Below are 43,535 nucleotides of genomic sequence, written 5' to 3'. Positions count from 1 at the left end.
GCTTGTACTCGACCAGCTGGGTGCGGCCGTCGAAGGTGCGGTGGTCGGTCATCTCCAGGGCGACGTCCGGATAGCCGTCGTAGATGCGCTCCTCATCGTCCCGGGTGCGGCTTCGGACTCGTCGGGGTCCCGCGCGGGGGGCTCGGTCTCGGTCTCGGTCTCGGGCCCGGAGTCGGGGACGGGCCCGGAGTCGGGGGCGGGCCCGGAGTCGGCCGTCACCGGCACGGGCGGAGCCGCCGCGAAGCCCGCGGGAAGGGGCGGGACCGCGACGGGTACGGGTCGCTCCGCTCGTACGAGACCGGGTGCCGGCTCGGGGGCCGGGGCCTGCGCGGGCACCGGGACGGGGACCGCGGCCTGAGCCTGGACGGGGGCCGGGGCGGGGACCGGGACAGGAACCGGGACGGAAATCGGGACAGGGGCCGGAGCCGGAGCCGGGACCGGGGGCGGGGTCCCGTCCGGAGTCGCGGACCGCGCGCGCGGCGGCGCCGTCGGGACGGTCCCCGCCGTCAGGAACAGCGCCTGGGGCGACCGGGTGCGGTGCGCCGCTTCCTCGTGGAGGGCGGGGAAGGGGAGGCGGGCGCCCGCGCGCCACTGGTCCGCCCAGGCGCGGAGGTAGTCGGGGGCGGCGCGCTCGCCCCGGCGCGGGGGCGCGGTGACCCGGGCGTAGAGGGCCGGGGCGGGGTTCAGGCGCAGCAGGTCCGTGCCGGCGCCGAGGCGGGTCCACGCCTCCGGCTCCGCGACCAGGTCGGCGACGACCGTCGTGGTCCCGGCCGGACGGGCCGCCGCCGCCTCCGCGAGCCAGTGCCAGGGCAGGGCGGTGTACCGCAGGGCCGCCGAGGTGCTGCGGGCCAGGGCGAGGTGGGGCAGCTGCTGACGGCGGTCCAGGTGGAGCTGGCCCGCGAGGAAGAGGACGAGCGGGCCGGGGCTCTGCGCGGCGGCGCGCAGCCGGGTGAGGACGGTCTGGGGGTCGACGGGGTCGGCGAGTTCGACGAGCGTCGCGGTCGCCGTGCCGGTGAGGACGCCGGGCGGCACCGCCGCGAGCGCGGGCAGCACGGAGGCCGCGTCCATCGCGCGGCCGCGGCCCGCGGGCGCCGCCGCGAGCAGCACCGCCGTACCCGCCGGGGCCGAAGTCACCGCCGCCGCCTCCCCCGTGTCCGTACCCACCGTGCCCGCCGTACCGTTCGCCTCGTCGCTCACCACACCTGCACCGTAGCCTCTTGAGGCGTGGCCGATAACGGCCGGGCCTTTGGCATATGCCAGAAGCACCACCGGATCGAGTGTTGCCAAATCCCTTACGGGCGCTCCGACCCTGTGCCACAGTCGTCCCCAGGCCCCTTCCCACACGGGCCGCGCCGCGCCTGTATCGGAGTACGACATGCCGTCCCCTCTGTTCGCGGACCGCCCCGCCCAGCCTCCGGAGCCGGGTGCGGTGGACGCGCTGATCTCGCAGACGAGCCGTCTGCGCGGTGAGGTCGACGCCGTCCGCCGGGACGCCGCTGCCCACGACGACGACCCCCGCCGGCGCTGGCAGCGCGCGCTGTGCGATCTGGCCATGCATCAGCTCGACGACCTGAAGGCGCAATTCGGCCAGCTTCGGGACGGCGCCCCGGTGGTGCCGCTCCCGGAGCCGCGGGCCGAGGCGCCCGAGGAAGAGGATCCCGTCTTCGACGGCTCGTTCACGAGCGACGCCGGGGCCGCCTACGGCGAGCCGCCCGCCCGCACCGGCTCCCTCCTCACCCGCGTCGGCAGCGCCGAGTGGAACCTGCTGACCGACGAGGTGAGCTGGTCCGAGGAGCTGTTCCAGATCTTCGGCCGCTCGCGCGAGCGGGGCCCCATGTCGCTGGACGAGATGCCGACGGTCGTCCTCTCCGAGGACCAGCCGCTCCTCCAGGCGATGGTGACGGACTGTCTGATCGACGGGAAGCCGATCGACGGCGAGTTCCGGATCGTCCGCGCGGACGCCAAGGTCCGGACCCTCCACATGACCGGCGAGCCGGTGCTCGACGCCGACGGCTGCACGGCCTCCATGTGGGCCGTCCTGAGGGACGTCAGCGAGCTGCGCCGCAGCGAGCGGGCCGTCCGCGAGAGCCGGGACAGCCTGGAGCGGACCCGGCAGATCGAGCGCACCGAGCGCCGGGTCGCGGTCGAGCTCCAGGAGGCGGTCCTCCCGCCGTGGCGCGGCTCGCTCCGCTTCGCGCACGACGGCCCCGCCCCGCTCGACGTCGCCGGCCACTACCTCCCGGCCGCGTCCACCGGCCTGATCGGCGGCGACTGGTACGACGCGCTCGCGCTGCCCTGCGGCGACGCCCTGCTGACCGTCGGCGACCTCACCGGCCACGGCGTGGCGGCGACCTCCTCGATGGCGATGCTGCTCGGCGCGCTGCGCGGCATGGCCGTGGCCGGAATCCGCCCCGGCGCCCTCATGGGCCACCTCAACCAGCTCCTGGAGAGCTCCGGCCAGCCCGCCCTGGGCAGCGCGATGTGCTGCCGCTACGACCCGGTGGCGCAGACGCTCACCTGGGCACAGGCCGGCCACCCCGCCCCGCTGCTGTTCCGCGGCGGGACGGGGCGTCCGCTGCGCCGCCCGGAGGGCGTCCTCCTCGGGGCGACGGCGGGGGTCGCGTACGAGGAGACCGAGACCCGGCTCCGCCCGGGCGACGTCCTCGTGCTCCACACCGACGGCCTGACCCGCGGTGCGGACGTCTTCGACGAGACCGGTGTCGCACGGCTGCTCGACCTCGCCCCCCGGTTGTCGGAGGCGCGGGACGCGCAGGAGTGCCTGCGGGCGGTCCTGGAGGAGTTCGGCGAGGAGGCCCGGGAGGACGACGCCTGCCTGATGGTCGTCCGCGTCGGTTCCTGAGCACCGGTCCCCGGTCCTCCGGCCCCCGGTACGGGAAGCCGTACGGAGGGCAGGCCGGAGCCCGGTCCGGTGCGCCTTCTTCTCCGTCCGCGTCCGGGGGCTTCCCCCCGTCGTCCGGGACGTCTTCCCCGTCGGCGCGCGTACCGCCGGCCGGGGGCGCGCCCCGCTCTCAGGCCAGCCCGGATCGCGGGGTCTCCGGTGACTTCGGCAGCTCGACCTCCAGCTCGGCCCGCAGGTCCTCGATCTTCGAGTAGCCCGCGTACTGGCCGGTGAGCCGGTACATCTCGCGCAGCCGGTGCCAGGTCCGGTGCGAGGAGGTCTCGCCCATGGAGATGAGGGCGAGCCGGGCGTAGCGGTCCGCCTGCTCGGGATCGTCGGCGATGAAGCAGGCCGAGGCCATCGAGATGTGGTCGAAGAGCTTCGAGCGGTTGTGGCCGTCGCTCCGCAGGTCCAGGGCGAGCTTGGCGTGGCGCTGCGCGGGGACCGCGGCCGCCGGGTCGTGCTCGGCGAGGGTGCGGTAGGCGAGCGCCTGCATGCCGTGCATGTCGGCCTCGTCGAAGCTCTGCATCCAGTTCGGCGTCTCGTCCGACGCCTCGGAGACGAAGAGGTCCTCGGCCTCGCCGAGGGTGCGGCGCATCGCCTGGCCGCGGCCCATCGAGGCCTGCGCCCACGCCTCGATGGTGTGGAACATGGCCTGGGTGCGCGGCAGCAGCCGTTCGCCCGCGCCGGACTTGGCGAGCTTCATCAGGTCGAGGGCGTCGTCCGGCCGGCCCAGGTGGACCATCTGGCGGGCGGCGCGGGAGAGCGCCTCGCCGGCCCGGGGGCGGTCGCCGCTCTCGCGGGCCGCGTGGGCCGCGATGACGAAGTACCGCTGGGCGGTGGGTTCGAGGCCCACGTCGTGGGACATCCAGCCCGCCAGGACGGCGAGGTTGGCGGCGACGCCCCACAGGCGCCGCTGGAGGTGGTCGGCGTGGCGGTAGGCGAGCATGCCGCCGACCTCGTTGAGCTGGCCGACCACCGCCTTGCGCTGGAGGCCGCCGCCCCGGGAGGCGTCCCAGGCGCGGAAGACCTCCACGGAGCGCTCCAGCGCCTCGATCTCCTCCGACCCGATGGGGGCGGCCTCGTAGCGGTCGTACCCGGCGGGGTCGGCGTGGAGGGGATCGGTGGCGCGGGGGGCCGCGGTGGGGCGGGCGGGCTCGGTGCGGAGCCAGTCGTGCAGGGAACTGCTGAGTGCGGAGCCGGCGGTGAGCGCGATTCCCGCGCCCATCAGGCCGCGTCGGTTGAGCATGAGGTCCATTCCCGTGAATTCGGTGAGGACCGCAGCCGTACGGTCGGGAGCCCAGGGCATTCCGTCAGGGTTCTCGTCGTTGTTCCTGACGTCCTGCCGCGTTCCGGCACGCCCGCGTCGTACGAACCCGAGGTCCTCGATGGTCACGACACGGCCGAGTCGCTCGGTGAACAGGGCGGCCAGCACCCGGGGGACGGGATCGCGCGGGGTCTCCCCCTTGTCGATCCAGCGCCGCACCCGCGAGGTGTCGGTCGACAGCTGGGGGTGGCCCATGGCCGCCGCCTGCCGGTTGACCAGTCTCGCGAGTTCGCCCTTGGACCAGCCGGCGAGGCCGAAGAGGTCCGCCAGGCGGGTGTTGGTCTGTCCTGTCACGTCTAAGCCCCCAGGTTCTCGGCTGAGTTGACAGTAGCCCCCTGTCATAGGGCTGGCGACTATTCGCCAGGGTTCGCCAGGGTGCGCTGGATGTTCCGCCACCCGCGCGCGGGTGTCAGGTAGGTATGCGCCACCCCGCCCCGTCGACCGGCCCTCATTTTCCCCAGGGTGCGGACCGGGGGCGGGCGGGGCGACGCACGCGATTCGTCGGCACACGAAGGGATCTGTCACCTCCATGTACACAGCATCGTCCTCCGTGTCCGCCCCGCCCCGGCCGCAGACCCGCCTGGCGCCGGCCGGCGCCGGACCGTACCTCGCCCCCGCCCCGCGGGCCGTTCGGCCCCGGACCTGGGCGGCCGGGACCGGTGCCGCGTCCGGTGCCCGGGTCAGCGGCAGGATCGACCTGTCCGGTCCGCAGGGGGCGCAGCTGAAGGTCGCCATCGCCTCGGTGCAGCGGATCTGCCCGGAGTTCAACCCGGTGCAGGTGCTGCGGCGCAGCGGCCGGTCCGTCCTGATCGTGGGGACGACCGGACGCACGACGGCGGTGGCGAAGTGTTTACTGGACCACTCCCCCGCGTGGGCCGAGCGGTTCCGGCACGAAATAGCGTCCTACCGCTCCTTCGTCCGCCACCGTCCGCCGGTGCGCGCACCGCGGCTGATCGCCGCGGACCCGGAGAACTGCGTGCTGGTGATCGAGCGGATGCCCGGGAGGGCCGCGGCCCTCTCGCGCCACCCCCTGGAGGCCCCGCCGCGGGCCGACGTGCGGGCGGCGCTGGGGGCGATCACCCGGCTCAACGCCTGGCGGCCGCCGGCCGGGACCTTCGACGCGCCGCTGGACTACGGAGCGCGGATCGCCCGCTACCACGAGCTGGGGCTGTTCACCGACCGGGACCGTGACGACCTGCAGAAGCTGCTGCACGGTCTGGCCCACGCGGGCGGCCGGCAGGGCATGGGCCAGTTCTGCCACGGGGACGCGCTGCTCTCCAACATCCTCCTCTCCCCCGCGGGTCCGGTCCTGGTCGACTGGGAGCACGCCGGCTGGTACCTGCCCGGCTACGACCTGGCGACGCTGTGGGCCGTGCTCGGCGACGCGCCGCTGGCCCGGCGCCAGATCAGCCAGCTCGCCCAGCAGGCGGGCCCGGCCTCCCGGGACGCCTTCCTGGTGAACCTGATGCTCGTGCTGACGCGGGAGATCCGCACGTACGAGACGGCCGTGCAGCGGACCATCAAGGAGGCCCCGCCGGCGGGTTCGGTGCCGGTGTCCTCGGGGGCGCTCGCGCCCGGGGAGGAACAGCGGCTGCTGCTGAGGCGGCTGCACGACGACTGCGCCATGGCACGGCGGGCCGTGCGCGCGGCGGTCGGGACGCGCTGACGTCCCGGCCGTGGAACGGGGGTGCGCCGCGCACCCGGTGCCGACACACCGGGAGCGTGGCGCTTCGCCGTTCCCGGGGAGCCTCATTGGTCGAGACCACCGACGCGCCGCCGGTGGGCGGGCCGTCACCGCGAAAGTCGCCCCGTACGGCCGACGGACCCGCCCTGACGTGGGAACTCGCCCGCCGCGAGGGGTGATTGACGGATGGTCCGGGAGCCGCTACCCCTGTACGGGTTCGGTCCCGCACGCCCCCGCGTCACCCCCCGCCCCTGGAGGCTGCCTTGCTCCGTTCCGCGTCCCGAGGACGTGTGCTCTCCCTCGCCGCGTCCGCCGCCCTGCTCCTGCCGCTGCTGTCGGGCGCGCCGCCGGCCGGCGCCGACGCGCCGGTGGCGGACTCGCTCCAGCGCCAGTTCGCGGTGGCGGCCGAGCGCCACGGCGTGCCGCGGAGCGTGCTGCTCGCCGTCTCCTACCTCCAGTCGCGCTGGGACGGGCACGCCGGCGCGCCCAGTGTGTCCGGCGGCTACGGGCCGATGCACCTCACCGACGCGGCGACGGCCCTGGCCCGTTCCGTACCGCACCACTCGGAGGACGGCGAGGACGCGCGCGGCGACGCCGCCCGGCCCGCCCGGGCCGGGGCGGAGGCGGCGCTCCCCGCGCCGGAGGAGCTGCCCGCGCGGCTGCGGACCCTGGAGCGGGCGTCGGCGCTCTCCGGGATCCCCGCGGAGGAGCTGCGGACGTCGACGGCGGCGAACATCGAGGGCGGCGCGGCGCTGCTCGCCGCGGCCCAGCGGGAGGCCGGTCTCGCGCCGAGCGCGGACCCGGCCGACTGGTACGGGGCGGTGGCGCGGTACTCGGGCGCCGACGACGCGGCCACGGCGGCGGCGTACGCGAACGACGTCTTCGACGTGATCCGGACCGGCGAGGAGCGGGTCACGGACAGCGGGCAGCGGGTCGTGCTGCCGGCCGATCCGGCCGTGGCGCCGGAGACGGGCCAGGTGGCGGCGCTCGGGCTGCGGGCGCCGGAGCGCGGCCCGGTGGAGTGTCCGGTGACGGTGGCGTGCGAGTGGATCCCGGCGCCGTACGAGGAGTTCGGCGACGGCGACTACGGCAACCACGACAAGGCGGACCGGCCGGTCTCGCAGTCGATCGACTACATCGTGATCCACGACACCGAGGCGACCTGGGACGTCACCCTCAAGCTGGTGCAGGACCCGGCGTACGTCTCCTGGCAGTACTCGCTGCGCTCCTCGGACGGGCACGTCGCCCAGCACCTGCCGCTGAAGGACGTGGGCTGGCACGCCGGGAACTGGTACGTGAACGCCAAGTCGGTGGGCCTGGAGCACGAGGGCTTCCTGACGGCCCCGGACTCCTGGTACACGGAGGCGATGTACCGCGCCTCGGCGCGGCTGGTGCGGTACCTGGCGAAGCGGTACGACATCCCCCTGGACCGGCAGCACGTCATCGGGCACGACAACGTGCCGGGGACGGTGGCGTCGTCGATCCGCGGCATGCACACCGACCCGGGCCCGTACTGGGACTGGGCGCACTACTTCCGGCTGCTCGGCCGGCCGCTGACGCCGAGCGCGGGGCCGGCGGCGGGCGTGGTGACGATCCGTCCGGAGTACGCGGGGAACCGGCCGGTGTACACGGGGTGCGCGACCGCCGGGGAGGCGTGCGCGCCGCACGGCAGCGGCGCCGTGCGCCTGCACACCGCGCCGAGCGCCGACGCGCCCCTGGTGAAGGACGTCGGGCTGCGGCCCGGCGGGCAGTCCTCGACGACCGGCGTCAACGACACCGGGGCGCGGGCGTCGACCGGGCAGAGCTACGCGGTGGCGGAGCGCCGGGGCGACTGGACGGCGATCTGGTACCTGGGGCAGAAGGCGTGGTTCCACAACCCGCAGGCGGAGCCGACGGCGGTGAACGCGCGGGGGCTCGTGCTGACCCCGCGCGAGGGGCTGGCGGAGGTGCCGGTGTACGGGCGGGCCTATCCGGAGGCGTCGGCCTATCCGGCGGGGGTGCCGGTGCAGGCGGTCTCGCCGCTGCCGTACCGGCTGCTCGCGGGGCAGGAGTACGTGGTGGGTCACCGCACTCCCGGCGAGTACTACTACGCACCGGTGTTCGACAGCAGCGGCCACAAGGTCGTGCGGGGCCAGGAGGAGTACTACCAGATCCAGTTCGGCCATCGCATCGCCTTCGTGAAGGCCGCTGACGTGCGGGTTCACCAGGGCTGAGCGGGTCTGGCCGAAAGGCGCGGGGCGGTGCCGGGGTTCCCTCCCGGCACCGCCCCTCCCTCCGTTCGTACGACTATTCCCGAGGCCGGGTTCGCCCGCCGGGACAGGGGTAAGGCTGGGCCGGAACAGCACCCCTCCGCCGGAAAGGCCCGCCCGCAGATGCCTCAGCCCTTCGTCATGCCGGATTTCTACGTCCCGTATCCGGCGCGCCTCAACCCCCATGTGGAGGCCGCCCGGACGCACACCCGGGACTGGGCCCGCGCCATGGGGATGCTGGAGGGCTCCGGGGTCTGGGAGACGGCCGACCTCGACGCGCACGACTACGCGCTGCTCTGCGCCTACACCCACCCGGACTGCGGCGAGGAGGCGCTGAACCTCGTCACCGACTGGTACACGTGGGTCTTCTTCTTCGACGACCACTTCCTGGAGGCCTTCAAGCGCACCCAGGACCGGGCCGCCGGCAAGGACCACCTCGACCGCCTGCCCGCCTTCATGCCGGCCGATCCCGCCGGCGGCATGCCCGAGCCGGCCAACCCCGTCGAGGCCGGTCTCGCCGACCTGTGGCGGCGCACCGTCCCCGCCATGTCCGACGGCTGGCGGCGCCGCTTCGCCGAGGCCACCGAGGCGCTGCTCCACGAGTCCCTGTGGGAGCTCGACAACATCAACGACGGGCGGATCGCCAACCCCCTGGAGTACATCGAGATGCGCCGCAAGGTCGGCGGCGCCCCCTGGTCCGCCGGGCTCGTGGAGTACGCCGCCGGGGCCGAGGTCCCCGACCGGGTCGCCGGCTCCCGGCCGCTGCGGGTGCTCCGCGACGCCTTCTCGGACGCGGTCCACCTGCGCAACGACCTCTTCTCGTACCAGCGCGAGGTCGAGGACGAGGGCGAGAACAGCAACGGCGTGCTCGTCCTGGAGCACTTCCTCGGCTGCTCCACCCAGGAGGCCGCCGAGGCCGTCAACGACCTGCTGACCTCACGGCTCCAGCAGTTCGAGAACACCGCCCTCACCGAGGTGCCCGCGCTCGCCGTGCAGGAGGGCCTCACCCCCCTGGAGATCGCGGCGATCGGCGCGTACACCAAGGGGCTCCAGGACTGGCAGTCCGGCGGGCACGAGTGGCACATGCGCTCCAGCCGGTACATGAACGAGGGCATGGCCGACGCCGACGCCGTCCCCTCCGGTGCCCCGGCCCTCGGCACCGGCGTCCTCGACGTCCGCGGCCTGCTCGGCGGCCGGGCCGCCGAGGCGCGGACGCGGAGCCTCACCCACGTCCCGCACCAGCCGGTCGGTCCCCTGCCGCTGCCCGACTTCGCGCTCCCCTACCCCCGCGCCCTCAGCCCCCACCACCAGGAGGCCAAGCGGCGCTCCGAGGACTGGGCCGAGGCCATGGGCCTGTTCGAGGAGGGCGTCTGGGACCGGCCGATGATGGAGGGGTTCGACCTCGCCCTCTGCTCGGCCGGCATCGACCCCGACGCCACCCCGGAGGAGCTGGAGCTCAGTGCCCTCTGGCTGACCTGGGGCACCTACGCCGACGACTACTACCCGATGGTCTTCGGCCGCCCCCGCGACCTGGCGGGGGCACGGGCCCAGACCGCCCGGCTGAAGGCCTGCCTGCCGGTCGACGACCCGGCGTCCGCCGCCTCCTTCGCGGGAAACCCCATGGAGCGGTCGCTCGCCGACGTCTGGGCGCGGACCGCCGGACCGATGAGGCCGGAGGCCCGGGCCGAGCTGTGGACCGCGCTCGACGCGATGCTGGAGAGCTGGATGTGGGAGCTGCACGACCAGGCGCAGCACCGCGTGCCCGACCCGGTCGACTACGTCGAGATGCGCCGCAGCACCTTCGGCTCCGAACTGACCATGCTGATGGGCCGGTTGCGCCAGGAGAACGGTCTTCCGCCGGAGCTGTTCCGCTCGGGGACGGTCCGCGCCCTGGAGAACGCGGTGGCGGACTGCGGGGCGCTCGTCAACGACCTCTTCTCGTACCAGAAGGAGGTCGAGGTGGAGGGCGAGCTGCACAACGGCGTGCTCGTCCTGGAGAAGTTCTTCGACGTCGACCGGGACACCGCCGCCCGGATGGCGCACGGGCTGATGCGCGGCCGGCTGCGCCAGTACGAACACCTGAAGCGGCGTGAGGTACCCCTGATGTATGAGCACTTCGGGCTCGGCGCGGCCGGCCGGGCGGCCTTCGAGAAGCGCCTGCGGGAGCTGGAGGAATGGCTCGCGGGGGTGCTGCACTGGCACGAGAACGTCCGCCGGTACGGCCCCGGCGACGTGCGCTCGGGCGCCGGGACCCCGCTGCTCCGCGCCCAGTCCGGCGGTACGGCGCCGGTGCCGGACTGGACCGTGCCGCAGGGGCTCGGCACCACGGCGGCGCGGGTGGCGTCCGCCTTCGCCGGCGCCCCGGCCTGAGAGGACGCGGAAGGGCCGCCCCGGAGGCTCCGGGGCGGCCCTTCGGGCTGCCGGTCAGGGGCGGCGGCCGCGCAGCTCGTCGAGTTCGCGGCGCTCGCGCTTGGTGGGGCGGCCCGCGCCCCGGTCACGGACGGCGGCCAGGGCGACGTGCTCGCGCGGCGGCGGGGGCGGGGTCTTGTCCACGTACGCCTCGGCGGCCACCGGCGGGCCGACCCGCTTGGTCAGCAGCTCCTTGACCTCGACGATCCGCTCGCGGCCCGCCGCGTAGACCCGGACCTCGTCGCCGGGCTTCACGGCCTGGGCGGGCTTGGCCCGCTCGCCGTTGACCCTGACGTGACCGGCCCGGCAGGCCGCGGCGGCCTGGGAGCGGGTCTTCGTCAGCCGGACCGCCCAGACCCAGGCGTCGACGCGTGCGCTCATCGGCCCCCGCCTCCCGCTCAGCCCTGCTGGAACAGCTCGGCGGGGAGCGGCTTCAGCAGCGCGTAGAGGTCGTCGGTGATCGGCCGGTCCCAACTGGCGATCGTCACCAGGACGTTGTCGCTGCGGTCGAACTGGACGCAGGAGATGCGGCTCTCGGAGAGCTTGAGGCGGCGCACGATGAGGAGGTTGTCGCCCTGCATGACGGGGACGTCCTCGGTGTCGAGCACCTCGACCGGCTCGTCGTTCTCGAGGGCGGCGAGGAGCTGGGCGACCTCGAAGGGGATCTGGCCCTCGGCGAGCTCCCGGGCCGGGGAGCCCTTGGGGAGGTTGCCGATGATCATCGCGGGGCCGCGGCCGCCGAAGAGGTCGTAGCGCAGGAAGACGCCCTGGCAGGAACCGTCGGGAGCGGGCAGCAGACCGGCGCCGAGATTGCCGGGCCAGTCCCCCGGATCCATGGCCAGGACATCGAAGTCCGGGCCGGCGGGAGTGGCGCTGCGGCGGCGGAGGAAGGACATACGGCCATGGTACGTGCCCGGGGGCGCGGTGCGGCGCCGGGCTCCGCCCTTCCGGCGCCGTACGGGCCCGTCCGGGGGCTCAGTCCGCCCGGTCCGGCTCTCCGGGCGCCGTCCCCGTCCCGTCCGGGGCGCCGGGGTCGCCCAGGGCGTGGGCGAGGCCGGAGCGGTCGGTGCCGAGCTTGCGGTAGACGGAGGAGAGCAGGCGGGCGGCGGCGGTGGGCTCGATGCCGAGGACGACGGCCGGGTCGAGGCCCCGGACGGTGAGCCGGGCGGCCTCCCGCTCACGGGCGGTGAGCGAGTGGCTGTCGGCGGTGTACAGGGCGCGCGGGCGCAGCCCGGCGGCGGCCAGCTCGGCGCGGGCCTCCTCGACGAGGCCGTCGGCGCCGCAGTCCTGGGCGGTCTCCAGGCCCCGGTACAGGTGCTCGGCGGCCTCGGCGTGCCGCTCGGTGCGGCGGAGGGCGGCGCCCAGGGCGACCAGCGAGCGGGCCAGCTCGTACGCGGCCGGGGACTGGTCCAGCCACTCGACGGACTCCTCCAGGAGCTTGATCCGCTCGGCTCCCTCGGAGACCTCGGCGGTCACCCGGAGCGCCTGGCCGATCGCGGAGGGCGCGCCGTACTGGCGGGCGCGGGCGACGGCGTCCTGGGCGGTCGCGAGGGCCCGCGCCGGGGAGGTGGCGGCCTCGGCGAGGGCGAGGTAGAGCTGCCAGGGGCAGCAGGACGGGTTGCGCTTGCCGCGCGGGTCGAGGCGGCGGCCGATGTCGGCGAGCGCGGCGGCGGCCTCCTCGGTGCGGCCGGTGGCGAGGAGCAGTTCGGCGTGGACGGTCTCGCAGTCGGGGATGGTAACGGTGACCGAGAAGGGCGCGCCGAAGTCGTGCTCGCGGGCGACCCGCTCGGCCTCCTCGGTACGGCCCCGGGCAAGCAGGACCTCGATCATGACGCCGGTCGCGTACCACAGGGCGGGGGTGCCGGGGCCGACGCGCTCGGCGAGGCGGAGTCCGGCGCGGGCGAAGTCCTCGGCCTCCACGAGCCGGCCGCGCCGGAAGCGGATGTACCCGAGGAGGGTGTAGGCGAAGGAGAGGTGCGCGCCGCGCCAGCCCTGCTTCTCGAACTCGGCGGTGCCGGCGGCGAAGAGCTCCTCGGCGCGGCCGGGCCGGTCGGCGTAGAGGTGGATGAGGGCGACGAGGACCGGGACCTCGAAGCCGCGGCTCTCGTCGGCCCAGCTCAGGCCGCCCGCCAGGGCCCGCTCGGCGTGCCGGAGGGCGACGGCGGCGGGTTCGGCGCGCAGGGTGGCGTCCCAGGCGCGCAGGCCGATGATGTACCGCTCGGTGAGGTCGCGGCCGGCGAGCCGGTCGGCGAGGGCCGCGAGGCGGCGGGAGCGGGCGGGCGACTCGGGCTCGTCGGACCGGAGGGCGTCCCACATGAACCGCTCGGCCTGGATGCGCAGCTTGCTGCGGGCGTCGGTGCTCCGGCGGCTCTCGCTCTCCAGCAGCTCGGACGCCTCGACGAGGCGGTCGCTGTGGGCGAGGACCTGGGAGAGGCGGTAGACGATGTTCTGGCGCAGGACCGGGTCGGCGATGGGCTCCTCCAGGGCCGCGCGCAGGTGGTTGACGGTGGTGGCGGGTTCGGTGAGGAGGGAGGCGGAGCCGAGCTCGAAGAGGACGGCGGCGCGCTCGTCGGCGGCCGGGGGTTCCCGCAGGGCGCGGGCGAGGTGGCGGCGGGCCGCGTCCGGGGCGCCGGCCCGCAGGTTCTCGCGGGCGGCGGCGCGGAGCTGGGCGACGACCCAGGGGTCGCCCTCGGGGTGGGTCTCCAGGAGGTGGCGGGCCGCGGCGGCGGGGCCGAGCCCGGCGTCGACGACGCACCAGGCGGCCTGGCCGTGGAAGGCGACGCGGACGGCGTCGGGGATCGCGCGGTAGACGGTGCTGGCGATGAGGGGGTGGACGAATTCGAGCGGGGCGTCGGGGACGGTCGCCTCGGCGAGGACGCGGGCGTCGCGGAGGCGGGCGGCGCAGTCGGCGACGGCCTCGTCGCCCAGTCCGGCGAGGGCTCCGGCGAGCGACGGCGAGATCTCGGTGCCGAGGACGGCGCAGGCCCAGGCGAGCCGGACGGTGGCGGAGCCGAGGCGTTCGAGGCGGGTGATGAGGCCGCTGCCCTTGAGGGCGGCGGCGAGGTCGCGGAGTTCGTGGGCGCCGTCGGCGGTGGGGTCGAGGCCGCGGTCGCGGACCTTGGCGGCGAGTTCGACGGTCTCGAAGGGGTTGCCGGAGGTGACGGTCCAGAAGTCGCGGCAGAAGGCGTCGTCGGCGTGGGCGCCGATCCGGTCCCGGACCAGCCGGGCGACGGCGTCGGCGGTGAGCGGCGCGAGGCCGTGCGGGCGCTGGCCGGACCGGCGGCCGGTGAATTCGGCGCCCTCGTCGGGGAGTTCGTCCGGGCGGTAGGCGACGACGAGGAGCATGGGGAGGTCCTCGGCGCGCGGGGCGAAGGAGGCGAGCCAGCCGAGGGACTCGGGGTCGGCCCAGTGGGCGTCGTCGAGGACGACGACGAGCGGGGCGCGGCGGACGGCGAGGTGGGTGAGGACCCAGTCCAGGCCGTCGCGCAGGCCCTGGGGGTCGGGCGGTGAGCCGGCGGTGGCGGCGCGCAGGCCGAGGGCGGGGCCGACGATGTCGTACCAGGAGCCGAGCCGTTCGCGGAGTTCGGCGTCGGAGGCGTGGGCGAGCTGGGGCTGGAGGAGCTGGCGGGCGACGTGGAAGGCGACGCGCTGCTCCTGGTCGCCGCCGCGGGCGGAGAGGACGGTGCAGCCGCGGGCGCCGGCGCGGCGGCGGATCTCGGCGAGGAGGGTGGTCTTGCCGAGTCCGGCGGGCGCGGCGTAGACGAGGACGCCGCCGCGCGGGGCGGGCTGTTCCGGGACGAGCGGGGCCGTGCGCCCGGAGCGGAAGGGGATGACGTGGGCGCCCCGGGGGTCGCGCGGGGCGGGGACGCGGTCGGGCGGTGACGGGGGTTCGGCCGCGCCGCTGTCGCCCGCGAGGCCGGTGAGGAGGTCGAGCGCCTCCCCTCGGCGGCGTCGAGCGCGGCCTCGCGTTCGAAGAGGCCGAAGCCCTGCCGGGTCGGCCTGCCGTCCTGTCGTGCCACGCTCCACCCCCACCCAGGGGGTGCACACCCGGCGCACGGTCCCCGCACCGGGGTCGATCACCCCACGAAAGGCCCAGCGTACGCCGGAACGCGCCCTGTGTAACCGCATTCGTGCAAGCAGTTCACGTGGACGAGGGGTGCGGGGGCCGTCCGTCGACACGCAGGTCGGGGGGTGTTCGACGCACAGATGTGCGGAGTTGGGGAACGGGCCGGGGAGGCGTGTCTTCCTTGACCGGCGTCCCGGCGAATACTCCCATATGACGGACGGTCAGTTCATGATCGTCCCACGGTCCTTACGAGGGGATGAGCCGAAGCATGAGACCTCCTATTTCCCGTGCGCGGTCCTGGGCCGCGCGCTCGGCGTGCTCCCTCGCCCTGTGCGCCACGGTGCTGACGGCCCTGCCCTCCCCGGCGCCCGCCGCCGCCGAGCCGGGCGCTCCGGTCGCCGGGGCGGCCGGGGCGGCCGGGATGCCGGTCGCGGGGTACTCGGCCGGCGCGGCGCGGGCCGCGCTGGCGCGCCTGCTGCCCCGGCACGCGGACCAGTTCGAGCTGGTGCTGACCCGCCGGACCGCCTCCGGCGACCGGTTCGCGGTGACGGGCTCGGCGGGCCGCATCGTCGTCACGGGCACCACGCCCGCGGTGCTGCTGCGCGGGGTGCACTGGTACCTGAGCTACACGGCGGGCGTGGACCTGGGGTCGCCCGGGGACAGCCTGTCGGCGCTGCCGGCCCGGCTGCCCGCGCCTTCCGGCACGATCAGCAGGACGGCCTCGGTGCCGCACCGGTTCGCGCTCAACGACACGGACGACGGCTACTCGGGGGCGTACCGGGACTGGGCCTCCTACGAGCGGCAGATCGACCTCCTCGCCCTGCACGGGGTGAACGAGGTGTTCGTGCAGATGGGCGCGGAGGCCGCCTACCACGCGGCGTTCCAGGAGTTCGGCTACACGGGCGCGGAGCTGCGGAAGTGGATCCCGGGGCCCGCGCACCAGCCGTGGTGGCTGATGCAGAACATGTCGTCGTTCGGCGGTCCGGTCACCGAGCAGCTGATCGAGCGCCGGGCCGCGCTGGGCAAGCGGATCGTGGACCGGCTGCGGGAGCTGGGCATGACGCCGGTGCTGCCGGGCTACTTCGGCACGGTGCCGCCGGGCTTCACGGACCGCAACCCGCAGGGGCGGGTGGTGCCGCAGGGCCGGTGGATCGGCTTCACCCGGCCGGACTGGCTCGATCCGCGCGGGCCGCTCTTCCCGCGCGTCGCCGAGGCGTTCTACCGGCACCAGGCGCGGCTGCTCGGCACCACCACGATGTACAAGATGGACCTGCTGCACGAGGGCGGGAACCCGGGCGACGTGCCGGTCGGCGAGGCCGCGGCCCGGGTGCTGGCCTCGCTCGACGCCTCCCGGCCGGGCGCGACCTGGGTGCTGCTCGGCTGGCAGCGCAACCCGAAGGCCGAACTGCTCGCGGGCGTCGACACCTCGCGCCTGCTGGTGGTGGACGGGCTCTCCGACCGGTACGACGGGCTGGACCGGGAGACGGCCTGGGCCGGGACGCCGTACGCCTTCGGCACCATCCCCAACTTCGGCGGGCACACGACGATCGGCGCCAACACCTCCGTGTGGACCGAGCGGTTCGAGGCCTGGCGGACGAAGCCGGGCAGCGCGCTGCGCGGCATCGCCTTCCTCCCGGAGGCCACCTCGGCCAACCCGGTGACCTTCTCGCTCTTCACCGAACTGGCCTGGGGGGCCGCGCCGGCGGACCACGCCGGCTGGTTCGCCCGCTACGCGGCCCGCCGCTACGGCTCCCCCGACCCGCACGCCGCCAAGGCGTGGGAGTGGCTGCGGCAGGGCCCGTACGGCACCCCGTCGAACGGCTGGAGCGAGTCGCAGGACAGCCTCTTCACCGCCCGGCCCAGCCTCACCGTGCGGACCGCGGCCTCGTGGGGGCCGAAGTCGATGCGGTACGAGGCGGCGACGGTGGAGCGGGCGCTGGACGAGCTGCTGCGGGTGGCCCCGGCGCTGCGGTCCACCGACGCGTACCGCTTCGACCTGGTGGACACGGCCCGGCAGGCGCTCACCAACCGCAGCCGGGTGCTGCTGCCGAGGATCAAGGCGGCGTACGAGGCGAAGGACCTGGCGGCGTTCCGCGCGCGGGCGGCGGAGTGGCGCCGGTCCATGGAGCTGCTGGACGCCGTCCTCGCCACCGACCGGCGGTTCCTGCTGGGGCCCTGGCTGGAGGGCGCCCGCTCGTGGGGCCGCTCGGACCAGGAGCGGGCGACGCTGGAGTTCGACGCCCGCTCGCTCGTCACGACGTGGGGGCACCGGGCGGGCAGCGAGGCCGGGCTGCACGACTACGCCAACCGGGAGTGGTCGGGGCTGGTGTCGGGCTTCTACGCACCCCGCTGGTCGGCGTACCTGGACTCGCTGGAGACCTCGCTGGTCACCGGGCGGGCGCCGGCCGCGATCGACTGGTTCTCCTGGGAGAACGCCTGGAACCTGCGGCGGGACTCCTACCCGGTGACCCCGAAGGGCGACCCGGTGGCGCTGGCGACGCGGGTGCGCGACGCCCTGCGCGCCTGACGCGTCCGGGGCCGTCAGCCGGCCGGCGGTTCGGCGCCCACCAGCCACATGGAGAAGAACTGGGCGCCGCCGCCGTAGGCGTGGCCCAGGGCCCGGCGGGCGCCGTCCACCTGGTGCTCGCCGGCCTCCCCCCGCACCTGGAGGGCGGCCTCGGCGAAGCGGATCATGCCGGAGGCGCCGATCGGGTTGGTGGACAGGACGCCCCCGGAGGGGTTGACCGGCAGGTCGCCGTCGAGTTCGGTGACGCCGGACTCGGTGAGCTTCCACCCCTCGCCCTCGGCGGCGAAGCCCAGGTTCTCCAGCCACATCGGCTCGTACCAGGAGAACGGCACGTACATCTCGACGGCGTCGATCTGCCGGCGCGGGTCGGTGATCCCGGCCTGCCGGTAGACGTCGGCGGCGCAGTCGCGGCCCGCCCGGGGCGAGACGAAGTCCTTGCCGGCGAAGAGGGTGGGCTCGCTGCGCATGGCCCCGCCGTGCACCCACGCGGCGGGGCGCGGGGCGCGGGCCGCGCCGGCCCGGTCGGTGAGGACCATGGCGCAGGCGCCGTCGGAGGACGGGCAGGTCTCCGAGTAGCGGATCGGGTCCCACAGCATCGGGGACGCCTGCACCTTCTCCAGGGTGACGTCGTGCTCGTGGAGGTGCGCGTACGGATTCTTGAGCGCGTTGCGGCGGTCCTTGTACGCGACGAGGGAGCCGATCGTGTCCGGGGCGCCGGTGCGCCGCATGTAGGCGCGCACGTGCGGGGCGAAGAAGCCGCCGGCGCCGGCCAGCAGGGGCTGCTGGAAGGGGACCGGCAGGGAGAGCCCCCACATGGCGTTGGACTCGGACTGCTTCTCGAAGGCGAGGGTGAGGACGGTCCGGTGGACGCGGGCCGCGACCAGGTTGGCTGCGACGAGCGCGGTCGAGCCGCCGACCGAACCGGCGGTGTGCACCCGCAGCATGGGCTTGCCGACGGCGCCGAGGGCGTCGGCGAGGTACAGCTCCGGCATCATGACGCCCTCGAAGAAGTCGGGCGCCTTGCCGATGACGACGGCGTCGACGTCCGCCCAGGTCAGCTCGGCGTCGGCGAGCGCCCGCAGGGCGGCCTCGCGGACGAGTCCGGCGATCGAGACGTCGCGGCGGGCGGCGACGTGTTTGGTCTGGCCGATCCCGACGACGGCCACGGGCTCCTTGCTCACCTTGCCTCCTCGTTCGCTTCTCCGGCCGCGCGGCGCGGAGGTGCGTGCATCGTGGTCGTCCGCGGCCCGGCGGCCGCGCGTCCGCCGCTCACGGGCGGGGGTCCCCTTCGAGTACGGCGACCAGGTTCTGCTGGAGGCAGGGCCCGGAGGTGGCGTGGGCGAGGGCGCGGTCGGAGTCGCCGCGGTGGACGGCCGCGGCGGCCTCGCCGAGCCGGATCAGGCCGGCGGCCATGACGGGGTTGGCGGCGAGCGCGCCGCCGGACGGGTTGATCCGGACCTCGTCGCCGAGGCCGAGGGCCTTGGCGAGGACGACCTCCTGCGAGGTGAAGGGGGCGTGGAGCTCGGCGGTGTCGACGGGCCGGTCGAAGGCTCCGGCGCGCTCGGCGGCGAGCCGGGTGGACGGCGAGTCGGTGAGGTCGCGGACGCCGAGCGCGTGGGCCTCGATCCGGTGGTCCATGCCGCGGATCCAGGCGGGCCGGGCGCACAGTTCGCGGGCCCGGTCGCCGGCGGCGAGGATCACGGCGGCGGCGCCGTCGCCGATCGGCGGGCAGTCGCCGGTGCGCAGCGGCGCCACGACGTACTCGCCCTGCGGGCGGGCGCCGGTGACCTGGGCGTGCGGGTTCGCGGCGGCGTCGGCGCGGCGGCGGGCGGCGAGCGCGGCGAGCGCGGCCTCGTCGGTGACCCCGGCGTCGACGAGGGCCTGGGCCTGGAGGGCGGCGAGGGCGACGGAGTCCGGCCAGAGCGGGGCGAGGTAGTACGGGTCGAGCTGGCGGGTGAGGACGTCGCGGAGGGGGCCGGGCGAGGACTTGCCGTAGGAGTAGACGAGGGCGGTGTCGGCCTCGCCGGTCAGCAGCTTCACCCAGGCCTCGTAGAGGGCCCAGGCGCCGTCCGTCTCGACGTGGGACTCGGAGATCGGCGGCCAGGCGCCGACGCCGTCGAGGGCCATGGTGAAGGAGAAGGCCCGTCCGGCGAGGTAGTCGGAGGAGCCGGAGCAGGTGAAGTCGATGTCGGAGGTCCTCAGCCCGGTCTGCCGCAGCACGTCGTGGAGGACGGGCATCAGCATCTCGACCTCGGAGAGGTCGTCGGTGCGGCGCCGGTGGTCGCTCTGGGCGAAGGCGACGATCGCCACGTCCCGGTCGGGGGCGCTCACAACAGCTCCTTGTACGTGTCGTAGTCGGCGTCGGGTTCGCCGGTGGGGCGGTAGTGGTCGGGGTAGCGGCCGTCCTCGCTCCACACGGGTTCGACGCGCAGGCCCATCCGGACCTGGTCGTAGGGGATGCCGCCGATCCGGCCGTGCAGGGCGAGGCCGGCGCCGTCGAGGGCGATGTGGGCGTAGACGTAGGGGACTTCGATGTCGAGGTTCTTCGCTTTGATGTTGACGATGCAGAAGGTGGTGACGGTGCCGCGCGGGCCGACCTCGACCTGGTCGGCGGTGGCGATGCCGCAGGTCGGGCAGGCGCCCCTGGGCGGGACGTACACCTTGGCGCAGGAGGGGCAGCGCTCGCCGACCGTGCGGCGCTCGGCGAGGGCGTGGAGGTAGCGGGTCTGGGCGCGGCCGGGGCTGTAGGTGTAGTCGAGCCGGGCGGGGGCGGTGATGCCGGTGACGGGCGCGTCGAACGCGCCGGTGTGCGGGGCCGGTTCGCCGGTGGCCGGGTCGCCCTCGTACGGCTCGAAGCAGGCGATGTCGGTGATGGCGCCGGTCCGTTCGGCGGCCCAGCGGACGCGGACGCGCATGCCGGTGCGGACGGCGTCGGGGCCGGGGGCGTCGAGGGCGTGGAGGAGGGCGGTGTCGGCGCCGTCGAGGCGGACGAGGACCCAGGCGAAGGGGGTGGCCAGGGGCTGTCCGGTGCGGGGGGCGGGGTTCCAGGCCCAGGTGGTGACGGTGCCGGTGGGCGCCACCTCCACGAGGTCGCGGAGGTCGGCGGCGGTCTCGGGGTCGTACTCCACGGGCGGGACGAGGACCCGGCCGCCCTCGGTGCGGACGCCGAGGACGGTGCGCTCGCGCAGGCCGGTGAGGAAGGCGGACTGGACGGGGCCGAGGGAGCGGGTGAAGGGGAACTCGACGACGAGGGGGGCGCGGAGGATGTCGGGGGGCGGGGTGAGGGTCATGGGCCTTCCTCGGAGGAGAGGGGGAGACGGCGATCGGGGGCGGGCGGGGTGGGTGGGGCGGGGTCCCGCCGAGCACGGGCGGGCGCGGGTCGCGCGGGGCGGCGCGTCTCCGGGGACGTCACTCGCGCCGGTACACCGGGGGCCGCTTCTCCGCGAAGGCGCGGGCGCCCTCCTTCGCGTCCGCCGTGTCGAAGACCGGCCAGCCGCGCTTGAGTTCGGCGGCGAGCCCTTCGGTCTCGGTCAGTTCGGCCGTCTCGTACACGGACGCCTTCACCGCCTCGACGGCCAGCGGCCCGCAGGCGTTGATCCGTTCGGCGAGGTCGAGGGCGGTGTCCAGGGCCTTGCCGTCGGGGACGACCCGGCCGACGAGTCCGATCCGGGCGGCTTCCTCGGCGGTGTACGGGCGGCCGGTGAGGAGCATCTCCAGGGCGTGGGTGCGCGGGATCTGACGGGGCAGCCGGACAGTGGAGCCGCCGATCGGGAAGAGGCCGCGGCGGACCTCGAAGAGGCCGAAGGTGGCGGAGGTTCCGGCGACCCGGATGTCGGTGCCCTGGAGGATCTCGGTGCCGCCGGCCACGCAGGCGCCCTCGACGGCGGCGATGACGGGCTTGCGGGGGCGGTGGTGGCGGAGCATCGCCTTCCAGTGCAGGTCGGGGTCGGCCTTCAACCGCTCGCGGTACTCCTCCCCGGCCATGCCCTGCCCGGCGAGGGCCTTGAGGTCCATGCCGGCGCAGAAGGCGCCGCCCGCCCCGGTGAGGACGATCGAGCGGACGGAGTCGTCCGCGTCGGCCTCGGTCCAGCCGTCGTACAGGCCGACGAGCATCGGCAGCGACAGGGCGTTCTTGGCCTCGGGGCGGTTCAGGGTGAGGACGAGCGTGGCGCCTTCGCGCCGCACGGTGAGGTGTTCGGTGCCGGCCATGGGCTTCTCCCGTCTCCAGTTCTGGAACAGGTTGCAGGAGCGGCGGGGGCAGTTCAATAGTTTTCTGACAGGCAGTCAGATTCTTTGGCGCGCCCCCTTCCCCCCTCGACCCGTCGGCGCTCTAATGACCGCCCCAGTCCGAACGCGCCGGGGTCAGGAGGAACGGTGGAGTACAACCTTGCCGACCTGTTCGAATCGGTCGTGGACGTGGTGCCGGAGCGCGAGGCGCTGGTCTACGTCGACCACCCGGGCACGGGCGCCGAGCGCCGGCTCACCTACGCCGGGCTCGACGAGGCGGCCAACCGGCTGGCCCACCACCTCCTGGACGCGGGCGTCCGCCCCGGCGAGCACCTGGGGCTCCACCTGTACAACGGCGTCGAGTACCTCCAGACCGTCCTCGCCTGCCTCAAGGCCAGGATCGTGCCGGTGAACGTCAACTACCGCTACGTCGAGGAGGAGTTGGTCTACCTCTACCGGGACGCCGATCTCACCGCGCTGGTGTACGACGCCGAGTTCACGGACCGGGTGGCGGCGGCCCTGCCGCGCTGCGGGAAGCTGCGGCACCTGGTGCGGGTGGGGGCCCCGCCCGAGGGGGCCGCCGCCCTCGGCGCCGTGCCGTTCGAAGCGGCGGAGGCGACCGGCTCGCCCGGCCGCGGCTTCGCGCCCCGCTCCGGCGACGACCTGTTCATCATCTACACCGGCGGCACCACCGGCATGCCCAAGGGCGTCCTGTGGCGCCAGGAGGACCTGTTCTTCGCGGGCCTGTTCGGCGGCGACCCGTCCGGCGAGCCGGTCAAGCGCCCCGAGGAGCTGGCCGAGCGGGTGGCGGCCGGCGGCGCCGGCCTCACCTTCTTCCCCGCGCCGCCGCTCATGCACGGCACCTCCACCCTCACCACCTTCATCGCCTTCCACTACGGCCAGCGGGTCGTCCTGCACCGCAAGTACGTGCCCGAGGAGGTGCTGCGGACCATCGAGAAGGAGAAGGTGTCCAGCATCTCCCTGGTCGGGGACGCGATGCTGCGCCCGCTGATCGACGCGCTCGCCGGGCCGCTACGCGGCACCGACCTGTCGGCGCTGTTCAGCCTCTCCTCCTCCGGCGCGATCATGTCGGAGACCGTGCGGGCGCAGCTGCGCGCGCTGATGCCGAACGTGCTGCTGCTCAACAACTTCGGCTCCACGGAATCCGGTTCGAACGGGCGGGCCACCGACGACTCCGGCCCCGAGAAGGGCTTCCGGCTGCACGTCAACGAGCGCACCCAGGTCGTCGACCCGGTCACCCGCGAGCCGGTCGCCCCCGGCGGGACCGGCCGGCTCGCCCAGCGCGGCCACGTGCCGCTCGGCTACTACAACGACCCGGCGAAGACGGCCGAGACCTTCTTCGAGCGGGACGGGGTGCGGTGGGTGCTCCTCGGCGACATGGCCACGGTCGGCGAGGACGGGGTGGTGACCGTCCTCGGCCGGGGCTCCCAGTGCATCAACACCGGGGGCGAGAAGGTCTATCCGGAGGAGGTCGAGCAGGCCCTCAAGTCGCACCCGGACATCTACGACGCGCTGGTGGCGGGCGTGCCGGACGCGACGTGGGGCAACCACGTCGCCGCCGTCGTCCAGCAGCGCGACGGCTCGGCCCCGCTGGACCTCGCGGCCGTCCAGGAACACTGCCGCCGCCACCTCGCCGGTTACAAGGTCCCCCGCCAGCTCGTCCTCGCCGACCGCATCCAGCGCTCCCCGAGCGGCAAGGCGGATTACCGCTGGGCGAAGACGGTGGCGGCGGAGGCGGACGCGGCGGAGCGCGCGTAGCGCTCCCGTGGCCGTCCCCGCCCTCGGCTCCGGCCCGTCCGCGCGGGCGGATCCGGCCGGGCCACGGGCCTCCGCCGGGGGCGCGGTACGGTGGGAGGATCGTCCCCGAACCGCGAAGGAACCGTTCCACCGTGCCCGACACCCGGGAATCCGCGCTGCGCGGCGACTGCGCGCAGTGCTTCGGCCTGTGCTGCGTGGCGCTGCCGTTCGCCAAGTCGGCCGACTTCGCCGTGAACAAGTCCTCCGGCGACCCCTGCCGCAACCTCCGGGACGACTTCCGGTGCGGGATCCACGCCCGGCTGCGGCCGAGCGGTTTCCAGGGCTGCACGGTGTACGACTGCTTCGGCGCCGGCCAGCACGTCTCCCAGGTCACCTTCGGCGGGGTGTCCTGGCGGGAGGCGCCGGAGACCGCCCGGCAGATGTACGAGGTCTTCCCGGTGGTGCGGCAGCTCCACGAACTGCTGCGCTACCTCACGGAGGCCCTGGAGCGGCCCGCCGCCCGCCGGATCCACGGCGAGCTGCGCGCGGCGCTCGCCCGGGTCGAGGAGCTGACCGCGCTGCCGGCCGCCGAGCTGGAGAAGCTGGACGTCGCCCCCGTGCGCGCCGAGGTCAACCCGCTGCTGCTGCGGACCAGCGAGCTGGTCCGGGCCACGGCCGGCGGCACCCCGCGCGGCCGGCGGGGCGCCGACCTCATCGGCAAGCGGCTGCGCGGGGCGAAGCTGCGGGGCACGGACCTGCGCGGCGCGCTCCTGATCGCCGCCGACCTGACGGGCGCGGACCTCACCCTCGCGGATCTGATCGGCGCCGATCTGCGCGACGCGGACCTGTCCGGCGCGACCCTCACCGACGCGCTGTTCCTCACCCAGCCGCAGCTGAACTCGGCGCGCGGCGACGCGCGGACCGTCCTCCCCGAGGGGTTCGAGCGACCGGCGCACTGGACGTCCTGAGCCCCCGGGCACCCCCTGGCCTCCGCCCCCGTCACCACTCCCGGGTGGCGATCAGCTCCTCCGGGTCCGCGTCGGGGAAGCCGTACGCGGTCGCGACGAACCGGAAGTCCCCGCCTATCTCCTCGCGCGCCATGGTCTCGATCTCGCTCCCGGCCGCCTCGAACTCCGCCTCCAGGAGGTTGAACTCCTCCGTCGCGGCGTGCGTGAGAACGTACAGCTCCGGCAGGCCGGCGGGGCTCTCGGCCTCGATCCGCTCGCACAGCCGGAGCAGGATCTCGCGGCCCTTGTCGACGACGTGGTCGGGGAAGAACCCGTCCTCGTACAGGCCGCGCAGGAACGCGTGCTCCCCCACCTTCCGGTTCGTGATCGCCATGGCGCTTCCCCTCCCGTGCGTGGTCCTCTCCCTGCTTCCGATCATGCACCCCGGCACCGACAGCGGTCCTCAGGCGTGGACGTACGGGGTGGTCGTGGTGAGCGGGACGAAGCCGAGGCGCTGGAGGACCGGGCGGCTGGTGGGGGCGGCGTCGACCTGGAGCCAGCGGTGGCCCCGGGCGGCCGCGACGCGGGCGCGGTGGGCGACGAGGGCGCGGTAGAGGCCCCGGCCGCGCCAGCCCTCGACGGTGCCGCCGCCCCACAGCCCGGCGAAGTCGGTGCCCGGGTGGAGCTCCAGGCGGGCGGCGCTGACGGGGACCCCGTCGGCGAGGGCGAGGACGGCGGTGACGGTGCCGGGGCCGGCGGCGAGCCCGTCGAGGAGGCGGCGGCCGAGGTCCGTGCCGTCGGTGCCGAAGGCCCGTTCGTGGACCTCGACGACCTGGCGCACGCCCTCCGCGTCGGTGACCTCGCGGAGTTCGACGCCGGCCGGCAGCGGCACCGCGCCGCCCTGGGCGCTCGCCCCGGCGGCCAGGAGGGTCTCCGGCTCCTCGGGGGTGAAGCCGGCCGCGACGAGCCGTGCGCCGAGGTCGGCGGGGCCGTCGTGGCCGTACAGCTTCCACTCGAAGGGGACGCCTTCGGCGCGGTAGTGGGCGAGTTGCGCGGCGATGGCCGCGTCGGCGGTGCGCTCGTCGAGTCCGGACCAGAGGACGCCGTTCCAGGCGTGGGCGGGGCCGGTCTGGCGGACGACGGCGCCGACGCGTTCCACGCGGCAGCCGGGCCCGTCGGGGCGAGCCTCCCGCCGCAGCTGCCGGTCGTGCAGGTCGAGGAGGTGCTGTGCGAGGTTCACCGGGGTCATTGAAGGGCGGACCGGAGGGCCGGGCAAGGGCTTTTCGGCCGTGCCCGGCCCCGGCGGGCCGCGGGGCCCGCCCCGTCACCCTCCGGCGTCGTGCCGGAGCGGGGTGATCTGCTCGATGTCGTAGCGGATCCGGAGCTCCTCGACGGCGGCGTGGTCGACCTCGCCGCCCTCCCCCGCGTCGGCGAGGATCTCCATCAGCTCCTCGAAGTACCGCTCGTGGTCGGGCGGCGGGGATGCCTGGAAGAGCATCCGGGCCGGGGCTCCGGTGGGGTTGGCGAAGGCGTGCGGGCAGCCGGGCGGCACCAGGATGAGGGTGCCCGGGGTGGCCCGTACGGCCCGCTGCCCGGAGGCGGACTCCCACTCCCGCCAGCTGTCCCGGGTGCGGACGAGCGGTTCGAAGGCGAGGACGTCGAGTTCGCCGTCGAGGAGGTAGAACAGCTCCTCGCTGCGCCCGTGGGCGTGGGCGCCGACGTCGAAGCCGGGCGGGACGACGACCTCGAAGGTGGAGGCCGTACGGGAGTGCTCGCCGGTCACCTTGAAGGTGACGTGCTGGGCGGCGGTGCGCAGGGTCTTGCCGTGGCCGGGCGGGACGACGAGGCCGCCGGCGGCTCCGATGGCGGTGGCTGTCACGGGGTGCCTGCTCCTGTCACCAGGTCACGGGGAGGGTCTCGGGGCCCCGGATGAGGGCGCCGCGCTGCCAGCGGAGCTCGTCCTCGGGGACGGCGAGCCGCAGGTCGGGGAAGCGGGTCCACAGGGAGTCGAGGAGGATCTCGGACTCGATGCGGGCGAGCGCGGAGCCGGGGCAGTAGTGCGGGCCGTGGCCGAAGGCGACGTGCGGGTTGTGGGCGCGGTCGAAGTCGAGCCGGTCGGGGTCGGGGAAGACGTCCGGGTCCCGGTTGGCGGTCAGGTACGAGACGTAGACGGGGTCCCCGGCGGGGATGCGGACGCCGCCGACCTCGACGTCCTCGGTCGCGATCCGGGAGAGGCCGACGGCGTTGCGGTGCGGGATGTACCGCAGCAGTTCGTCGACGGCCTGCGGGAGGAGCTCCGGCTCGGCGCGCAGCCGGGCCAGGTGGCCGGGGTGGGTGAGCAGCGCGTAGACCATGTTGGCGCTGTTGTTGCGGACGGCGTGGGCGCCGCCGATCTGGATGAGGACGGCGAGGCCGACGGCCTCGTGCTCGGTGAGCGTCCCGTCGTCGACGGCGTCGGCGAGGACGGCGGCGAGCTGGTCGCCGTCGCTCCCGTGCCGGGCGCGGACGAGCTCGGTGAAGTAGGCCCCCATCTCGGCCTTGGCCCGCTCGCTGGCCTCCCGGCCGGCACCGGCCGAGATGATGGTGTCGGACCAGTGGGCCATGAGGGGCCGGTCGGCCTCGGGGACGCCCATGAGTTCGCTGACCATGGCGAGCGGGAAGGGCCGGTTGACCGTCTCCATGAGGTCGGCGGGCGGCCCCTGCTCCTCCAGCCGGTCGAGGAGGCCGTCCATGACGGCCTGGGCGTGGTCGCGCAGCGAGCGCAGCGCCCGGGCGCTGAAGGCGCGGGCGACGACGCGGCGCATCCGGGTGTGGTCCGGCGGGTCGGCGAAGCCGACGGCGCCCTCCATGGGGATGAAGTGGGGGGCGAGCCGGGTGATGGAGCGGCCCCAGACGGCCTGGCGGCTGAAGCGGGGGTCGACGGAGACGAACTTGACGTCCTCGTAGCGGGTGACGAGCCAGGCGTGGCCCTCGCCGTGCGGGAGCCGGACGCGGGTGACCGGGTCCTCGTGGAGGAGCTTGGCGAGCGTCGGGTCGAAGTCGAGGCCGGTGAGGTCGGGCACGGCCCAGAAGTGGACCCGGGGGGTGTCGGCGGTTCCGGGGGCGGTGGTGGTCACAGCGTCGCCCCCGCGGGGGCGGGAGGGTGCGGCACAGGCATGACGTTCGCTTTCGTCCGGGCACGCGGGCGGAGCCGCCCGCCCGGTGCGGGGGGGCGGGGGCTGCGGGGCCGGGGCCCCGGCTGGTCGGACGGGTCCCCGGGTCCCGCCGCCGGTATGCGTGCGGCCCCGGGAACCCACTCCATGGAGTGACGGCGGCGCACCCGGTCGCCGGGCCGGGCGGGCGGGGAAAGCTCGCTCCCGCCTCTTGCCAAACCCCTCCCCGGGAAGGTTTTACTGGCCCCCACACGTATCTACCGAATGATCGGTCGTCCGTTTTACGCGGGTGGGCCGGGCGAGCGCGGAGGAGTGGCGGCGCATGAGGGAACTGCTGGACGGCGGCGAGCGGCTCGGGCGCGAGGAGCTGGCGGCGCTCCAGCTGGAGCGGCTGCGGAGCACGCTGCGGCACGCGTACGCGCACGTGGACTTCCACCGGCGCGCCTTCGACGCGGCCGGGGTCCACCCGGACGACTGCCGCTCCCTCGCCGACCTGGCCCGGTTCCCCTTCACCACCAAGGCGGACCTGCGCGACCACTACCCCTTCGGGATGTTCGCCGTGGACCGGTCGCGGATCCGGCGCGTCCACGCCTCCAGCGGGACCACCGGCCTGCCGACCGTCGTCGGCTACACGGAGGGCGACCTGGAGGTGTGGGCGGACGTGGTGGCGCGCTCGCTGCGCGCGGCCGGCGCCCGCCCGGGCCACCGGGTGCACGTGGCGTACGGATACGGCCTGTTCACCGGCGGCCTGGGGGCGCACTACGGGGCCGAGCGGCTCGGCTGCACGGTGATCCCGGCCTCCGGCGGCATGACCGCCCGCCAGGTGCGGCTGATCCAGGACTTCGAGCCCGAGGTCATCATGGTGACGCCCAGTTACATGCTGACGCTGCTCGACGAGTTCGAGCGGCAGGGCGTGGACCCGCGCTCGACCTCGCTCCGGGTGGGCGTCTTCGGGGCGGAGCCGTGGACGGAGGCGATGCGCGCGGAGATCGAGGAGCGGTTCGCGATCGACGCCGTCGACATCTACGGCCTGTCGGAGGTGATGGGGCCGGGCGTGGCGCAGGAGTGCGTGGAGACCAAGGACGGGCTGCACATCTGGGAGGACCACTTCTACCCCGAGATCGTCGATCCGGTCACGGGCGAGGTGCTGCCGGACGGCGAGGAGGGCGAGCTGGTCTTCACCTCGCTCACCAAGGAGGCCATGCCGGTGGTCCGCTACCGCACCCGGGACCTGACCCGGCTGCTGCCGGGCACCGCGCGGCCCGCGTTCCGGCGGATGGAGAAGGTGACGGGCCGCAGCGACGACATGGTCATCCTGCGCGGGGTGAACCTCTTCCCCACCCAGGTCGAGGAGATCGTGCTGCGGACCCCCGCCGTCGCCCCGCACTTCCAGCTGCGCCTGACCCGCGAGGGCCGGCTCGACGCGCTGACGGTCCGGGCGGAGGCCCGCGCCGGCGCGACGGCCGAGGACCGCGCGGCGGCGGCCCGGGCTATCGAGCGGGCGGTCAAGGACGGCATCGGCGTCTCGGTCGCGGTCGAGGTGGTCGACCCGGAGACGCTGGAGCGGTCGGTGGGCAAGATCAAGCGGATCGTGGACCTGCGGGAGGGGTGAGCCGCCGGGGGCGCGGGAGTACCCACTTTTTAGTGGGTACTTGTCGCCGTCCGCGCCCCGGGAGAGAGTGAGGACGTCCACGGGGACGGCGCCTCACGGAGCCGAAGGGAGTGAGTCAGGAGGCGGTCCTCGCCTCGGCCAGCCGGTCGAGGTGGTCGTGGCCCCAGTCGGAGAGCGGGCCCAGGACGAGCTGGAGCGCACGCCCCTGCTCGGTCAGCGAGTAGACGGTCTTGAGGGGGACGACGTCGTGCGTCTCGCGGTGCACGAGCCCGTCCGCCTCCATCTCGCGCAGGGTCTGGGTCAGCACCTTCTCACTGATCCCGCGCGCCTTCCGGCGCAGTTCGCCGGGCCGGTGCGGCCCTGATTCGAGCAGCCACAGCAGCAGGGTCTTCCACTTGCCGTCGATCACCGAGATCGCGGCGGCCACCCCGCAGATCCCCTCGCCCTCGTCGAGGCGGATGCGCGCCATCGTCGTCCCTTCCCCGTGCGTGCGCGGCCGGTCCGCCGCGTCTCTCCCCCACCTTAATCCGCATTCTCTGCACAGGAGTTCCCGCATGTCCGTCACCCCGGAGTCCACCGCCCAGCAGCCCGCCGTCACCGTGCTCGGCCTCGGCCCGATGGGCCGCGCCCTGGCCGGCGCGTTCCTCGCGTCCGGCGTGCGCACCACGGTGTGGAACCGTACGCCCGGCCGGGAGGGCGACCTCGCCGAGCGGGGCGCCGTCATCGCGGCGAGCGCCGCCGAGGCGGTCGCGGCCAGCCCGCTGACCGTCATCTGCATGGTCAACTACGACGCCACCGACGCGGTGCTGCGGCAGGACGCGGTCGAGACCGCGCTCAAGGGCCGCACCCTCGTCAACCTCTCCGCCGACACCCCCGGCCGCGCCCGGGACACCGGGGCGTGGGCCGGGGAGCACGGCGTCCGCTACCTCGACGGCGCCATCATGACGCCGGCCGTCACGATCGGCTCGCCGGCCGGCGTCTTCCTGTTCAGCGGCCCGGCCGACCTGTACGAGGAGCACCGGCCGGTGCTCGACGCGCTCGGCGGCACCCACACCCACCTCGGCGAGGAGGTCTCCCGCGCCGCGGCCTTCGACATCGCGCTCCTCGACATCTTCTGGACCTCGATGGCCGGGTACGTGCACGCGCTGGCGCTGGCCGACGCGGAGGGCATCACCCCGCGCGAGCTGGCCCCGTTCGCGGTGGGCATCGCGCAGATCCTGCCGCCGCTCTTCGAGGAGCTCGCCGGGGACGTGCAGGACGGCACCTACTCCGGCGCGATCAACCCGGTGACCTCGGCGGTGTCGACGATGGCGCACGTCGTGCACGCCGCCGAGGACCACGCCATCGACTCGGGCGTGATGCGCGCGGTCGAGGGGCTGGCCCGCCGCACCGTGGCGCTCGGCCACGGCACGGACGGCTTCTCCCGGGCCGCGGAGGTGCTGCGCCGGCGGTGAGACCCGGCGCCGGCGCGGCAGTGCGGTGCCGCGCCGGCGCCGGTCAGGCCCCCGCGTACCGGTCCCGCAGCTCCCGCTTGAGGATCTTGCCGCTGGCGTTGCGGGGCAGGGCGTCGGCGAAGACGATCCGCTTGGGGGCCTTGAAGGAGGAGAGCGACCGGCGCGCGTGGGCGAGGAGTTCGTCCTCGGTGACCTCGCCGCGCGGGACGACCACGGCGGTGACCGCCTCGATCCAGCGGTCGTCGGGCAGTCCGATGACGGCGGTCTCGGCGACCGCCGGATGGGTGTAGAGGGCGTCCTCGACCTGGCGGGAGGCGACGAGCACGCCGCCGGAGTTGATGACGTCCTTCACCCGGTCGACGATGGTGAGGTAGCCGTCGGCGTCGCGGACGGCGAGGTCGCCGGAGCGGAACCAGCCGTCGCGGAAGGCGGCCGCGGTCTCCTCCGGCTTGGCCCAGTACCCCTCGCAGAGCTGCGGAGAGCGGTAGACGATCTCGCCGGGGGTGCCGTCGGGGACGTCCTCGCCGTCCTCGTCGACGACCCGGGCCTCGACGTGCCGGACGGGCCGGCCGCAGGACGCCATGCGGCCCTCGTGCTCGTCGGGGCCGAGGACGGTGGCGAGCGGGCCGATCTCGGACTGGCCGAAGCAGTTGTGGAAGGCGAGGCCGGGCAGGCGCGCGCGGAGTCGTTCCAGGACGGGCACGGGCATGATCGAGGCGCCGTAGTACGCCTTGCGCAGCGCGGAGAGGTCCCGCCCGTCGAAGCCCGGATGGTTCGCGAGGGCGATCCACACGGTCGGCGGGGCGAAGAGGCTGTCCGCGCGGCCCGCCTCGACGAGCCCGAACAGGGCTTCCGGGTCGGGCCCTTCGAGGATCGTGTTCTCCGCGCCGACCGCCAGGTAGGGCAGCAGGAAGACGTGCAGCTGGGCGGAGTGGTAGAGCGGCAGCGCGTGCACCGGCAGGTCGTCCCCGTCGAGGCCGAGCGCCTCGATCGCGCTGGCGTACTCGTGCACCAGGGCCCGGTGGGTCATCATCGCGCCCTTGGGCAGGGCGGTGGTGCCGGAGGTGTACAGCAGCTGCACGAGGTCGCGGGGATCGCTGTCGGAGGCGTACGGCTCCGGCTCCGCGAGCGCGTCGAGGAGCGAGCCCGGCGCGTCCCGCAGGGCCCGGACCGGCACGCCGGCGGGGATCCGGCCGGCGAGGGCGGGATCGGCCAGGACGAGGGAACTCCCGGACTGGTCCAGGAGGTAGGCGAGGTCGTCGCCGGTGAGGTGGTGGTTGACGGGGACGTGGACGAGGCCCGCGCGGGCGCAGGCCAGGAAGGCGATCAGGTACGCGTCGGAGTTGTGGCCGTACGCGGCGACCCGGGCGCCCGGCACGAGTCCCGGTTCGCGGCGCAGCACGGCCGCGGCGGTGGAGACGGCGGCGTCCAGTGCGGCGTAGGTCCAGGCGCGGTCCGCGTACCGGACGGCGACGCGGCCGGGGACGCGTGCGGCGGTCGCGCGCAGCACGCCGTCGACGGTACGGGTGAGGAGTCCTCGTTCCATGGCTGGATCCTGGGCTCGGCGGTGCGGCGGGTCAAGTACCGCGACCCTTCCGGCCTCGGATACCGAACGGCATGTTGACAAGGCGGGCGCGCGGTGCCTGGATGGCCGAACCGGCTTTCACCGCTTGCCCGTTGGGAGGCACCTTGCACCTCCGCCCCTTCTTCCCCCGCCGTTCCCGGGGACGGCTCGCCCTCGTGGGCGCCGCGCTCGCCGCCGTCACCGCGGGGCTCCTGCCCGGCGCCGCGGCGGCCGGTCCCGGCGGTCCGGGCCGGGAGGACCGGCCGTCCGACCGGGGCCTGAGCGCCGTCATCCGGTACACCGAGTACGGGGTGCCGCACATCCTCGCCGGGGGCTACGCGGACCTCGGCTTCGGCACCGGCTGGGCGCAGGCCGCCGACCAGGTGTGCGTGCTCGCGGACGGCTTCGTGACCGTGAACGGGGAGCGGTCCCGCCACTTCGGCGCCTCCGGCGCGCCGGACGGCTCGCTCTCCTCCGCCACCACCAACCTCGCGAGCGACCTGTACTTCCGGGGCGTGAAGGAGGCGGGCACCGTCGAGGCGCTGCTGCGCACCCCGGCCCCGGCGGGCCCGAGCGGCGAGCTGAAGGAGCTGATGCGGGGGTGGGCGGCCGGGTACAACGCCTGGCTGCGGAAGAACCGGATCACCGACCCGGCCTGCGCGGGCGCCGGCTGGGTCCGGCCGGTGACGGCCCTGGACGTGGCCCGGCGCGGCTTCGCGGTCTCCGTGCTCGGCGGGCAGGGGCGGGCGGTGGACGGCATCGCGGCGGCCCGCCCGCCGGCCGTCGCCGCGGCCCGGACGCCGAAGGGCCCGGCGGAGGACACCGGCCCCGGGCGTGCGGCGGAGGACGTCGATCCGGAGCGCACGGCGGAGGCGGCGCGGGCGCTGTTCGCGGCCTCGAACGCCACCATGGGCTCCAACGCGGTCGCGTTCTCGGGCGCGACGACGGCGAACGGGCGCGGGCTGCTGCTGGGCAATCCGCACTACCCGTGGCAGGGCGGCCGGCGGTTCTGGCAGTCGCAGCAGACGATCCCCGGCGAGCTGAACGTCTCCGGCGCCTCGCTGCTCGGCACCACCGTGGTCGGCATCGGCTTCAACGACAGGGTCGCCTGGAGCCACACGGTGGCCACCGGCGTGCCGATGAACCTGCACCAGCTGACGCTGGTGCCGGGCGATCCGACGGCCTACCTGGTGGACGGGAAGGCCGAGCGGATGACCGCGCGCACGGTGACGGTGACGGACCGGGACGGCGCCCCGGTGACCCGTACCCAGTGGTGGACGCGGTACGGACCGGTGACGAGCGGGCTCGGCGCGAGCCTGCCGCTGCCGTGGACGGAGACCACCGCGTACGCGCTGAACGACCCCAACGCGGCGAACCTGCGCGGTTCCGACACGGCGCTGGGCCTCGCCAAGGCCCGCTCCACCCGGGACGTCGCCGAGGCGCTGCGCCGCACCCAGGGCCTGCCGTGGGTGAACACGATCGCCGCCGACTCCTCCGGCCACAGCTATTTCAGCCAGTCGCAGGTGCTGCCGCGGATCACCGACGAGCTCGCGGAGCGCTGCTCCACCCCGCTCGGCCGGGTCGTGTACCCGGCGTCGGGCGTCGCCGTCCTCGACGGCTCGCGGGCGGAGTGCGCGCCCGGCTCGGATCCGGACGCGGTGCAGCCGGGGATCTTCGGGCCGTCCCGGATGCCGGTGGTCGAGGACGCGCCGTACGCGCTGAACTCCAACGACAGCGCCTGGCTGACCAACGCGGAGCGGCCGGTGACCGGGTACGAGCGGGTCTTCGGGACGATCGGGACGCCGCGCTCGCTGCGGACCCGGGGCGGGATCGAGGACGTGGCGGGGATGGCCGCGCGGGGCCGGCTGACGGTGGCGGACCTCCAGCGGCAGCAGTTCGCCAACCGGGTGCCGGCCGCCGGCCTGGCGGCGGCGGACGTGGTCGCGGCCTGCCCGGCGGCGCTGCCGGCGGAGCCGGAGGCGTGCCGGGTCCTCGCGGCCTGGGACCGCACGATGGACTCGGACAGCCGGGGCGCGCTGCTCTTCGACCGGTTCTGGCGGAGGTTCACGTCGTCGGTGCCGGCCGCGCAGCAGTGGAAGGTGCCGTTCTCGGCGGCGGACCCGGTGCGGACGCCGCGCGGTCTCGACACGGGGACGGCCGGCTTCGCGAAGGCGCTGGCGGACGCGGTGGCGGAGCTGCGGGCGGCGGGGATCGCGCTGGACGCGCCGCTGCGGGACCACCAGTTCGTGGTGCGCGGCGGGGAGCGGATCCCGGTGAGCGGCGGGACGGAGTCGCTGGGCGTCTGGAACAAGACGGAGCCGGTGTGGAACGCGGCGGGCGGCGGCTACGTGGAGGTCGCGCACGGCACCAGCCACGTACAGGCGGTCGGCTGGGACGGCGGGCGCTGCCCGGTGGCCCGCACCCTGCTCACGTACTCCCAGTCCTCGAACCCGGCCTCGCCGCACTTCGCCGACCAGACGAGGCTGTACGCGGGCGAGCGCTGGGTGACCTCCCGGTTCTGCGAGAGGGACATCCTGCGCTCGCCCGCGCTGAGGGTGGTGCGGGTCAGGGACTGAACGACAGGAAGACGAAGGCGGCGAAGATCGCGAGGTGGACGCCGCCCTGGAGGAGCGTGGCCCGTCCGGGCACCACGGTCAGGGCGCTCACCACACCGGTGAGGGCGAGCAGGACCATGTGGAGGGGGCCCAGGCCGAGCACCAGGGGCCCGGACAGCCAGATGGAGGCGAGCGCGATCGACGGAATGGTCAGGCCGATGCTGGCGATCGCGGAGCCGTAGGCGAGGTTGAGGCTGGTCTGCACCCGGTTGCGGCGGGCGGCGCGCACGGCGGCGAGCGTCTCGGGCAGCAGGACCATCAGGGCGATGACGACCCCGACGACGGCCTTGGGGAGGCCGGCCGACTGGACGCCGTCCTCGATGGTCGGGGAGATCACCTTGGCGTTGCCGACGACGGCGACGAGCGCGACGAGGAGCAGGCCGAGGCTGGTGAGGGCGGCGGCCTTGGTCGGCGGGTCGGCGTGCTCCTCCTCCGATCCCTCCTTGCCGTCGACGGGGACGGGGAGGAAGTAGTCGCGGTGGCGGACGGTCTGGACGGCGACGAAGACGCCGTACAGGGCGAGGGAGGCGATGGCCGCGAAGGCGAGCTGGGCGCCGGAGAACTCGGGGCCCTGGTGGCTGGTGGTGAAGGTGGGGAGCACCAGGGTCATGGTGGCGAGGGTGCAGACGGTGGCGAGCGCGCCGCCGGACCCCTCGGCGTTGAAGACCGCCACCCGGTTGCGGAGCGCGGCGACCAGGAGGGCGAGGCCGACGATGCCGTTGCAGGTGATCATGACGGCGGCGAAGACGGTGTCGCGGGCGTAGGTCGCGGTCTTCTCGCCGCCTCCCGCCATGAGGCTGACGATGAGTCCGACCTCGATGACGGTGACGGCGACGGCCAGGACGAGGGAGCCGAAGGGCTCGCCGACGCGGTGGGCGATCACCTCGGCGTGGTGGACGGCGGCGAGGACCGCGGCAGCGAGGCAGAGCGCGACGAGTCCCACCGCGAAGCCCGGTAGGTCGCGCCCCCAGGCGAGCACCAGCGCAAGCAGGGCCACCACCGGCCCCCACGTGGTCCACTCCCGGATCGACGCCTTGGTGCTCGAACTCATCCGTCCTCTTCCTGCTCGTGGGCCGGGCTCCCGCCACCGGGGTGGTGGCTCCCGCCGCGGGCGCCGGGGGAGGCGCGGCCCGTGTCGGTCATTCTTCTGCGTCGGCCAGACCGTGCTCGTACGCGGCGAGGGTGTCGATGAACATCCGCCGTTCGGCCGGTCCCAGCGGGGCGAGGGCCGCGCGCCAGGCTCCGGCGCTGCGGCCGAGCCAGCCGTCGATGGCGGCCCGCCGCTCCTCCGCGATCGAGACGATCTTGCGCCGGCGGTCGGCGGGGTCCTCGCGCCGCTCCAGGACCCCCTTCTTCGCGAGGTCCCCCACCATCAGGCTGACGGTGGTGGGCGCGACCTCCAGCCGCGCGGCCAGTTCGTTGACGCTCAGCGGGCCGTCGAAGAGGAGGTAGGCGAGCAGGGAGAGGTGACGGGGCGCCAGCGTCAGCGACGCCAGCTCCTCCGGCACCTTGATGCGCTTGACCCGCCCCACCATCCGGGGCATGAGCAGCAGCAGCGTACGGACGGCGTCGTCGACGTCCGGCCCGGCGGCCCCGCTCCCCTCGCGCTCGGTTGACACCCTGGATCCTCCGATTTAGCTTTGCTTTCAAAGCAAATAGATCTGTCGTGATCGATGCTACCGGAGGGCTCCGCCATGTCCGCGTTCAACCAGCAGGTCATCGAGGAGTTCCGGGCCCACGGAGGCCGCGTGGGCGGCACGTTCGAGGGCGCGGACCTGCTCCTGCTCACCACCCGGGGAGCCCGCAGCGGGCGGGAGCACACGACGCCCGTGGTGTACGTACGGGACGGGGCACGGCTGCTGGTGTTCGCGTCGAACGGCGGCGCGGACCGCCACCCCGCCTGGTACCACAACGTGCGCGCCGCCCCGCGCGTGCTGGTCGAGGTCGGCACGCCGGAGGGGACGCTCGACCGCTTCGAGGCGGAGGCCGTACCGGCCGAGGGCGCCGAACGCGCCCGGCTCTATGCCGAACAGGCCCGCCGCGACCCGGCCTTCGCCGCCTACCAGGCGGGCACCGCGCGGACGATCCCGGTCGTCGTCCTGCGCCGGGTCGCCGGGATCGCGGACCCGTCCCGGCACGCGGCGATCGCCGCCCACCTGGTGGAGGTTCACGCCGGGCTCCGCGCGGAACTGGCCGCGCTCCGCGAGGGCCTGGCCGCCCCCGCCCCCCGGCCCGGAGCGGCCCTCGGGCCGGCCCTCGCCCGCCACTGCCTGGCCTTCTGCGGCGCCCTGCACACCCACCACACCGGCGAGGACGGCGTCTTCGACCTCTTCCAGGAGCAGTTCCCGCAGCTGGCGGAGGACCTGGACCGGATGCGGGAGGAACACCGGGCGGTCGCCCGCGCCCTCACCGCACTGGAGGCCCTGCTGGCCTCGGACGCGCCCCCGGAGGTGCTGCGCACCGAGGTGGACCGACTGGCGGACGACCTGGAGGCGCACTTCGCCCACGAGGAGGCCCGGCTGCTTCCCGCCCTGCGCGGCACGGACGCGGGGGCGGGGGCGGAAGCGGGGACGGGGACGAGGGCGGAGACGGGGACGGGGACGGGTGAGGTGCCGCGGGGGCGGTGAGCGGAATTCCCCGGCCCTCCGGGATCCTCTCCGGTAATTCCATGTTTGGAATCCGCTGGACAGTGCAGACGGAATGACAGAAGGTCACCGTCTGAGAAAGAGGAATCCATGGGAATCATAGGCTGGATCCTCCTGGGCCTGCTCGCCGGAATCATCGCGAAATTCCTGATGCCCGGCCGCGACCCCGGGGGGATCATCGTCACCACTCTGATCGGCATCGCGGGCGGACTTCTGGGCGGCTGGCTCGGCAAGGTCATTTTCGGGGTCGATTCCATCGACGGCTTCTTCGAGCTCTCCACGTGGATCGCCGCCATCGTCGGTGCCGTCATCCTCCTGCTCCTCTACCGCCTGGTGGCCGGCCGGAGAAGCTGATGGACCTCCCCGTGGCGGGGCGGCGCGCGCGGCGCCGACGGCGGCGTCGGCGGGCGCTGCGCCGCCTGCGGCCCCGCGTCCTGGCCCGCCGGAGCTGCCTGCGGCTCGCCCGATGGGGCGCGGGCCCAGCGGCTTGGGGCGCGAGGGCCGCGGTCCGGCACCTGTTCCGTCCCTGCCTCCGTGCCGTGACGCCCCGCTGGTTCCCCCTGGGCGCGTGACCGGCCGGATCCGGGGTACGCGCCGTAATCGGGAAGGACCGCCGCGGCAGAAGACCGCCGCGACGAGAACAAGGATTCCGAGGTGAGCGACATGGCCGGCGGCAAGAAGGCCAAGAACGCGGCGAAGACCATGAAGGGGAAGGCCAAGGAGGCCACGGGCAAGGTCACCGGGAACGAGAGCCTGGAGATGAAGGGAAAGGCCGAGCAGATGGCCGGAGACGCCGGGCAGGCCGGTCAGAAGGCGAAGGACACCCTGAAGCACTGACCGGTTCCTCGGCGGTACGGGCCGGCGGGTCACCCCGCCGGCCCGTACCGCTGCCGTGTTCCGCCGGGCCGTTTCGTCGGACGGTTTCGTCGGACGGTTCCGTCGGGCGGTTCCGTCGGGCGGTTCCGCCAGGCCGTCACACCGGCTCGTTCCGTCGGCCCGTCCCGCCGCCGACTCGGCCCGTCCCGCCGACTCGGCCCGTTCCACCGACTCGGCTCGGTTCCGCGGGAAGGCGCCCGGACCCGGTCCGGGCGCCTTCCGGCAGCTGTTCCGCCGTTCTGCCGTTCCTCCGTGGTCAGCCCCTGCCGCGAGCGGCCTCGTCTTCTTCCTCTTCCTCCTCCGCTTCCTCCCCCGCGTCCGCGTCCTCGTCCTCGTACTCGTCTTCGTACCCTTCGTCCTCGTCCTCGCCCTCGTACGGCGCCTCTTCCTCCTCCTCGTACTCGTCCCCGCCCTCCTCGTCCTCCGCGCCTTCTCCTTCCTCCTCGGCGTTCTCCTCGGCTTCGGCGTCGAGGGCTTCCTCGTGGCTCCGTACGACTTCGCCGTCCCGGATCTCGCCGCGCCACCCCTCCGGCTCCTCGCTGTTGAGGCTGACGTACCGGAGGAAGTTCTTGAGGTCCAGCCGCAGGCGGCGGCCCTGGGCACGCCACAGGTTGCCGGTCTTCTCGAAGAGTCCGGACGGGTGGTACTCGACGACCACGACGATCCGGGTGAGGGAGGGGGCGAGCTCGTGGAAGGTGACGCAGCCGCGCGTGGTGCCCTTGGCGCCCTCGGACGTCCACACGATCCGCTCGTCGGGAACCTGCTCCTGGACGGTCGCCTTCCAGCTGCGGGAGGACGGGCCGACCTTCAGCTTCCAGTCGCTCGTCGTCTCGTCCGCCTGGGAGACGTCACGGACCCCCTTGGCGAAACCGCTGAACTCCTCGTACCGCGTCCAGTGGTCGTAGGTGGTGCGCAGCGGCAGGCCGACGTCGAGGAACTCCACGATGTTGACGACCTTGCCGCCGCCGCTCTTGCGGCCGTGGCCCTTGCCGAAGGCCTGCGAGGCGGCGTCGGTGACCTTGTCCTTCAGCTTCCCCAGCTTCTGGCCCGCGACGGCCTTCAGCGGGGAGTCGCCGCCGAGGAGGCGGCCTCCGATCCCGCCGAGGTCCGAGAGCTTTCCGTCGTTGTCGGCGACGTCGTAGAGCTGGTCCGTGAGGTCGCCGAGCTTGTCGCTCGCCTTCCCGAGCAGCTGGTCGGCCTGGGCGGAGGCGTACTGGGAGAACTCGCTCAACAGCCGGTCCAGGCCCGAGGATTCCCGGGAGCTCGTACGGTCTGAGGTGTCCATGGCCTACCTCCGCGAGGACGGCTTGCGCGCCGCGGTCTTCTTCGCAGCGGTCTTCTTCGGCGCGGTCTTCTTCGGCGTGGTCTTCTTCGGCGTGGTCTTCTTCGCCGCGGCCTTCTTCGCGGTGGTCTTCCTCGCCGCGGTCTTGCCGGCCGGAGCGCGACTCGTCGTCTTCTTGGCCGGGGCGGTCTTCTCCTCGGTCTTCCCGGTGGCCTTCCCGGTGGCCTTCTTGCGGGCCGGGGCGCGGCCGGCCGACGAGCCGGCGGACGTCTTGCCGCCGCCCTTCCGCGTGGACGCGGAGCCGCTCGCCCTCGGGGCGGCGGGCTTGGCCGACGTGCTCCTGGAGGCGGTGCTCCGGCGGGCCGGGGACTCCTGCGCGGCGGACTTGCGCCCGGCCGTCTTCTTCGCGGGGGCCTTCTTCTCGGCGGCCGCCGTCGCGGTCCTCTTCCCGGCGGTCCTCTTCCCCGGGGCCTTCTTCTCGGCGGTCTTCTTCGCCGGAGTCCGTCCCGCGGCGGGCTTCTCCCGCGCGGACGCCTTGCCGGGAGCGGCCTTGCCGGTACGGGAGCGGCGCGGGGGCGGCTTCTCCTCCGGCTCTTCCTCCTCCGGCTCTTCTTCCTCCGGTTCCTCCTCCTCGGGTTCTTCCTCCTCGGGCTCCTCCTCTTCCTCGGCGTACTCGCCCTCGTCCTCGTCCTCGTTCTCCTCCTCGCCCTCGTCGGGGTACTCGTCCTCGTACTCCCCCTCGGGTTCCTCCTCGGATTCTTCCTCGGGCTCCTCCTCGTCCTCGTACAGGTCCTGCTCCTCCTCGTCCTCCGCGTCCTCCTCGCCCCGGCGCTTGCGGGGCCGGCTCAGGTCGAGGGTGCGCTCGTGGAGGGCGTCGGCGAGACCGGCGAGCTTGCGGTCGGTCGCGGCGCTCAGGGCCTGGCGCCCGGCGTCGAGGGCCTCGCCGCGCAGCTGGTCGCCGAGGTCGGCGAACTGGGGCATCTCCTTGAGCCGGGACACGCCCTCCCGCATCAGCTGGCTCGGTTGGAGTCCGACGCGACGGCCCGCGAGGTAGGTCGCCGCGGTGAAGGCCAGGCGCCCCTTCTTGGCCCGGCCGAGTACGTAACCCGCCGCCACGGCGGCGGCGAGGCCGATCTTGGTCGCGTCCTGCATGGTCATCCCTTTCACCGGCGGCTCTTCCCGGCGTGTGCCCCCGCCGCCGGACTTACGCACACGGAAAGCGCGGAGAAGCGCATGGAAGTCGCGCCCCCGGGACACTCGCGGTTCAGTGGGGCCGTCTCGTCAGGGAGGTGCAGATGGCCGCAGCCGAACCCGCCCGCCGTCGTCGACGACGCCCGGGCGCCGCGGAGGCGATGCGCTCCGCAGCCGAGCAGCTGGCAGAGCTCCTCGGCAGGCCCCCCGACTCCGTCTCCGCCCTCAGACCGACCGAGGACGGATGGGAGGCGAGCGTGGAGGTCGTGGAGCTCCAGCGCATCCCGGACACCACCAGCGTGATGGCCAGCTACAAGGTCGTGCTGGACGGCCAGGGCGAGCTGCTCTCCTACGAGCGCACCCGCCGCTACAGCCGGGGCACGACCGACCGGCCGACATGAGGACCGACATGAGGAACGGACGCCGAGAATAGGGAGGCGTCATGACGATGATGCCGCAGAACGGCAGCAACATCACCCAGAGCGGAGGCGGCCCCAACACCGGCAATCTCTACGACGTCCTGGAGCTCATCCTCGACCGGGGACTGGTGATCGACGTCTTCGCCCGTGTCTCCCTGGTCGGCATCGAGATCCTCAAGGTCGACGCCCGCATCGTGGTCGCGAGCGTCGACACCTATCTGCGATTCGCCGAGGCCGTCAACCGGCTCGACCTGGAGTCCGGCCGCAAGGCCCCCGCCCAGCTGCCCGAGGTCGTCGAGGGCATCACGGAAGGAGGGTCCAAGGGGAAGTCCAAGGGGGCGCTGAGCGGAGCGGTCGAAGCGGTGACCGACACGCTGACCGGCAGGTCCCGGTCCGACGAGGACGAGGAGCAGGAGGACGAGGAGCAGGAACCGGAAGAGGAAGAGGCCGAGCCCGCGCCCCGGCGGCGACGCCCCGCCGCCCGGCGGTCGGCGCGCCGGGAGAGGGAGTGACCCGCCATGGCCCTCTACGTGTACGCGATCACCGCCTCCTCCTCCCCCCACCGGCTCGACGACCTGGAGGGCGTCGGCTCGCAGCCGTCGTCGCCCCGCGCGATCACGGCCGGGCCCCTGGCCGCGATCGTCAGCGACGTCTCGGAGGAGATCCGGCCCAGGCGCCGGGACCTCCTCGTGCACCAGACGGTGCAGGAGCGTCTCATGGCCGCCGGTGGCGTCCTGCCGATGCGGTTCGGCTACGTCGCCCCCGACGAGGAGACCGTGCGCCGGGCCCTGGAGGCCGACGCCGAGGGTCACCTCGCCGCGCTGGAGCGGCTGCGGGACTGCGCCGAGTACCACGTGCGGGCCGTCCAGGAGGACGAGGAGCCCCTGCTGCGCCGGATCCTGGACGAGGTGCCCGAGGCCCGGGACCTCGACGCCCGGATCCGCGGGGGCGACGAGGACCCGCGGCTGCCGCTGGCCCTCGGCGAGCTCGTGGCCGGTCAGGTGCAGGCCCGGCAGCAGGCCGTCGCCGACGAGCTGGCGCGGGCGCTGGAACCGTTCGCCCGCGAGCGCGTCGCCCAGGAGGCGTCGGGCGACGCCTTCCTGAACCTGTCGCTGCTGGTGCCGGACGACCGGGCGGACGCCCTCCTGGAGGCCGGGGCCGGGCTCGACCGGCAGGTCGGGGACGGCGCCGCCCTGCGGATCGTCGGCCCGCTGCCGCCCTACAGCTTCGTCGGCTGACGGGGCCGCCGGCCCGGAACGCGAGAGGAGGGACCATGGGGCTGCTGAGCCGGTTGCTGACGCTGCCGCTGGAGCCGGTGCGCGGCGTCGTCTGGGTCGCGCAGCAGGTCCTCGACGAGGCCGAGCGGAAGTACTACGACCCCGCCCCCGTACGGCGCGCGCTCGCCGCCCTGGAGGAGGAGCTGCGCGCCGGGCGGATCGACCAGGAGACGTTCGACCGACACGAGTCCGCGCTCCTCGACCGGCTGGAGGAGATCGCCCGCCACCGGCCGGGGGCGTCCTGAACGACGAAACGAGGCTCCGCCGTGACCGAACCCCTGCCCGGCCGCATCGGCTCCTTCCCCTCGCGCGCCGCTCCGGCGCCCTACGCCTCGGGCGAACCGTCCAGCCTGGCCGACATCCTCGAAAGGGTCCTGGACAAGGGCATCGTGATCGCCGGCGACATCCGCATCAACCTGCTCGACCTCGAACTGCTGACCATCAGGATCCGCCTCCTCGTCGCCTCCGTGGACAAGGCCAAGGAGATGGGCATCGACTGGTGGGAGCACGACCCGACCCTCTCCTCCCGCCACGCGGACAGCGCCCTGGAGGAGGAGAACCGCCGTCTGCGGGCCGAGCTGGACGAGCTGCGCCGTGACCGGCTCACCGGCCGGGACTCCGCCCCGTCCGTCTTCGACCGCGACGACGGGCGCCGGACGGGCAGGACGGGGCGCGGCCGGGGCGCGGAGGAGCGCGGCCGGCGCGAGGAGGAGCCGTGACGGGCCCCGACGACCGCGTCGTGTACGTGTACGCCGTCGTGGCGGGGACGGCGCCGCTGCGGGACCGCCTCGCCGGCCTGCGGGGCGTCGCCGACGCGCCGGTGGAGCTGTTGCCCGAGGCCGGGACGGAAGACCGAGGCGGGGCGGAAGACCGGGACGGGACGGGCGGGGCGGAAGACCGGGACGGGACGGGCGGGGCGGCGGACGGGGGCGGGGACGGGACGGGCGGGGCGGAAGGCCGGGGCGGGACGGGCGGCGCGGCGGGCGGGGGCGGGGAGGCGCCCGGCCGGCTCGCCTTCGTCACCAGTGCCGTTCCGCGCGACGACTTCGGCGAGGCGGCCCTCGCCCGGCGCTTCGAGGACCTCGCGTGGCTGGAACAGGTGGCGCGGGCCCATCACGACGTCGTCCGGGCCGTCGCCGCCCACGCCACCGTGCTGCCCCTGCGCATGGCGACCCTCTACGAGGACGGCGCCCGGGCCGGCCGGGTGCTGGCCGAGCGGCACGACACGTTCGCCCGCCGGCTGGCCCTCCTGCACGCCCACGCCGAGTACGGCGTGAAGGTCTCCCTGCCACCCGCCTCGGGGGGGGGGGCGCGGGTGGGGGCGCGGCGCCACCCCCGCCCCGGGGGCGCCCGCG

The 43,535-nt window shown here is 74.6% G+C and carries 38 protein-coding genes; 19 read left to right on the top strand and 19 right to left on the bottom strand.

All coding sequences use genetic code 11. The features are described 5' to 3' along the window. Positions 1-48 precede the first annotated feature (48 nt). Entirely contained in the window at positions 49-1,200 is a 1,152-nt protein-coding gene (locus AB0E83_RS25005) for a hypothetical protein (protein WP_362115980.1), read from the bottom strand. A 175-nt stretch (positions 1,201-1,375) separates the two neighbouring features. Here AB0E83_RS25005 and AB0E83_RS25000 point away from each other — a divergent pair, with 175 nt between their 5' ends. Beyond that, a complete protein-coding gene (locus tag AB0E83_RS25000; RefSeq protein ID WP_362115977.1) occupies positions 1,376-2,860 on the top strand; it encodes a SpoIIE family protein phosphatase in 1,485 nt (494 codons plus the stop codon). 169 nt (positions 2,861-3,029) lie between these two features. Here the strand turns inward: AB0E83_RS25000 and AB0E83_RS24995 are convergent, their stop codons facing one another. After that, the gene (locus tag AB0E83_RS24995; protein ID WP_362115974.1) at positions 3,030-4,520 is read right to left on the bottom strand and encodes a hypothetical protein; all 1,491 of its coding nucleotides are present in this window, start codon (positions 4,518-4,520) and stop codon (positions 3,030-3,032) included. Positions 4,521-4,755: 235 nt separating this feature from the next. Here AB0E83_RS24995 and AB0E83_RS24990 point away from each other — a divergent pair, with 235 nt between their 5' ends. The 3 genes from AB0E83_RS24990 to AB0E83_RS24980 all read left to right on the top strand — a co-directional run bounded on the left by AB0E83_RS24990 (position 4,756) and on the right by AB0E83_RS24980 (position 10,529). After that, complete coding sequence (locus AB0E83_RS24990) at positions 4,756-5,892, top strand: aminoglycoside phosphotransferase family protein (RefSeq protein WP_362115971.1); 1,137 nt, start codon at positions 4,756-4,758, stop codon at positions 5,890-5,892. A gap of 308 nt (positions 5,893-6,200) precedes the next feature. Beyond that, positions 6,201-8,123 carry a peptidoglycan recognition family protein gene (locus AB0E83_RS24985; RefSeq protein ID WP_362115968.1) on the top strand — a complete coding sequence of 641 codons (1,923 nt, stop codon included), beginning with the start codon at positions 6,201-6,203 and terminating at the stop codon, positions 8,121-8,123. Between the two features lie 159 nt (positions 8,124-8,282). Then, positions 8,283-10,529 carry a germacradienol/geosmin synthase gene (locus tag AB0E83_RS24980; protein ID WP_362115965.1) on the top strand — a complete coding sequence of 749 codons (2,247 nt, stop codon included), beginning with the start codon at positions 8,283-8,285 and terminating at the stop codon, positions 10,527-10,529. Positions 10,530-10,583: 54 nt separating this feature from the next. On the opposite strand, the gene AB0E83_RS24975 is transcribed toward AB0E83_RS24980, so the two are convergent. From AB0E83_RS24975 to AB0E83_RS24965, 3 genes are all read right to left on the bottom strand, one after another. Continuing rightward, complete coding sequence (locus AB0E83_RS24975; RefSeq protein ID WP_362115962.1) at positions 10,584-10,949, bottom strand: RNA-binding S4 domain-containing protein; 366 nt, start codon at positions 10,947-10,949, stop codon at positions 10,584-10,586. A 17-nt stretch (positions 10,950-10,966) separates the two neighbouring features. Beyond that, the gene (locus AB0E83_RS24970) at positions 10,967-11,464 is read right to left on the bottom strand and encodes a hypothetical protein (protein WP_362115959.1); all 498 of its coding nucleotides are present in this window, start codon (positions 11,462-11,464) and stop codon (positions 10,967-10,969) included. A 79-nt stretch (positions 11,465-11,543) separates the two neighbouring features. After that, on the bottom strand, positions 11,544-14,399 hold the full coding sequence (locus AB0E83_RS24965) for an AAA family ATPase (protein WP_362115992.1): 2,856 nt from the start codon (positions 14,397-14,399) through the stop codon (positions 11,544-11,546). 503 nt (positions 14,400-14,902) lie between these two features. Here AB0E83_RS24965 and AB0E83_RS24960 point away from each other — a divergent pair. Continuing rightward, complete coding sequence (locus tag AB0E83_RS24960; RefSeq protein ID WP_362115956.1) at positions 14,903-17,161, top strand: alpha-N-acetylglucosaminidase; 2,259 nt, start codon at positions 14,903-14,905, stop codon at positions 17,159-17,161. A 14-nt stretch (positions 17,162-17,175) separates the two neighbouring features. Here the strand turns inward: AB0E83_RS24960 and AB0E83_RS24955 are convergent, their stop codons facing one another. From AB0E83_RS24955 to AB0E83_RS24940, 4 genes are all read right to left on the bottom strand, one after another. Continuing rightward, positions 17,176-18,342, bottom strand: a complete 1,167-nt coding sequence (locus tag AB0E83_RS24955; RefSeq protein WP_362115953.1) for a thiolase domain-containing protein — start codon at positions 18,340-18,342, stop codon at positions 17,176-17,178. An 88-nt stretch (positions 18,343-18,430) separates the two neighbouring features. Next, positions 18,431-19,492 carry a thiolase domain-containing protein gene (locus AB0E83_RS24950; RefSeq protein WP_362115950.1) on the bottom strand — a complete coding sequence of 354 codons (1,062 nt, stop codon included), beginning with the start codon at positions 19,490-19,492 and terminating at the stop codon, positions 18,431-18,433. Beyond that, entirely contained in the window at positions 19,489-20,451 is a 963-nt protein-coding gene (locus tag AB0E83_RS24945; RefSeq protein ID WP_362115947.1) for an OB-fold domain-containing protein, read from the bottom strand. Before AB0E83_RS24945 ends, AB0E83_RS24950 begins: the two co-directional genes overlap by 4 nt. Before the next feature lie 118 nt (positions 20,452-20,569). Then, positions 20,570-21,370 (bottom strand): crotonase/enoyl-CoA hydratase family protein, encoded by an 801-nt coding sequence (locus tag AB0E83_RS24940; RefSeq protein ID WP_362115944.1) that lies wholly within the window; start codon positions 21,368-21,370, stop codon positions 20,570-20,572. A 165-nt stretch (positions 21,371-21,535) separates the two neighbouring features. Between AB0E83_RS24940 and AB0E83_RS24935 the strand changes: the two genes are divergently transcribed. Further along, on the top strand, positions 21,536-23,167 hold the full coding sequence (locus AB0E83_RS24935; protein WP_362115941.1) for an acyl-CoA synthetase: 1,632 nt from the start codon (positions 21,536-21,538) through the stop codon (positions 23,165-23,167). A 131-nt stretch (positions 23,168-23,298) separates the two neighbouring features. Beyond that, positions 23,299-24,114 carry a pentapeptide repeat-containing protein gene (locus AB0E83_RS24930; RefSeq protein ID WP_362115938.1) on the top strand — a complete coding sequence of 272 codons (816 nt, stop codon included), beginning with the start codon at positions 23,299-23,301 and terminating at the stop codon, positions 24,112-24,114. A gap of 31 nt (positions 24,115-24,145) precedes the next feature. Here AB0E83_RS24930 and AB0E83_RS24925 read toward each other — a convergent pair whose 3' ends face one another. From AB0E83_RS24925 to AB0E83_RS24910, 4 genes are all read right to left on the bottom strand, one after another. After that, positions 24,146-24,487, bottom strand: coding sequence for a DUF5713 family protein (locus tag AB0E83_RS24925; RefSeq protein ID WP_362115935.1), 342 nt, complete (start codon positions 24,485-24,487; stop codon positions 24,146-24,148). Between the two features lie 69 nt (positions 24,488-24,556). Continuing rightward, a complete protein-coding gene (locus AB0E83_RS24920) occupies positions 24,557-25,342 on the bottom strand; it encodes a GNAT family N-acetyltransferase (RefSeq protein WP_362115933.1) in 786 nt (261 codons plus the stop codon). A gap of 75 nt (positions 25,343-25,417) precedes the next feature. Next, on the bottom strand, positions 25,418-25,957 hold the full coding sequence (locus AB0E83_RS24915) for a cupin domain-containing protein (RefSeq protein ID WP_362115989.1): 540 nt from the start codon (positions 25,955-25,957) through the stop codon (positions 25,418-25,420). A gap of 31 nt (positions 25,958-25,988) precedes the next feature. After that, positions 25,989-27,209, bottom strand: a complete 1,221-nt coding sequence (locus AB0E83_RS24910; protein WP_362115930.1) for a cytochrome P450 — start codon at positions 27,207-27,209, stop codon at positions 25,989-25,991. A 358-nt stretch (positions 27,210-27,567) separates the two neighbouring features. On the opposite strand from AB0E83_RS24910, the gene paaK reads away from it, so the two are divergent. Further along, positions 27,568-28,857, top strand: coding sequence for a phenylacetate--CoA ligase PaaK (gene paaK, locus AB0E83_RS24905; protein ID WP_362115927.1), 1,290 nt, complete (start codon positions 27,568-27,570; stop codon positions 28,855-28,857). 115 nt (positions 28,858-28,972) lie between these two features. On the opposite strand, the gene AB0E83_RS24900 is transcribed toward paaK, so the two are convergent. After that, the gene (locus AB0E83_RS24900; RefSeq protein ID WP_362115924.1) at positions 28,973-29,326 is read right to left on the bottom strand and encodes a helix-turn-helix domain-containing protein; all 354 of its coding nucleotides are present in this window, start codon (positions 29,324-29,326) and stop codon (positions 28,973-28,975) included. An 85-nt stretch (positions 29,327-29,411) separates the two neighbouring features. On the opposite strand from AB0E83_RS24900, the gene AB0E83_RS24895 reads away from it, so the two are divergent. Then, on the top strand, positions 29,412-30,311 hold the full coding sequence (locus AB0E83_RS24895; RefSeq protein WP_362115921.1) for an NAD(P)-binding domain-containing protein: 900 nt from the start codon (positions 29,412-29,414) through the stop codon (positions 30,309-30,311). Between the two features lie 43 nt (positions 30,312-30,354). On the opposite strand, the gene AB0E83_RS24890 is transcribed toward AB0E83_RS24895, so the two are convergent. Beyond that, positions 30,355-31,857: a fatty acyl-CoA synthetase gene (locus AB0E83_RS24890; protein WP_362115918.1), complete on the bottom strand. Its 1,503-nt coding sequence runs from the start codon at positions 31,855-31,857 to the stop codon at positions 30,355-30,357. A gap of 143 nt (positions 31,858-32,000) precedes the next feature. Between AB0E83_RS24890 and AB0E83_RS24885 the strand changes: the two genes are divergently transcribed. Then, positions 32,001-34,451, top strand: coding sequence for a penicillin acylase family protein (locus tag AB0E83_RS24885; protein ID WP_362115915.1), 2,451 nt, complete (start codon positions 32,001-32,003; stop codon positions 34,449-34,451). Here AB0E83_RS24885 and AB0E83_RS24880 read toward each other — a convergent pair. Then, positions 34,441-35,541 carry an ionic transporter y4hA gene (locus AB0E83_RS24880; protein ID WP_362115912.1) on the bottom strand — a complete coding sequence of 367 codons (1,101 nt, stop codon included), beginning with the start codon at positions 35,539-35,541 and terminating at the stop codon, positions 34,441-34,443. The genes AB0E83_RS24885 and AB0E83_RS24880 overlap by 11 nt on opposite strands. A gap of 88 nt (positions 35,542-35,629) precedes the next feature. Next, positions 35,630-36,034: a MarR family winged helix-turn-helix transcriptional regulator gene (locus AB0E83_RS24875; RefSeq protein ID WP_362115986.1), complete on the bottom strand. Its 405-nt coding sequence runs from the start codon at positions 36,032-36,034 to the stop codon at positions 35,630-35,632. Positions 36,035-36,184: 150 nt separating this feature from the next. On the opposite strand from AB0E83_RS24875, the gene AB0E83_RS24870 reads away from it, so the two are divergent. The 3 genes from AB0E83_RS24870 to AB0E83_RS24860 all read left to right on the top strand — a co-directional run bounded on the left by AB0E83_RS24870 (position 36,185) and on the right by AB0E83_RS24860 (position 37,972). Further along, on the top strand, positions 36,185-37,117 hold the full coding sequence (locus AB0E83_RS24870) for a nitroreductase/quinone reductase family protein (protein ID WP_362115909.1): 933 nt from the start codon (positions 36,185-36,187) through the stop codon (positions 37,115-37,117). Positions 37,118-37,225: 108 nt separating this feature from the next. Next, the gene (locus AB0E83_RS24865; RefSeq protein WP_362115906.1) at positions 37,226-37,489 is read left to right on the top strand and encodes a GlsB/YeaQ/YmgE family stress response membrane protein; all 264 of its coding nucleotides are present in this window, start codon (positions 37,226-37,228) and stop codon (positions 37,487-37,489) included. Between the two features lie 309 nt (positions 37,490-37,798). Further along, positions 37,799-37,972: a CsbD family protein gene (locus AB0E83_RS24860; RefSeq protein ID WP_362115983.1), complete on the top strand. Its 174-nt coding sequence runs from the start codon at positions 37,799-37,801 to the stop codon at positions 37,970-37,972. Positions 37,973-38,267: 295 nt separating this feature from the next. Here AB0E83_RS24860 and AB0E83_RS24855 read toward each other — a convergent pair whose 3' ends face one another. Together AB0E83_RS24855 and AB0E83_RS24850 are read right to left on the bottom strand one after the other, a co-directional pair. Continuing rightward, positions 38,268-39,296 carry an SRPBCC family protein gene (locus AB0E83_RS24855; RefSeq protein ID WP_362115903.1) on the bottom strand — a complete coding sequence of 343 codons (1,029 nt, stop codon included), beginning with the start codon at positions 39,294-39,296 and terminating at the stop codon, positions 38,268-38,270. A 3-nt stretch (positions 39,297-39,299) separates the two neighbouring features. Continuing rightward, the gene (locus tag AB0E83_RS24850) at positions 39,300-40,445 is read right to left on the bottom strand and encodes a histone protein (protein WP_362115900.1); all 1,146 of its coding nucleotides are present in this window, start codon (positions 40,443-40,445) and stop codon (positions 39,300-39,302) included. A gap of 143 nt (positions 40,446-40,588) precedes the next feature. On the opposite strand from AB0E83_RS24850, the gene AB0E83_RS24845 reads away from it, so the two are divergent. The 6 genes from AB0E83_RS24845 to AB0E83_RS24820 form a co-directional block, all read left to right on the top strand. Beyond that, on the top strand, positions 40,589-40,885 hold the full coding sequence (locus AB0E83_RS24845) for a gas vesicle protein (RefSeq protein WP_362115897.1): 297 nt from the start codon (positions 40,589-40,591) through the stop codon (positions 40,883-40,885). A 41-nt stretch (positions 40,886-40,926) separates the two neighbouring features. Continuing rightward, complete coding sequence (locus AB0E83_RS24840; protein WP_362115894.1) at positions 40,927-41,415, top strand: gas vesicle structural protein GvpA; 489 nt, start codon at positions 40,927-40,929, stop codon at positions 41,413-41,415. A 6-nt stretch (positions 41,416-41,421) separates the two neighbouring features. Continuing rightward, positions 41,422-42,141, top strand: a complete 720-nt coding sequence (locus AB0E83_RS24835; RefSeq protein ID WP_362115891.1) for a GvpL/GvpF family gas vesicle protein — start codon at positions 41,422-41,424, stop codon at positions 42,139-42,141. 35 nt (positions 42,142-42,176) lie between these two features. After that, a complete protein-coding gene (locus AB0E83_RS24830) occupies positions 42,177-42,425 on the top strand; it encodes a gas vesicle protein GvpG (RefSeq protein WP_362115888.1) in 249 nt (82 codons plus the stop codon). Positions 42,426-42,446: 21 nt separating this feature from the next. Then, positions 42,447-42,899 (top strand): gas vesicle protein, encoded by a 453-nt coding sequence (locus tag AB0E83_RS24825; protein ID WP_362115885.1) that lies wholly within the window; start codon positions 42,447-42,449, stop codon positions 42,897-42,899. Beyond that, positions 42,896-43,535 (top strand): GvpL/GvpF family gas vesicle protein (locus AB0E83_RS24820; protein WP_362115882.1); only part of this gene is annotated, 640 nt, incomplete at its 3' end. The genes AB0E83_RS24825 and AB0E83_RS24820, both read left to right, overlap by 4 nt.

The sequence above is a fragment of the Streptomyces sp. NPDC035033 genome (genome assembly GCF_040636735.1).
Taxonomy (GTDB): domain Bacteria; phylum Actinomycetota; class Actinomycetes; order Streptomycetales; family Streptomycetaceae; genus Streptomyces.
The sequence above is the reverse complement of the archived record's forward strand: the minus strand, read 5'-3'. Positions and strand labels throughout refer to the sequence as shown.

What these genes read in the sequence shown, in the direction of transcription:
- AB0E83_RS25000 (WP_362115977.1), top strand. Translation starts at nt 1,376, where the DNA reads ATGCCGTCCCCTCTGTTCGCGGACCGCCCCGCCCAGCCTCCGGAGCCG.
- AB0E83_RS24990 (WP_362115971.1), top strand. Translation starts at nt 4,756, where the DNA reads ATGTACACAGCATCGTCCTCCGTGTCCGCCCCGCCCCGGCCGCAGACC.
- AB0E83_RS24980 (WP_362115965.1), top strand. Translation starts at nt 8,283, where the DNA reads ATGCCTCAGCCCTTCGTCATGCCGGATTTCTACGTCCCGTATCCGGCG.
- AB0E83_RS24975 (WP_362115962.1), bottom strand. Translation starts at nt 10,949, where the DNA reads ATGAGCGCACGCGTCGACGCCTGGGTCTGGGCGGTCCGGCTGACGAAG.
- AB0E83_RS24970 (WP_362115959.1), bottom strand. Translation starts at nt 11,464, where the DNA reads ATGTCCTTCCTCCGCCGCCGCAGCGCCACTCCCGCCGGCCCGGACTTC.
- AB0E83_RS24960 (WP_362115956.1), top strand. Translation starts at nt 14,903, where the DNA reads ATGAGACCTCCTATTTCCCGTGCGCGGTCCTGGGCCGCGCGCTCGGCG.
- AB0E83_RS24945 (WP_362115947.1), bottom strand. Translation starts at nt 20,451, where the DNA reads ATGACCCTCACCCCGCCCCCCGACATCCTCCGCGCCCCCCTCGTCGTC.
- AB0E83_RS24940 (WP_362115944.1), bottom strand. Translation starts at nt 21,370, where the DNA reads ATGGCCGGCACCGAACACCTCACCGTGCGGCGCGAAGGCGCCACGCTC.
- AB0E83_RS24925 (WP_362115935.1), bottom strand. Translation starts at nt 24,487, where the DNA reads ATGGCGATCACGAACCGGAAGGTGGGGGAGCACGCGTTCCTGCGCGGC.
- AB0E83_RS24920 (WP_362115933.1), bottom strand. Translation starts at nt 25,342, where the DNA reads ATGACCCCGGTGAACCTCGCACAGCACCTCCTCGACCTGCACGACCGG.
- paaK (WP_362115927.1), top strand. Translation starts at nt 27,568, where the DNA reads ATGAGGGAACTGCTGGACGGCGGCGAGCGGCTCGGGCGCGAGGAGCTG.
- AB0E83_RS24900 (WP_362115924.1), bottom strand. Translation starts at nt 29,326, where the DNA reads ATGGCGCGCATCCGCCTCGACGAGGGCGAGGGGATCTGCGGGGTGGCC.
- AB0E83_RS24895 (WP_362115921.1), top strand. Translation starts at nt 29,412, where the DNA reads ATGTCCGTCACCCCGGAGTCCACCGCCCAGCAGCCCGCCGTCACCGTG.
- AB0E83_RS24890 (WP_362115918.1), bottom strand. Translation starts at nt 31,857, where the DNA reads ATGGAACGAGGACTCCTCACCCGTACCGTCGACGGCGTGCTGCGCGCG.
- AB0E83_RS24880 (WP_362115912.1), bottom strand. Translation starts at nt 35,541, where the DNA reads ATGAGTTCGAGCACCAAGGCGTCGATCCGGGAGTGGACCACGTGGGGG.
- AB0E83_RS24875 (WP_362115986.1), bottom strand. Translation starts at nt 36,034, where the DNA reads ATGCCCCGGATGGTGGGGCGGGTCAAGCGCATCAAGGTGCCGGAGGAG.
- AB0E83_RS24870 (WP_362115909.1), top strand. Translation starts at nt 36,185, where the DNA reads ATGTCCGCGTTCAACCAGCAGGTCATCGAGGAGTTCCGGGCCCACGGA.
- AB0E83_RS24865 (WP_362115906.1), top strand. Translation starts at nt 37,226, where the DNA reads ATGGGAATCATAGGCTGGATCCTCCTGGGCCTGCTCGCCGGAATCATC.
- AB0E83_RS24860 (WP_362115983.1), top strand. Translation starts at nt 37,799, where the DNA reads ATGGCCGGCGGCAAGAAGGCCAAGAACGCGGCGAAGACCATGAAGGGG.
- AB0E83_RS24855 (WP_362115903.1), bottom strand. Translation starts at nt 39,296, where the DNA reads ATGGACACCTCAGACCGTACGAGCTCCCGGGAATCCTCGGGCCTGGAC.
- AB0E83_RS24850 (WP_362115900.1), bottom strand. Translation starts at nt 40,445, where the DNA reads ATGCAGGACGCGACCAAGATCGGCCTCGCCGCCGCCGTGGCGGCGGGT.
- AB0E83_RS24845 (WP_362115897.1), top strand. Translation starts at nt 40,589, where the DNA reads ATGGCCGCAGCCGAACCCGCCCGCCGTCGTCGACGACGCCCGGGCGCC.
- AB0E83_RS24840 (WP_362115894.1), top strand. Translation starts at nt 40,927, where the DNA reads ATGACGATGATGCCGCAGAACGGCAGCAACATCACCCAGAGCGGAGGC.
- AB0E83_RS24835 (WP_362115891.1), top strand. Translation starts at nt 41,422, where the DNA reads ATGGCCCTCTACGTGTACGCGATCACCGCCTCCTCCTCCCCCCACCGG.
- AB0E83_RS24830 (WP_362115888.1), top strand. Translation starts at nt 42,177, where the DNA reads ATGGGGCTGCTGAGCCGGTTGCTGACGCTGCCGCTGGAGCCGGTGCGC.